The sequence below is a fragment of the Flavobacterium akiainvivens genome (assembly GCF_001278115.1).
GTDB lineage: Bacteria > Bacteroidota > Bacteroidia > Flavobacteriales > Flavobacteriaceae > Flavobacterium > Flavobacterium akiainvivens.
This window is the reverse complement of the sequence record NZ_LIYD01000005.1, coordinates 3,670,270-3,727,940: the sequence shown is the minus strand read 5'-3', so window position 1 is coordinate 3,727,940 and position 57,671 is coordinate 3,670,270. Positions and strand designations below refer to the sequence as shown.

Annotated in this window: 52 protein-coding genes and 1 tRNA gene (2 of these 53 only partly in view); 20 read left to right on the top strand and 33 right to left on the bottom strand. The window is 46.3% G+C overall.

Going from position 1 to position 57,671, the window contains the following annotated elements; all coding sequences use genetic code 11:
• The 9 genes from murG to AM279_RS16730 form a co-directional block, all read right to left on the bottom strand.
• Nucleotides 1-690, bottom strand: the 5' portion of a protein-coding gene (gene murG, locus AM279_RS16770) for an undecaprenyldiphospho-muramoylpentapeptide beta-N-acetylglucosaminyltransferase (protein ID WP_054409173.1). It extends 402 nt beyond the left edge of the window; the window shows 690 of its 1,092 coding nt (coding positions 1-690); it begins with the start codon at nucleotides 688-690; its stop codon lies beyond the left edge, outside the window.
• 123 nt (nucleotides 691-813) lie between these two features.
• On the bottom strand, nucleotides 814-2,124 hold the full coding sequence (locus AM279_RS16765; RefSeq protein ID WP_054409172.1) for an FtsW/RodA/SpoVE family cell cycle protein: 1,311 nt from the start codon (nucleotides 2,122-2,124) through the stop codon (nucleotides 814-816).
• Nucleotides 2,125-2,231: 107 nt separating this feature from the next.
• Entirely contained in the window at nucleotides 2,232-3,566 is a 1,335-nt protein-coding gene (murD, locus tag AM279_RS16760; protein WP_054409171.1) for a UDP-N-acetylmuramoyl-L-alanine--D-glutamate ligase, read from the bottom strand.
• A gap of 1 nt (nucleotide 3,567) precedes the next feature.
• Entirely contained in the window at nucleotides 3,568-4,794 is a 1,227-nt protein-coding gene (gene mraY, locus AM279_RS16755; RefSeq protein WP_054409170.1) for a phospho-N-acetylmuramoyl-pentapeptide-transferase, read from the bottom strand.
• A 4-nt stretch (nucleotides 4,795-4,798) separates the two neighbouring features.
• A complete protein-coding gene (locus tag AM279_RS16750; protein WP_143090410.1) occupies nucleotides 4,799-6,259 on the bottom strand; it encodes a UDP-N-acetylmuramoyl-L-alanyl-D-glutamate--2,6-diaminopimelate ligase in 1,461 nt (486 codons plus the stop codon).
• Nucleotides 6,259-8,244: a penicillin-binding protein gene (locus tag AM279_RS16745; protein ID WP_054409168.1), complete on the bottom strand. Its 1,986-nt coding sequence runs from the start codon at nucleotides 8,242-8,244 to the stop codon at nucleotides 6,259-6,261. Before AM279_RS16745 ends, AM279_RS16750 begins: the two co-directional genes overlap by 1 nt.
• Nucleotides 8,235-8,582 (bottom strand): FtsL-like putative cell division protein, encoded by a 348-nt coding sequence (locus AM279_RS16740; RefSeq protein WP_054409167.1) that lies wholly within the window; start codon nucleotides 8,580-8,582, stop codon nucleotides 8,235-8,237. Before AM279_RS16740 ends, AM279_RS16745 begins: the two co-directional genes overlap by 10 nt.
• A gap of 4 nt (nucleotides 8,583-8,586) precedes the next feature.
• Nucleotides 8,587-9,495 (bottom strand): 16S rRNA (cytosine(1402)-N(4))-methyltransferase RsmH, encoded by a 909-nt coding sequence (rsmH, locus tag AM279_RS16735; protein ID WP_054409166.1) that lies wholly within the window; start codon nucleotides 9,493-9,495, stop codon nucleotides 8,587-8,589.
• Nucleotides 9,473-9,943: a division/cell wall cluster transcriptional repressor MraZ gene (locus tag AM279_RS16730; protein ID WP_054409165.1), complete on the bottom strand. Its 471-nt coding sequence runs from the start codon at nucleotides 9,941-9,943 to the stop codon at nucleotides 9,473-9,475. The genes rsmH and AM279_RS16730 overlap by 23 nt, the downstream gene beginning before the upstream one ends.
• A 419-nt stretch (nucleotides 9,944-10,362) precedes the next feature.
• Between AM279_RS16730 and AM279_RS16725 the strand changes: the two genes are divergently transcribed.
• The 5 genes from AM279_RS16725 (at nucleotide 10,363) to AM279_RS16705 (ending at nucleotide 15,841) form a co-directional block, all read left to right on the top strand.
• Nucleotides 10,363-11,148: an alpha/beta fold hydrolase gene (locus tag AM279_RS16725; RefSeq protein WP_054409164.1), complete on the top strand. Its 786-nt coding sequence runs from the start codon at nucleotides 10,363-10,365 to the stop codon at nucleotides 11,146-11,148.
• A gap of 73 nt (nucleotides 11,149-11,221) precedes the next feature.
• Nucleotides 11,222-12,136, top strand: coding sequence for a cation diffusion facilitator family transporter (locus AM279_RS16720; protein WP_054409163.1), 915 nt, complete (start codon nucleotides 11,222-11,224; stop codon nucleotides 12,134-12,136).
• A 155-nt stretch (nucleotides 12,137-12,291) separates the two neighbouring features.
• A complete protein-coding gene (locus tag AM279_RS16715) occupies nucleotides 12,292-12,969 on the top strand; it encodes an XAC2610-related protein (protein ID WP_054409162.1) in 678 nt (225 codons plus the stop codon).
• Between the two features lie 224 nt (nucleotides 12,970-13,193).
• Nucleotides 13,194-15,206, top strand: a complete 2,013-nt coding sequence (gene dnaG / locus AM279_RS16710) for a DNA primase (protein WP_054409161.1) — start codon at nucleotides 13,194-13,196, stop codon at nucleotides 15,204-15,206.
• 146 nt (nucleotides 15,207-15,352) lie between these two features.
• Nucleotides 15,353-15,841: a hypothetical protein gene (locus AM279_RS16705; RefSeq protein WP_054409160.1), complete on the top strand. Its 489-nt coding sequence runs from the start codon at nucleotides 15,353-15,355 to the stop codon at nucleotides 15,839-15,841.
• Between the two features lie 285 nt (nucleotides 15,842-16,126).
• Here AM279_RS16705 and AM279_RS16700 read toward each other — a convergent pair whose 3' ends face one another.
• The 5 genes from AM279_RS16700 to ruvC form a co-directional block, all read right to left on the bottom strand.
• Nucleotides 16,127-16,492: an MmcQ/YjbR family DNA-binding protein gene (locus AM279_RS16700; protein WP_054409159.1), complete on the bottom strand. Its 366-nt coding sequence runs from the start codon at nucleotides 16,490-16,492 to the stop codon at nucleotides 16,127-16,129.
• A gap of 98 nt (nucleotides 16,493-16,590) precedes the next feature.
• Nucleotides 16,591-16,953: a DUF4260 domain-containing protein gene (locus AM279_RS16695; protein ID WP_054409158.1), complete on the bottom strand. Its 363-nt coding sequence runs from the start codon at nucleotides 16,951-16,953 to the stop codon at nucleotides 16,591-16,593.
• Between the two features lie 246 nt (nucleotides 16,954-17,199).
• Nucleotides 17,200-17,970 (bottom strand): cyclase family protein, encoded by a 771-nt coding sequence (locus AM279_RS16690; RefSeq protein ID WP_054409157.1) that lies wholly within the window; start codon nucleotides 17,968-17,970, stop codon nucleotides 17,200-17,202.
• Between the two features lie 273 nt (nucleotides 17,971-18,243).
• Nucleotides 18,244-19,377 (bottom strand): radical SAM family heme chaperone HemW, encoded by a 1,134-nt coding sequence (gene hemW / locus AM279_RS16685; RefSeq protein ID WP_054409156.1) that lies wholly within the window; start codon nucleotides 19,375-19,377, stop codon nucleotides 18,244-18,246.
• Between the two features lie 340 nt (nucleotides 19,378-19,717).
• Nucleotides 19,718-20,269, bottom strand: a complete 552-nt coding sequence (gene ruvC, locus AM279_RS16680) for a crossover junction endodeoxyribonuclease RuvC (RefSeq protein WP_054410380.1) — start codon at nucleotides 20,267-20,269, stop codon at nucleotides 19,718-19,720.
• A gap of 20 nt (nucleotides 20,270-20,289) precedes the next feature.
• On the opposite strand from ruvC, the gene AM279_RS16675 reads away from it, so the two are divergent.
• On the top strand, nucleotides 20,290-21,243 hold the full coding sequence (locus tag AM279_RS16675; RefSeq protein WP_054409155.1) for a lysylphosphatidylglycerol synthase domain-containing protein: 954 nt from the start codon (nucleotides 20,290-20,292) through the stop codon (nucleotides 21,241-21,243).
• On the opposite strand, the gene AM279_RS16670 is transcribed toward AM279_RS16675, so the two are convergent.
• From AM279_RS16670 to AM279_RS16650, 5 genes are all read right to left on the bottom strand, one after another.
• Complete coding sequence (locus AM279_RS16670) at nucleotides 21,218-21,697, bottom strand: hypothetical protein (RefSeq protein ID WP_054409154.1); 480 nt, start codon at nucleotides 21,695-21,697, stop codon at nucleotides 21,218-21,220. The two genes, AM279_RS16675 and AM279_RS16670, sit on opposite strands and share 26 nt — an antisense overlap.
• 62 nt (nucleotides 21,698-21,759) lie before the next feature.
• Nucleotides 21,760-22,341 carry an LOG family protein gene (locus AM279_RS16665; protein ID WP_054409153.1) on the bottom strand — a complete coding sequence of 194 codons (582 nt, stop codon included), beginning with the start codon at nucleotides 22,339-22,341 and terminating at the stop codon, nucleotides 21,760-21,762.
• Entirely contained in the window at nucleotides 22,341-22,700 is a 360-nt protein-coding gene (locus AM279_RS16660) for a DUF4180 domain-containing protein (RefSeq protein WP_054409152.1), read from the bottom strand. The genes AM279_RS16665 and AM279_RS16660 overlap by 1 nt, the downstream gene beginning before the upstream one ends.
• Nucleotides 22,701-22,899: 199 nt before the next feature.
• Nucleotides 22,900-22,976 (bottom strand) — tRNA-Asp (locus AM279_RS16655).
• A gap of 120 nt (nucleotides 22,977-23,096) precedes the next feature.
• On the bottom strand, nucleotides 23,097-24,023 hold the full coding sequence (locus AM279_RS16650; RefSeq protein ID WP_054409151.1) for a DUF58 domain-containing protein: 927 nt from the start codon (nucleotides 24,021-24,023) through the stop codon (nucleotides 23,097-23,099).
• A 239-nt stretch (nucleotides 24,024-24,262) separates the two neighbouring features.
• On the opposite strand from AM279_RS16650, the gene AM279_RS20975 reads away from it, so the two are divergent.
• Nucleotides 24,263-27,352, top strand: coding sequence for a T9SS type B sorting domain-containing protein (locus AM279_RS20975; protein ID WP_160316461.1), 3,090 nt, complete (start codon nucleotides 24,263-24,265; stop codon nucleotides 27,350-27,352).
• Nucleotides 27,353-27,411: 59 nt separating this feature from the next.
• Here AM279_RS20975 and AM279_RS16620 read toward each other — a convergent pair whose 3' ends face one another.
• The gene (locus AM279_RS16620) at nucleotides 27,412-28,470 is read right to left on the bottom strand and encodes an NADH:flavin oxidoreductase (RefSeq protein WP_054409148.1); all 1,059 of its coding nucleotides are present in this window, start codon (nucleotides 28,468-28,470) and stop codon (nucleotides 27,412-27,414) included.
• 99 nt (nucleotides 28,471-28,569) lie between these two features.
• Here AM279_RS16620 and AM279_RS16615 point away from each other — a divergent pair, with 99 nt between their 5' ends.
• Nucleotides 28,570-28,914: a winged helix-turn-helix transcriptional regulator gene (locus tag AM279_RS16615; protein ID WP_054409147.1), complete on the top strand. Its 345-nt coding sequence runs from the start codon at nucleotides 28,570-28,572 to the stop codon at nucleotides 28,912-28,914.
• Nucleotides 28,915-28,964: 50 nt separating this feature from the next.
• Here the strand turns inward: AM279_RS16615 and trxA are convergent, their stop codons facing one another.
• From trxA to AM279_RS16580, 7 genes are all read right to left on the bottom strand, one after another.
• On the bottom strand, nucleotides 28,965-29,282 hold the full coding sequence (trxA, locus tag AM279_RS16610) for a thioredoxin (RefSeq protein WP_054409146.1): 318 nt from the start codon (nucleotides 29,280-29,282) through the stop codon (nucleotides 28,965-28,967).
• 120 nt (nucleotides 29,283-29,402) lie between these two features.
• A complete protein-coding gene (dnaE, locus tag AM279_RS16605) occupies nucleotides 29,403-33,911 on the bottom strand; it encodes a DNA polymerase III subunit alpha (protein WP_054409145.1) in 4,509 nt (1,502 codons plus the stop codon).
• Nucleotides 33,912-34,101: 190 nt separating this feature from the next.
• Complete coding sequence (locus tag AM279_RS16600; protein ID WP_054409144.1) at nucleotides 34,102-35,685, bottom strand: efflux MFS transporter permease; 1,584 nt, start codon at nucleotides 35,683-35,685, stop codon at nucleotides 34,102-34,104.
• Between the two features lie 3 nt (nucleotides 35,686-35,688).
• On the bottom strand, nucleotides 35,689-36,735 hold the full coding sequence (locus tag AM279_RS16595) for an HlyD family secretion protein (RefSeq protein ID WP_054409143.1): 1,047 nt from the start codon (nucleotides 36,733-36,735) through the stop codon (nucleotides 35,689-35,691).
• A gap of 18 nt (nucleotides 36,736-36,753) precedes the next feature.
• Nucleotides 36,754-38,091 carry a TolC family protein gene (locus tag AM279_RS16590; protein ID WP_054409142.1) on the bottom strand — a complete coding sequence of 446 codons (1,338 nt, stop codon included), beginning with the start codon at nucleotides 38,089-38,091 and terminating at the stop codon, nucleotides 36,754-36,756.
• Between the two features lie 177 nt (nucleotides 38,092-38,268).
• Nucleotides 38,269-38,658, bottom strand: coding sequence for an RNA recognition motif domain-containing protein (locus tag AM279_RS16585; RefSeq protein ID WP_054409141.1), 390 nt, complete (start codon nucleotides 38,656-38,658; stop codon nucleotides 38,269-38,271).
• Nucleotides 38,659-38,864: 206 nt separating this feature from the next.
• Complete coding sequence (locus AM279_RS16580) at nucleotides 38,865-39,338, bottom strand: DUF6252 family protein (protein ID WP_054409140.1); 474 nt, start codon at nucleotides 39,336-39,338, stop codon at nucleotides 38,865-38,867.
• Between the two features lie 229 nt (nucleotides 39,339-39,567).
• On the opposite strand from AM279_RS16580, the gene AM279_RS16575 reads away from it, so the two are divergent.
• The 3 genes from AM279_RS16575 to AM279_RS16565 all read left to right on the top strand — a co-directional run bounded on the left by AM279_RS16575 (nucleotide 39,568) and on the right by AM279_RS16565 (nucleotide 41,501).
• Nucleotides 39,568-40,116 (top strand): 30S ribosomal protein S16, encoded by a 549-nt coding sequence (locus AM279_RS16575; RefSeq protein WP_054409139.1) that lies wholly within the window; start codon nucleotides 39,568-39,570, stop codon nucleotides 40,114-40,116.
• A gap of 14 nt (nucleotides 40,117-40,130) precedes the next feature.
• Entirely contained in the window at nucleotides 40,131-40,664 is a 534-nt protein-coding gene (gene rimM / locus AM279_RS16570) for a ribosome maturation factor RimM (protein ID WP_054409138.1), read from the top strand.
• A 123-nt stretch (nucleotides 40,665-40,787) separates the two neighbouring features.
• Nucleotides 40,788-41,501, top strand: a complete 714-nt coding sequence (locus tag AM279_RS16565; RefSeq protein WP_054409137.1) for a tRNA1(Val) (adenine(37)-N6)-methyltransferase — start codon at nucleotides 40,788-40,790, stop codon at nucleotides 41,499-41,501.
• Here AM279_RS16565 and AM279_RS16560 read toward each other — a convergent pair whose 3' ends face one another.
• Nucleotides 41,502-42,293 (bottom strand): tetratricopeptide repeat protein, encoded by a 792-nt coding sequence (locus tag AM279_RS16560; RefSeq protein WP_054409136.1) that lies wholly within the window; start codon nucleotides 42,291-42,293, stop codon nucleotides 41,502-41,504.
• A gap of 215 nt (nucleotides 42,294-42,508) precedes the next feature.
• Between AM279_RS16560 and AM279_RS16555 the strand changes: the two genes are divergently transcribed.
• Nucleotides 42,509-43,687: an acyl-CoA dehydrogenase family protein gene (locus AM279_RS16555; RefSeq protein ID WP_054409135.1), complete on the top strand. Its 1,179-nt coding sequence runs from the start codon at nucleotides 42,509-42,511 to the stop codon at nucleotides 43,685-43,687.
• 311 nt (nucleotides 43,688-43,998) lie between these two features.
• On the opposite strand, the gene AM279_RS16550 is transcribed toward AM279_RS16555, so the two are convergent.
• Together AM279_RS16550 and AM279_RS16545 are read right to left on the bottom strand one after the other, a co-directional pair.
• Nucleotides 43,999-45,156, bottom strand: a complete 1,158-nt coding sequence (locus AM279_RS16550; RefSeq protein ID WP_054409134.1) for an FAD-dependent oxidoreductase — start codon at nucleotides 45,154-45,156, stop codon at nucleotides 43,999-44,001.
• 24 nt (nucleotides 45,157-45,180) lie between these two features.
• A complete protein-coding gene (locus AM279_RS16545) occupies nucleotides 45,181-45,936 on the bottom strand; it encodes a helix-turn-helix domain-containing protein (protein ID WP_054409133.1) in 756 nt (251 codons plus the stop codon).
• 305 nt (nucleotides 45,937-46,241) lie between these two features.
• Here AM279_RS16545 and AM279_RS16540 point away from each other — a divergent pair, with 305 nt between their 5' ends.
• Complete coding sequence (locus AM279_RS16540; protein WP_054409132.1) at nucleotides 46,242-47,027, top strand: DUF3050 domain-containing protein; 786 nt, start codon at nucleotides 46,242-46,244, stop codon at nucleotides 47,025-47,027.
• 277 nt (nucleotides 47,028-47,304) lie between these two features.
• Here the strand turns inward: AM279_RS16540 and AM279_RS16535 are convergent, their stop codons facing one another.
• Together AM279_RS16535 and AM279_RS16530 are read right to left on the bottom strand one after the other, a co-directional pair.
• Complete coding sequence (locus tag AM279_RS16535; RefSeq protein ID WP_054409131.1) at nucleotides 47,305-47,490, bottom strand: hypothetical protein; 186 nt, start codon at nucleotides 47,488-47,490, stop codon at nucleotides 47,305-47,307.
• Nucleotides 47,491-47,662: 172 nt separating this feature from the next.
• Entirely contained in the window at nucleotides 47,663-47,905 is a 243-nt protein-coding gene (locus AM279_RS16530) for a hypothetical protein (RefSeq protein WP_054409130.1), read from the bottom strand.
• Nucleotides 47,906-48,213: 308 nt separating this feature from the next.
• On the opposite strand from AM279_RS16530, the gene AM279_RS16525 reads away from it, so the two are divergent.
• The 6 genes from AM279_RS16525 (at nucleotide 48,214) to AM279_RS16500 (ending at nucleotide 54,313) form a co-directional block, all read left to right on the top strand.
• A complete protein-coding gene (locus AM279_RS16525; RefSeq protein ID WP_054409129.1) occupies nucleotides 48,214-50,226 on the top strand; it encodes a M43 family zinc metalloprotease in 2,013 nt (670 codons plus the stop codon).
• A 325-nt stretch (nucleotides 50,227-50,551) separates the two neighbouring features.
• Nucleotides 50,552-51,709, top strand: coding sequence for an Mrp/NBP35 family ATP-binding protein (locus AM279_RS16520; RefSeq protein ID WP_054409128.1), 1,158 nt, complete (start codon nucleotides 50,552-50,554; stop codon nucleotides 51,707-51,709).
• Between the two features lie 11 nt (nucleotides 51,710-51,720).
• Nucleotides 51,721-51,960 (top strand): NifU family protein, encoded by a 240-nt coding sequence (locus AM279_RS16515; RefSeq protein ID WP_054409127.1) that lies wholly within the window; start codon nucleotides 51,721-51,723, stop codon nucleotides 51,958-51,960.
• Nucleotides 51,961-52,033: 73 nt separating this feature from the next.
• Nucleotides 52,034-53,086, top strand: coding sequence for an NAD(P)/FAD-dependent oxidoreductase (locus AM279_RS16510; RefSeq protein ID WP_054409126.1), 1,053 nt, complete (start codon nucleotides 52,034-52,036; stop codon nucleotides 53,084-53,086).
• Between the two features lie 65 nt (nucleotides 53,087-53,151).
• The gene (locus AM279_RS16505) at nucleotides 53,152-53,481 is read left to right on the top strand and encodes a 2Fe-2S iron-sulfur cluster-binding family protein (protein WP_054409125.1); all 330 of its coding nucleotides are present in this window, start codon (nucleotides 53,152-53,154) and stop codon (nucleotides 53,479-53,481) included.
• Between the two features lie 244 nt (nucleotides 53,482-53,725).
• Nucleotides 53,726-54,313, top strand: a complete 588-nt coding sequence (locus tag AM279_RS16500) for a peptidoglycan recognition protein family protein (RefSeq protein WP_054409124.1) — start codon at nucleotides 53,726-53,728, stop codon at nucleotides 54,311-54,313.
• 80 nt (nucleotides 54,314-54,393) lie between these two features.
• On the opposite strand, the gene AM279_RS16495 is transcribed toward AM279_RS16500, so the two are convergent.
• Nucleotides 54,394-56,493, bottom strand: coding sequence for a glycoside hydrolase family 97 protein (locus AM279_RS16495; protein WP_054409123.1), 2,100 nt, complete (start codon nucleotides 56,491-56,493; stop codon nucleotides 54,394-54,396).
• A gap of 405 nt (nucleotides 56,494-56,898) precedes the next feature.
• Here AM279_RS16495 and AM279_RS16490 point away from each other — a divergent pair, with 405 nt between their 5' ends.
• Nucleotides 56,899-57,671: the 5' end (the start) of a S41 family peptidase gene (locus AM279_RS16490; RefSeq protein ID WP_160316460.1), read on the top strand. It continues 880 nt past the right edge of the window; only the first 773 of its 1,653 coding nucleotides appear in the window; it begins with the start codon at nucleotides 56,899-56,901; its stop codon lies off the right edge, out of view.

Here is a 57,671-nt window from a genome sequence, read left to right as displayed (position 1 = left end):
CTTGCCGCACTGCCATATTACCTGCACGTTTTGCGCCTGTAGCCATACCAGCTCTTTTGCAATAAGCTGGTTGATGCGGCGTGAACCAAGGCTTCCGCCCAATACCAAGAGGGTCTTTTTATTCGGGTCGAGGTTAAATTTTGTAATGGCCTCTGCCCTTTTTTGTTCTACCCCTATCAGGTCGCTGCGCACCGGGTTACCGGTGTGTACTATTTTTTGCGCCGGGAAAAACCGCTCAAGGTTATCGTAGGCCACACATATTTTCTTCGCAAACTTAGACAGCCATTTGTTGGTAATGCCGGGGTAGGAGTTTTGCTCCTGTATAACCGTTGGCACGCCCATTCCGGCTGCGGCCCTAAGCAATGGCCCGCTGGCAAAACCACCGGTACCTATAACCACATCGGGCTTAAACTTCTTTACAATCTTGCGGCTCTTTATAAGACTGCTCATCAGCTTTAGCGGAAACATGGCGTTATCAAGCGTTAGCCTGCGCTGTATGCCTGCAATCCACAGGCCTTCTATTTTGTAGCCCGCCTGCGGCACCTTTTGCATCTCCATCTTGTCGCTGGCGCCCACAAACAATATTTCGCAATCCGGGAAACGCTCTTTAAGCCCATTGGCAATAGCCACCGCCGGGTAAATATGCCCGCCTGTGCCGCCGCCGCTCAAAATAAAACGCTTGTTTCCCATCTTAAAGGTTCTGAGGTACTGAGGCGCTAAGGTTCTTAGCCTTTCAGTACCGTATATTTTAATTATCAAATTTCATTTTTGCGCTTTTCCCTCAGTACCTAAGTACCTCAGAAACTCAGCACCTTATTTCCCCATTACCGCCCGCATGGGGTTTGCGGCATCTTCCACCGAATAGGCTGCCGGTTCGGCTATGCCTGCTGCTTCGGCTTCTTCCTTTTGCTTTTCGCGAAGGATGTGCTCTTCAATCAACTGGTTCAGCACGGCCTCGCGGTCTTCTTTTTCTTTTATCTCGGCGGCTATCTCTTCTTCTTTCTTGGTCACGCTGATGATGATGCCTATAGAGATACACGTCATCCATATTGAGCTACCACCGCTACTGATAAGCGGCAGGGTTTGCCCCGTGGTGGGCAGCAGCTCAGTAGCTACACCCATGTTTATAAGTGCCTGGAATATGATAGGGAAACCAAGCCCCACAATTAATAGTTTTCCAAACAGCGATTTTGCCTTGTGTGCCGATACCAAAAACCTAAAGAACAGCATGAGGTACAAAAACATTACCGTTAGCCCGCCCAGCAGCCCGTATTCTTCTACTATAATAGCGAAGATAAAATCGGAAGACGACTGTGGCAGGAAGTTCTTTTGCTCGCTCTTGCCCGGGCCCACACCATACACACCGCCGGTAGCTATGGCAATCTTAGCCTTTTCTACCTGGTACTGGTCTTCGCCTTCTTCGGTATTGGTAAAGTTTTCTATACGGCTCATCCAGGTGTGTACCCTGTTAGGCATTGCTTTAGGGAATGCCAGTGCAAACAGTATAAATATGGCAAGCATTGCCGCACCTATACCTATTACACCACCCAGGTACCTTAGCGGATAGCCGCCTACAAACACCAGCATGCTCACCATACTGAACATAAGCGCTGCCGTACTAAAGTTAGCCGGGAGTATAAGCGCCAGTATAATAAACACCGGCCCCCACAGCTCTATTACAGACGATTTGAATGTTATGGGCTTGTCCTGCATTTTGGCCAGGTAGCGCGCCACATATATCATAAGCACTATGTTTGCCAATGACGAAGTCTGGAACGTAACGCCTATAAACGGCACCTTGATCCAGCGGCTGGCGTTAGCACCATCTATAACCGTGCCCTGCATAAAGGTATACACCAGCAGCAGCGCCACCACCGGTAACAGCAGCTTAGACAGGCCGCGGTAGTAGTGGTAGGGTATTTTGTGCACCAGGTATATTAACCCGAAACCAATAAATATATGAACCAGGTGCTTAACCAGATAACCCACGGTAGAGCCCTTGCCTATTACATACACCAGGTTTGCGCTGGCACTGAAAACAGGCATGAACGAGATAAGGGCCAGTAGCATTACAAACGACCAGATTCCTTTGTCTCCCTTTAGGTTATTGATTAATTCTTTCATTACTTTTATTCTTTTTGTGAGAAAATAAGATTCCTCAACTCCGCTGCGCTTCGTTCGGAATGACACAGCGCACTCTTTATGACTTTTGTCTTTCGACTTTTGACTCCTTAGAGATTCTGAACCGCGGCTTTAAACTGCTTGCCACGCTCTTCATAGTTTTCAAACAGGTCAAAGCTGGCACAGGCAGGGCTTAGTAGTACGGTATCGCCCTTTTCGGCAAGCTTCTGGGCTATTTTAACTGCTTCGGTCATGCTTGTGGTTTCCACCATAACATCGGTTACGCTGCCAAAAGCATCTACTATCTTCTTGTTGTCTACACCCAGGCACACAATGGCCTTTACCTTTTCGCGCACCAGCGGCATAAGCTCGTTATAGTCGTTACCCTTGTCTACACCTCCCACAATCCACACGGTAGGCCTTGTCATGCTTTCCAGCGCATAGTAGGTACTGTTTGTATTGGTAGCCTTACTGTCGTTTATATACTCTACATTTTGTATGGTAAGCACTTTTTCAAGCCTGTGTTCTACACCAGAGAAGTTAGACATACTCTCCCTTATGGTTTTTTTCCTTATATTTTTTAGCTGTGCTACCGCTATTGCTGCCATTGCATTCTTTACATTGTGTTTCCCTTCAAGAGATAATTCGTTTATTGGCATGGTAAAGTCTCCTTTATTAAGTGTGCTTACTATTGTGTTGTTTTCTACATACAGCCCTTTTTTATTTTTACCCGAAAGCGAGAAGGGAACTAACTGCGCCTTGGTTTTGTGTTCTTTCATCCAGTTGGCTATGGCCTCGTCATCGGCATCATACACCAGGTAATCTTTTTTGCCCTGGTTCATGGTTATCCTGAACTTGGCGGCTATATACAGCTGGTAGTTGTACTCATACCTGTCAAGGTGGTCCGGGCTAATGTTTGTTATTACGGCAATATGCGGTGCATAGGCCACAATACCGTCAAGCTGAAAGCTGCTCAGCTCAAGCACAAACCCCTCAACCTTGTTTTCGGCCACCTGCCAGGCATAGCTTTTGCCAATGTTGCCTGCCAGCCCCATATTAAGCCCGCCCTGTTTAAGCACATGGTGCGTTAGCATGGTGGTGGTGGTTTTGCCGTTGCTGCCCGTTATGCCTATGGTTTCTACATCGCTAAACTTTCTGGCAAACTCAATTTCAGATATTACCGGTACACCCTTTTCCTTCAGCTTTTTTACTATCGGGCTTTTATCGGGTATGCCCGGGCTTTTCATTACCACATCGGCATTAAGGATTAACTCCTCTGTATGCTTTTCTTCTTCCCAGGCCAGTTTATTAAGTACAAGAACTTCTTTATAATTATTTTTTATCTTCCCGAAATCAGAAAGGAACACGTCATACCCTTTTTTCTTACCCAGGATGGCAGTGCCCACACCGCTTTCCCCGCCGCCTAACACTACTAACCTTTTCATATTACCTTAGTTTTAATGATACAAGGCTGAATATGGCAAGCAGTATGGCTATGATCCAGAAGCGGGCAACGATTTTACTCTCGTGGTAGCCCTTTTTCTGGTAGTGGTGGTGCAGCGGCGCCATGAGGAAAATCCTGCGGCCTTCGCCAAACTTTTTCTTGGTGTACTTAAAGAAGCTTACCTGCATAACCACCGAAAGGTTTTCTGCCAGGAAGATGCCGCACAGCACCGGTATAAGCAACTCTTTGCGCACCGCTATGGCCAGTACCGCTATTATGCCCCCTATGGTAAGGCTGCCCGTATCGCCCATGAAGACCGAAGCCGGATAGGTATTGTACCAGAGGAAGCCTATGAGAGCCCCTACAAACGCGGCGATGTACACCGTCATTTCCCCCGAATTGGGGATGTACATTATATTCAGGTAATTACTGAAAATGATGTTACCCGAAACAAAGGCAAATATGCCCAGGGTGAGCACCGCAATGGCCGATGTTCCTGCCGCGAGGCCGTCTATACCATCGGTAAGGTTAGCACCGTTGCTTACTGCCGTAATGATAAAAATCACTACCGGTATAAATATCAGCCATGCATAGTCTTTGTAATCGTCTCCCATAAAAGACAATATCTCGGCATAGTCAAACTCATTATTTTTAAAGAACGGAATTGTTGTGGCAGTCGATTTTTCTTCAACCGGGGTGGCGGCAACTACTGTGCGGCCTTCGGCAAAAATGTCTACCTTACCGGTATCTGTCCTTACCGTAACACCCGGGTGGAAGTACAGTATGTAGCCCACTATAAGCCCAAGCCCTACCTGGCCTACTACTTTAAACCTGCCCTTAAGGCCTTCTTTATCTTTTTTGAATATCTTGATGTAATCGTCAATAAACCCTATGGTGCCCATCCACAATGTAGTGATAAGCAGCAGCATGATGTATACGTTATCGAGCTTGGCAAACAACAGCACCGGTATAAGCGTACTGAAGATAATAATAAGCCCACCCATGGTTGGCGTACCTGCCTTCTGGCTCTGGCCTTCAAGTCCCAGTTCGCGCACGGTTTCGCCTATTTGCTGCCTGCGCAAAAAGTTAATAATGCGCTTGCCAAACACCGTAGAGATAATAAGCGACAGCAACACCGCCATACCCGAACGGAACGTAATGTACTGAAACACCCCCGCCCCCGGAAAGTTTGTGTGTTTGTCTAAATACTCAAATAAGTAGTACAGCATATTGCTATTTGTTTAATTGGCCTAAAATTTCCTTCACGGTTTCCATGTCATCAAAATCATACTTCACCCCCTTAATTTCCTGGTACGTTTCATGGCCTTTGCCGGCTATGAGTATAATGTCGTTAGGGCGGGCCAGCTGGCAGGCTATTTTTATGGCCTGGCGGCGGTCTACCACTGCTACCGTTTTTTTATAGTTTTGGGGCTCTACCCCTTTTTCCATGTCTTCAATAATATCCTCAGGCGCCTCACTACGCGGGTTATCGCTGGTAAAAATGGCCTGGTCGCTCATGCTGCTGGCTATGTGTGCCATAACGGGGCGCTTGGTTTTATCCCTGTCGCCACCGCAGCCCACAATGGTTATAAGCTTCTCGTTGCGCGTGCGGATGTTCTCAATGGTATTAAGCACATTTTCAAGCGCATCGGGCGTATGGGCATAGTCTACAATGGCTGTTACATTAGTTTCAGACACAATAAACTGAAACCTGCCGCTTACGCTTTCCAGCTCGCTCATAAGCCTAAGCACCTCACGGTCTTCAAGGCCCAGGTTAACCGCAGCACCATAAATGGCCAGCAGGTTGTAAGCATTGAATGTGCCGATAAGCTTTACCCAAACCTCTTCGTTATTAATTTTAAGAAGCAGGCCGCTTAGCTGGTTTTCCAGAATCTGGGCTTTGTAATCAGCATAGGTTTTAAGGCCGTAGGTAAGTTTTTTTGCAATGGTGTTTTGCAGCATTACCAGCCCGTTTTTATCATCTACATTAACCAGGGCAAACGCCTGGCGCGGCAAATGGTCAAAGAACGATTTTTTTACATCCCTGTACTCAGCAAAAGTGCTGTGGTAGTCCAGGTGGTCATGGCTAAGGTTGGTAAAAATACCCCCGGCAAATTGCAACCCTTCGGTGCGGTTTTGGTGTATGCCGTGCGAGCTTACCTCCATAAAGCAGTAGTCTGCCCCTGCGTCTACCATCATGCGCAGGTATTTGTTTATGGTAAGGCTGTCAGGAGTAGTGTGCGTAGCTTTATACTCCGTTTTGTCTACCATTATCTTTACCGTACTTAAAAGCCCGGCTTTAAAGCCCGCATTCATAAACAGCTGATACAATAGCGTGGCTATGGTGGTTTTACCGTTAGTACCGGTTATGCCCACCAGCTTTAACTGCTCAGACGGGTTGCCGTAATAATTGCTGGCCATGTATGCCAATGCAGCACTGGCGCTCTTAACCTCAACATAGGTAACGCCTTCTGCAATTTCTTCGGGCAGGGTTTCGCACACTATGGCTTTTGCACCCTGCGCTATGGCTTTGCCAATAAAGGCGTGGCCGTCGCTCACTGTGCCTTTTATAGCCACAAAAACATCGTCCTGCGCCACAAGGCGGCTGTCGAACTCAATCTTTGCCACAGCAATATCTGTAGGGCCGCTAACAGCCTCTAAAGATGTTTTATATAATATGTCGCGTAAAAGCATCACAATAATTCGAGTGTTATAGTTTGGTTCTTCTGAAAAGCCTGGCCCGGTTGCAGCGATTGCTTTTTAACCTTGCCACTGCCCACAACCTCTACCTTAAAGCCCATTTCGCCCAGGAGCGCCACAGCGTCCATTCCGCTCATGCCTATAATATTTGGCACGGTGCTTTTCTTTTTATCCTTGCTGTAGTAGCCAGCATACAGGTCTTCCTGTGCCTTAAGCGGCTTACTAAGCGTTTTAACCTCGTTAGTGGTAGGCGCATCGGTAAATATTTTTTGCGCTATGCGGCTAAATACCGGCCCGCTAACATCGGCACCATAATAGCCCTTGCCCACATGCGGCTTGTGTATAATAACAATGCACGAATACTGCGGGTTATCTGCCGGGAAGTAGCCCACGAAAGACGACGCATAATACATATCGCCATCCCTGCTTTTGCCTTTGCCATAGTTAACCTGGGCAGTACCTGTTTTACCCGCCATACTAAAGTTGGGCGAATACAGCTTAGAGCCTGTGCCCTTCTTTACCACATTTTCAAGAATCTTACGTACTTTATTCAGCGTTTCATCGCTACATATTTTAGGGTTAAGCACCACCTTATCGTAGGTTTTAATGGTCTTGTCCCACTCTTTAATTTCCTGTACAAACAGCGGCTTTACCATTTCGCCGTTGTTAGCCACCGCGTTATACAGTGTTAGCGTTTGCAGCGGCGTTACACTTATGCCATAGCCAAAGCCCATCCACGGCAGTGACAGCTTAGACCAGCCTTTATCGCCCGGCTTTGGTATGCGCGGGCTGGCTTCGCCCTTTATAGACACACCCAGCTTGCGGTCGAGGTTAAACTCGTTAAGGCGCTTAAGGAACTGCTTGGGGTTATCTTTATAACTCTCATACAGCGCCTGTACCAGTATGGTATTGCTTGACAGCTCAAAACCCCTTGCCAGCGATACCTTGCCGTAGCCCCCCCTGTGCGAATCGTGCACGTGGCGGCCGTAGTAAGTAATATCTCCGCCTTTAGAGTCGAACACCTGGGTGGTATCTACCTTACCATCTTCAAGCATTGCCAAAAGACCTGCCAGCTTAAAGGTAGAACCGGGCTCGTGCGCCTCGCCCACGGCATAGTTTATGGTTTCATAATACGAACCATCTGTAGCGCGGCCCAGGTTGCTTATAGCCCTTATGTAGCCGGTTTTGGTTTCCATAACCACCACACAGCCGTGATCTGCCTCATAATACTCCAACTGCTTTAGCAGCGCATGGTGGGCAATATCCTGTATGTACACGTTTATGGTGCTTACCACATCATAGCCGTCTACAGGCTCTTTTTCGTTATTATCGCTTATGGGCTTCCAGTGGTTTTTAGCAATCTTCTGCATTTTGCGGCGGCCGTCTTCCCCTTTAAGGTAGTGGGCAAACGCCCCCTCTATACCCACATCGCGGCCCGGGTCATAGCCTATGGTGCGCTCTGCAATTTTGCCCATAGGATGCTCGCGCACAATACGGTTTTCTACAATAACACCACCCTTAAACGCCCCAAGGTTAAACAGCGGGAACGACTTTATACGGGTAAGCTCGGTATAGCTCAGGTCTTTTACCACAAGCATGTACCTGTTTTTTTCCCTGCGCGCCTTTTCAAGCTCGTAATAGTAGAATTCTGACGACTTGCCCAGCATGATGCTAAGCGAATCAGCCAATCCCTGCCGGTATTTATCAAAATCCTCACCTTTTGGCGCCAGGGCATCAAACCTTACCGTGTAGTTAGGTATAGATGTTGCCAGCAGGCTGCCATCTGAACTATATACATTGCCCCTGTTAGATGGCAGTGCAAAATCTTTAACCGTGGCATCCTGGGCCAGCTGACGGTAATAATCGCCCTCTACCCACTGTATGTTTGCCAACTTTACAGAAACAAGTATAGCCATCACAAAAATTGCGAAGGCTACTGCATAAATACGGTACGAGAATTTTTTGTCTTCTACTGCCATAATTTTTGCCAGAAATTCTGTTGTTCCTGTTCGGTTACTTTTATCTTTTTGGGCGGCACCCTGGATGGGAATATTTCCCGGGCTTCCATTTTGCGCGCCACCGTGCTTTCCATCCTTAGTTCCATGAGCTGGCTGCGGCGGTCTACAAACTCGCTACGCAGCAGCTTTACCTCATTTTCGAGCGCTGCTATGCGGTAAATTTTCTGCTCATAATTATGCGAATTGGCAATCATGAGCATGGCCACCACAATAAGGAATACAATAAAGCGCCAGTTGCCTGCCGAACCCTGGTCTACCAGGTATTTTGCCTTTAACAAACTGTATACGCCGTTTTTCATATCCTTATAATTTTTCTGCCACCCTTAGCTTGGCGCTGCGGGCGCGGTTGTTTTGCTCTATCTCCTCATCAGTTGGGATTATAAGCTTTTCAATACTTTTAAAAGGCACTTCAAAATTGCCAAACATATCACGCTCCGGCTCCCCTTCGAACATACCGTTGCGCATGTAGCGTTTTACCAGCCTGTCTTCCAGCGAATGGTAGCTTATTACACTAAGCCTGCCGCTGCCGGGTTTCAACACCTCAAGCGACTGTTGTAAAAACTCTTTAAGCACTTCCATTTCCTGATTTACCTCTATACGGATGGCCTGGTATATCTGCGCCAGTATTTTATTGCTCTTGTGCGCCGGAAGAAACCTTGACAAAACCGTTTTCAGGTCGCCCGTATTAGCTATAGGCTTTACCTGCCTTGCTGCTATTATTGCTGATGCAAGAGCACCGGCATTGCGCAAATCACCATAATCAAAGAACATTCTTTTAAGGTCTTTCTCCTCATATTCATTAACCACCCTGTATGCATCGAGGTCGTTTTTCTGGCTCATCCTCATGTCCAGCCCGGCATCAAACCGAGTACTGAACCCTCTTTCTGCCACATCAAACTGGTGCGATGACACCCCAAGGTCGGCCAGTATGCCGTCTACCTCTTTTATGCCATAAAACCTAAGGAACCTTTTAATAAACCTGAAGTTTTCCGGAATCAGGGTAAACCGCTCATCATCTATTATGTTAGCCTGCGCATCTTCATCCTGGTCAAAAGCAAAGAGCCTTCCGTTTGGCCCCAGGCGTTTCATAATCTCCCTGCTGTGCCCTCCGCCTCCAAAGGTTACATCTACATACACACCATCGGGCTTTATATTGAGTCCGTCTACCGTTTCCTTCAGCAATACGGGGTTATGATATTCCGTCATCGTCATTTATATTTCCCATTACTTCCTCAGCCAGGTCGGCAAAATCAATTGCCGCTTCATCAATTGCCGCTTCATACTTAGCCCTGTCCCATATTTCAACAATGTTTACAGCGCTTGACAGCGTAACCTCGTTTTTAATACCCGCAAAGGCCATAAGGTCTTTAGGTATAAGCAGGCGGCCTGCCGCATCAATCTCTACCACCTTAACCCCTGCTGTAAAACGGCGAATAAAATCGTTGTTCTTTTTTACGTAGCGGTTAAGCTTGTTTATCTTGGCCATTTCCTTGTCCCATTCTTCCATTGGGTAAAGCTCCAGGCAGGGCTGAAAAACCGAGCGCTTTAGCACAAAACCCTTTTCCAGAACGGCATGCAGCTGCTTCTTGAGAGGAGCCGGAATCATCATCCTGCCCTTCTCATCGGCCTTACATTCATATGTTCCTATAATGGTTGTCAAGGAGTTAGGTCATAAACGTTTATAAGGCAAATATATAGATATTTTCCCCACACTTTACCACTTACTCCCACTTTTGTTGATAAGTTTTAACCCACTTACCACTTTGCAGTTATAAAACAGTCCTTAAAAAAAATTTAAACCCATGAAGTTTTTGCAGGCTTAAAGACATCAAAACTGATGATTTCTAAAATTTTAAGAATTATTAACAATCAAATTAAATATACGGTAATAATAGGCATAATTACAAAAATTTGTAACCAAACCACCCATTTACGGTTATAAAATTTCAAACTCAAAAAACAATACTCTACTAATTTAGTAGAGTGTAAGCCAAAATTAACCCAAATGTTACGTGAGTAAAGTTTTGTTAATAGAGAAATATATATATTTGTGCTGTTTGAACAGATTTTTAAAAGCGAATGCAAAGCACTAATAACGAGGGTAAATACCACTACTACGAAGCCGGAGAAGGCACACCTATTATAATACTACACGGCCTTATGGGCGGCCTGAGCAATTTTGACGGTGTGGCAAAATACTTCCCCGAGCACGGTTATAAGGTTATTATCCCTGAACTGCCCATTTATACACAAAGCATATTAAAGACAAACGTAAAGGCTTTTGCCAAGTGGGTAAAAGACTTTATTACCTATAAAAAGCTGGACCGCGTTATACTTTTAGGCAACTCGCTGGGCGGCCACATAGCGCTGTACCACACCAAGATGTATCCTGAAAAAATGCTGGGCCTGGTTATAACCGGCAGCAGCGGCCTGTATGAAAGCGCCATGGGAGACAGTTACCCGCGCCGCGGCGATAAAGACTATATAAGGAAGAAAGCGCAGGATGTGTTTTATGACCCTGCCATTGCTACCGAAGATATTATAGACGAGGTGTATGCCGTGGCTAACGACCGCCTTAAGCTTATAAAAACCCTTACCATAGCCAAGAGCGCCATTAGGCACAATATGGCGAAGGACCTGCCTAAGATGCACGTGCCTACCGGTATTATATGGGGCAAGCAGGATAGCGTAACCCCGCCCGATGTGGCCGAGGAGTTCCACAACCTGTTGCCTAACAGCAACCTGTACTGGATAGACAAGTGCGGGCATGCCGCCATGATGGAACACCCGGACGAGTTTAACCGCCTTATGCACGAGTGGCTAAAAAAAACAGGTATAGACCCTACAAGCCCTAAGGCACCTTAATCAAAGCCCCTAACCCCACATTAAAATACAGGTGGTAAAAAGTGGAAGCCATAAAAAATTACAATAAATAGAAATGTCTCACGACCATTCGCACCACCACGGGCACGACCACCATCACCACACATCGGCCAAGAATATAAAAGCGGCCTTTTTTCTTAACCTGGCGTTTACCATTGCAGAGGTTATAGGAGGATTCTATGTTAACAGCGTATCTATACTTAGCGATGCGTTGCACGATATGGGCGACAGCCTTTCACTGGGCCTGTCGTGGTACCTGCACAACAAATCTAAACAAGGGGCCGATGCCAAATTTACCTTTGGCTACAGCCGTTTCTCGCTATTAGGCGCGCTTATAAACAGCGTGATACTTATGGTGGGTTCCTGCTTTGTGATTTATGAAGCCGTTAACCGCTTTTTTCACCCTGAACCGGCTGATGCCGTGGGCATGCTGTATTTTGCCATACTGGGCATTGCCGTAAACGGTTATGCCGCATGGAGGCTGAGTGGCGGCACCAGCATGAACGAAAAAGTAGTAAGCTGGCACCTTATTGAAGATGTGCTGGGCTGGGCAGCTGTGCTTGTTGTGTCTATTGTAATGATGTTTACCGACCTGCCGTGGCTTGACCCGGTACTGAGTTTGTGCATTACGTTATTCATTCTCTACAATGTACTTGGCCGCCTTAAAGAAACACTTATTATATTACTACAAGGGAGCCCCGCTGATATTGATGCCGAACAGATAAAAGCCGAGATACTGCAACTGCCTAACGTGGCAGGCATGCACCATGTAAATGTATGGTCGCTTGAAGGGGAACACCATGTGTATACCGCCCATATAAAAACCACGGGAATTTCTACTTTCCCTGAAATTATTGAATTAAAACGCAAGGTAAAAGACATCCTTAAAAAACATCCTTTTAAGTTTTATACTATTGAGGTGGAACTTGAGGGTGAGGAGTGTGAGCTGCAACCTAAAATAGCGGAGTAATTTTTAACCACCCCGCCCTACGTCCCGATAGCTATCGGGACCTCCGGAGGAGAGGAATCGACTCATACCCTAAAAATGCTGGCGAAAAAGCTTTACTTTTAGAATACTAAATGTTGAGTTTCTTTCGTTGCAGATTAATACCTAACCTCCTTACTATGTACCGTTTTATTTTCCTGGCAATTGTATTGGTATTGGCTTCATGCAAAAAAGAAATACCCACGACAATGCTTCCATCGGCTCCAAAAGCCCCTGAAACCGCGCATAAAGAAACTGTATTTCATCAGGATACTATTTATAAGTTACTTGAAACCGCCAAGGCTATTGACACCCTTGAATTTGACGGTGCCGATTTTGAGAAAGAGATACCTGAATTTGGCTATATTAAAACCGGTCGGTTTCTGTCAGATGATAAAGATGCGGTTTTGATAAGCCTGGACGATGACAATTACAAAGTGGAACTTTATACCCTGCAAAACAGCAATTGGGTAAAAAAAGATGAAATATCCGGCCTTGAGGCGGGCGTTATACAATTTTATACGCGGTATGCCGACTTTGATTTTGACGGGCATAAAGACATTTACATACAATATGCCTGTAGTAACGGCCTTGCTTTTTCATATGGCCATTTGCTAACTATAAACCCTAAAACAAAAAAGCTAACCTACCATAAAGAGGCTTTTGACCTTGCCAGTATAGAACCCAACCCTAAAACCAAAACGGTTATATCTTTAGACATTCGCGACTGCCTGATGGAACATGATACCTGCCAGATTAAAAATGTTTGGAAAAACGGCAGGCTTAAAACGTTACCTAAAGATTGTGGCTGTGAGTAATAAGATTAGAACTGCAACCTAAAAATAGCTGAGTGAAGCTATTCCCCTCCACCGGAGGGGTGGCGAAGCCGGGGTGGTTCATCTGTAAAAAACCTAATTCTTATCATTTCACCCACCCCGCCCTACGGGCACCCCTCCGGAGGAGGGGAATCCACTCATACCCTAAAAATGCTGGCGAAAAACTTTGTAACTTTGCTTCTTTGTTACTTTGCAACCCATAAGACTTGATTTCTAAAAATACCATAGACACCGTTTTTGAAACCGCCCGTGTAGAGGAGGTTATCGGCGATTTTGTTACCCTGAAACGCTCGGGCACCAATTATAAGGGCCTGAGCCCGTTTAGTAACGAGAAATCGCCCAGTTTTATGGTAAGCCCCGTAAAGCAGATATGGAAAGATTTCAGCTCAGGCAAGGGCGGTAATGCTGTGGCATTCCTTATGGAGCACGAGCATTTTACCTACCCGGAGGCCATTCGCTACCTGGCGCGCAAATACAACATAGAAATTGAGGAAACCGAGCAAACCGATGCCCAGAAGGAACAGGCCAACGAAAAAGAAAGCATGTACCTGGTTTCGGAGTTTGCAGCGAAGTATTTCCAAAATGTACTGCATAATACTGATGAAGGCCGGTCTATAGGCTATTCCTACTTTAAGGAGCGTGGCTTTACCGGCGAAACCATAAAAAAATGGGGGCTGGGTTATTCGCCTGAAGAATGGGATGCTTTTAGTAAGGAGGGTATTTCTAAAGCCTACAAGCTGGAATATCTGGAAAAAACAGGTTTAACTATCGTCCGTGAAGACGGCAGGATGGCAGATAGGTTCAGGGGCAGGGTTATGTTTCCCATACAAAGTATGAGTGGCAGGGTGCTGGGTTTTGGAGGTAGGATATTAGGCAACGACAAAAAAGTAGCCAAGTACCTTAACAGCCCCGAAAGCGATATTTACCACAAGAGCAAGGTGCTGTATGGTATTTTCCATGCCAAGCAGGCCATTGCCAAGAAAGACAACTGCTACCTTGTAGAGGGCTATACCGACGTGATACAGCTGCACCAGGCGGGTATTGAAAACGTGGTGGCCTCAAGCGGCACAGCGCTAACGCCCGACCAGATTCGCCTTATTAGCCGCCTTACCAAGAACATTACCGTACTGTTTGACGGCGATGCTGCGGGGCTTCGTGCTTCTATTCGCGGTATTGACCTGATTCTGGAAGAAGGCATGAACGTTAAGGTGTGCTCTTTCCCTGATGGGGATGACCCGGACAGCTTCGCGAAGAAAACCCCGCATGACGAACTTGTAAAATACCTTGAGGAAAGTCCGAAGGATTTTATCCAGTTTAAGGCATCATTACTAATGGATGAAGCCAAGGCCGACCCGGTTAAGAAAGCAGGGCTTATACGCGATATGGTGGGGAGTATTGGTAAGATTCCGGACCGTATTCAGCGTGAGGTATATGTGCAGGAAGTGAGCCGTATTATGGACATCAGCGAGCAGATACTGGTAAGCGAGCTGGCGCAGGTAAGCAGCAAAGAGGTTGCCGAGGCCGACAAGAAATTTAAGGATGAGCGCAAGGCACAGGCCATGCAGGTGGTGCCCGATATGCCCGATGCCCCGCAGGAACGCATTAATATATTAGACCGCGTAGAGCGCCGTATTATAGAAATCCTGTTGCTGTATGGCGATACCGAACAGGACTTTGAAGACGTTTATATTAAATATGACGAGTTTGGGAAGGAGTTTGAACACACCGAGCGTAAAAGCTACAAGGTGTACGAACGCATTTACCTGAACCTTCAGGAAGACGAAATACAGTTTACCAACCCCATATTCCAGGCACTGTACAAGGCCATTACCGACCATTATTTTGCGCAACAACAGGTGCAGGCCGGGACTGAGACTGAGACTGCGACTGCGACCGGTAACTTTCTCAACAACCTGCCGCCGGAACTGCAATCTGTCGCAACCGATATTTATATGCAGGATGAGAAGTACAACCTGCACGAGTGGGAGGAAAAGCAGCAGATACCTGTTAAACACAAGAGCCAGAGTATTTCGGTATACACCAATGAGCATATTATTGACCTGCGCTGGCTGCTTTTGGGCCGCCTGATACAGGACCTTAAAATGCAGGTTAGCCCCGATGCTGATAATATGGAAATACTTATGGCGGTTAACGACTATAACGGCCTGGTCAACTACCTTTCGCGCAAGCTGAGCAGGCTCCGCAGCTCGTTTTATTAGTTGTTGGTTGCCGGTTGTTGGTTGTTGGAAGCTTCACTCACAACCGATGGTTCATGCATTATTAAGGCACGGACAGGATGTCCGCGCCAGCGAATAAGGACAACAAATAAAGTGTATTTTTCGTTGTAGTAAAAAATCTCCACTTCATGAAAAATATACTATTTGCCGCATTACTGCTTTTGGCTGCATGCCAGAAAAAAGAAGCGCCTGTTAACGCCGAAAAGCCTAAAGGCGATATTGAACTTGTTTCTATTCCCATGCCAATTTCGGCTGATACCCTAAAAATTAAAGACTACAGGGCCGTTATTGCCAACGAAGATTTTCCCGGGCTTAGCCTGTCAAAAGAAGAAATAGCACAGGCCGATGCCTTGCTATACAAAAGCCTTGACACCTATAATCAAAAAGAAAACAGGGAAGATATTAACCTGCGTTATTATATAAGGCAGTATGTACCCGAATTGAACGAAAAAGGCGAAAAACAGGTAATGATTTATGCTATGTGTAGCATTTTTGAAGGCGATGGCTGGAGAAAACACTTAAGCCATGTTAACGACGGTGGCGACTGCTTTTTTGAGGTACTTATTAACCTTGAAAAAAACACCGTTAGCGAATTGTGGCCGAATGGGCATGCGTAAACTATTAGGGTTTGAGTGGCATTCCCCTCCCACGGAGGGGTGGCGCAGCCGGGGTGGGAAATAACATATTGAACATTTTTAACCACCCCACCCTACGGGCACCCCTCCGAAGGAGGGGAATGCCACTCGTGCGTGCTTACTCTTGTGTTACGAGATTCCTCAACTCCGCTGCGCTTCGTTCGGAATGACAAACAGTACGTGCTAACTCGTGTGTGAGACACATTCAATGTGTCTCTACAGTAGCACCCAAAACTTTGTCACTTTGCATCTTTGTCACTTTGCAACTCAGCTACTTTGCAACTCTTCCCTAATTTTCTTCGTTAAACTGGCAAACACCAGGTCGTAACTGTGGGCTATAAGTTCGCGTACCAATTTATCGGGTACATCGGCGTTTATGGCAACGGTGTTCCAATGTACTTTGCTCATGTGGTAGCCGGCATCAATACCCTCATATTCGGCGCGGAGTTCCAGGGCGCGGTCGGGATCGCACTTCAGGTTGGCGCCGGGGTTGCCTTTTTCCCAGTTTGATAATGAGGAGAGGGCAAACATTTTGCCGCCTACCTTAAACACCAGGGTATCTTCATCAAACGGAAAGTGTTCGGTAACGCCTTTTTTTGAGAGGCAGTAGTCGTAAAAATCCTGAATAGTCATAAAGTTGCAGAGTTACAAAGTGACAAAGTAGCAAAGTTTTTTTGACCCTGAAAGGGTCGGACGTTCCAAAGCCCCGGGCAACGCCCGGGATACAAATATCATTGTTGTTTTGCCTTACCAATCTCACCCAGATGGGTAAACGCAAAGCCTTTTCCATATTTTAGGCCATAGCCAAAAAAGCGGTCCATGGCAATATGGGCAAAGAGTATAATGCCTACTAACTGCGATTGTGTTTGGTTAAGGTATATCCCCAAAACATACAACACTACCGCCACTGCCCTGTGGTGAAACAGGTTGTAGGCCCATGCCCCGGCTTTGTTCCCGGTAAGGTAGCCCAGCATACTGAGGTCGGGCGCCAATATCAATACCAAAAACCACCACCAGGCATAGGGTAATTGACTGAAGCCGTACAGGCTCAAGGCAAATAAGGCGGCTTCTTCGAGTTTTATAAGGTTTTTCATTTTAGTTGTTGGTTGATGGTTGCCTGTTGTTGGGAGCTTCACTCACTTCTAAGGATTTGAATGGCATTCCCCGCCCCCGGAGGGGTGGCGAAGCCGGGGTGGGCTTATTTCTAAAAAAGCATTTTGTTATCATTTTACCCACCCCGCCCTACGGGCACCCCTCCGAGGGAGGGGAATGCCACTCATGCGTGAGACACATTCAATGTATCTCTACAGGATATCCGCACAATCGAATAATCCAACAATCTAAAATTCCGACAATCCATACAAAACCGGCTTGCTTGGGCTGGCATCGTTATCAAAACTGGCTATTTGCAGGTTGAGCAGGTAAGAGCCATCGGTAACCAAATCAGGCACATACACCATTTCGGTAATGGTGGCGTGGTGGCGGGCATCGGTATTGAGGTTATTGATGTCTTTTACGTTCCAGAAGGCTTTGTGTGCTACCAGGCGGCCTTCGTCTTCCTCGCGGTCTACGCTGGGCAGGTCGATTAACAGGTGGTCTACCCCTATTTCACGGATAAACGTTGCTGCGGCCTCACTGAGGTAAGGCGGGTTGGTATGGCTGTAGTTTTTATGGCGCTTGGCGGTATCGTTAGGCAGCGTGCGGATAACAAGCGCCTGCGGGGTTTTACCGGCCAGCGCCGCTTCTACCTGCCCCATGCTTATAACCAGGTCGCCACCGTGTTCTTCGGGTTGTATGGAAATTAACTCCGTCATGAAGAAAAACTGCTTCAGCGCACGGTTAATACTGTAAAAATCGCGGGTTATGTGGCCCAGGCATTCGGTATGGGTGCCGTGTGCGTGGGGGTTAAAGAAAATGTTGTTAAAATTGGTGCTGCTGCCTTCGCTTACCTTGCCGGTCCAATCGCCCATGCGTACGGGCTCTATGGTGGGCTGCCCCAGGTACCATGCCACGGGGTTTACCCCTTCAGATGTTATGGGGAGCGATATGTCCAGCGGCTTGGTTAAATCAGCCACCAGGGCTTGGTTGTTGTATGTCAGCGTTGTTTTCATGTTTGTTTTTATTTCGGATGACGATATCCACAATGCTATCCCCGGGATTTCATCCCGGGCTAATATGCGCGACCCTTTCAGGGTCGGGAAAGTGCAGGTATCATTCGGTCTGCCATTAGTTTTACACACCCCTACCCCTCTCAAGAGGGGATAGCTTCACTCGTATCCCCACGGCGGTGCCGTAGGCTATGAAACGTCTGGCCCTTACAGGGCCGCATGATAAAAATCCGTGGAAATCCGCTCAATCCGTGTCATCCGCGTTCCATTACTTCACTATTCCAAAGCTACAAAAAACAAATCAGCTGCCAGCCCGTCGGCCAGGAATTTGCCTTCGCGGGTGGTTTTTAGAATGTTGTTATCAAGGCTTAGCAGCCCCTGTGCTATGTATTTATTGGCTTCTGCCAAAAGGTAGTTGTAGTAATCAATGCCAAATTCATCACGAACCCTATTCACATCTACACCCCAAATGGTGCGCAGGCCGGTCATAATATATTCGTTGTAGCGGTCGGCCACAGTGAGTGTCTCGGTCTCCGCCGGAAGGCTGCCTGCGGCAATGCCTTTAAGATACAGGGCGTTGTTGGCAATGTTCCAGCTGCGGTGCGTGCCATCATAACTGTGCGCCGATGGGCCTATGCCTATGTATTTCTTGCCCAGCCAGTATGCCGTATTGTTTTTAGAGAAAAAACCTTCGCGGCCAAAGTTAGACAGCTCATAGTGCACAAAACCCTCCTGCGTAAGGCGGTCGGCCAGGATAAGGAACTGCTCGTGGGCCTGCTCCTCCCCGGGTTGCGGGATTGTTCCGGCCTTAACAAATTTGGCCAGGGCGGTTTTCGGCTCTACCGTAAGGGCATAGCTGGATATGTGCGGTATGCCGAAACTAAGGGCTTTATCGATATTGGCAATCCATTTGGTATTATCCATGCCGGGAGTGCCGTATATGAGGTCGATTGAGATGTTATCGAAATGCTTAACGGCTTCAGTAAGACAGGCTTCAGCCTGGGCGGCGTCGTGGGCGCGATTCATGAGCTTGAGGTCGTCTTCAAAAAACGACTGGATGCCGATGCTTAAACGATTAATGCGGTAATTTGGTAATTCGGCAATTCGTTCGGGCGACAGGTCGTCGGGGTTGGCCTCGAGTGTAATCTCGGGGTTGGGCACAACGGTGTAATGGGCATACACGGCACTGATGAGGCGGTCTATCTCCTCATTGGTAAGTACCGATGGTGTGCCGCCGCCAAAGTAAATGGTTTCGACCTGCACCCCGGCAAACTCATTTTTGCGCAGGGCGATTTCGGCCACCAGGGTATCTACCATTTCGGCACGTTTTTTAAGCGAGGTGCTAAAGTGGAAATCGCAGTAGTGGCATGCCTGTTTGCAAAAAGGGATGTGAATGTAAATGCCGGCCATGTTGCAAAGTTAGTGATTAAGTCGAAGGTCGAAAGAAGGAAAGTCAAAAGTCGCGGGCCGAAAGAGTGAAAAGTCAAAAGTCGAAAGAGGGAAAGTCGAAAGGCCGATGCCTGACATATTTTCATTTGAAAAAAAGGTGGCGTTTTAAACAAAGTTGAATTTCTCAAAATTCACGATATATCGTGAATTTTTTTTGAGGTAAAACAGTTGCCCTGAAAATTTCGTCACGCACTTAACGCAGTACTTCGGTTTACCAACTTTATGACTTTTGGCCTTCAACTTTTAAACTGAATCTTGAAGTCCAAAAGTGAAATATTAAGCACTTTTTTGTTAAAAAACACTACTTAATGCGCCCTGAATTTTGCTTCACAAAAGCATCCCATCCGGAGTAGCTTTTTCCGGCCACAATTTTCCCGGAATTAAAAAAATGGCACACGGCGGCCGCAAGGCCATCGGTACTATCAAGGTTTTTGGGGAGTTCCTTCAACCCAAGCAACTGCTGTAACATCTTGGCTACCTGCTCTTTACTTGCATTACCATTGCCGGTTATGGCCATTTTTATCTTTTTGGGCTCATATTCGGTTATGGGAATCTGCCTTGAAAGCCCCGCAGCCATGGCAACCCCCTGTGCACGGCCCAGTTTGAGCATACTTTGCACGTTTTTGCCGAAGAATGGGGCCTCTATGGCTATCTCGTCGGGGTGGTGGGTTTCAATAAGTTCTATGGTGCGCTCAAAGATGAGCTTCAGTTTCAGGTAGTGGTCATCATACTTACTTAACTGTAATTCATTAAGTTGCAAAAAACCCATGGAGTTATTTACCACCTTTATAAGCCCGAAACCCATTATGGTAGTGCCGGGGTCTATGCCTAATATTATGCGTTCTTTTGCCAATGTTTGCTTACTTTTGCGCCATGCAGGCACTATCGCACAAAACTAAGCAATATCTTGTTCTGGTAGCCAAACTTTTAGTGGTTGGGGCTGCATTTTATTACATTGCCCACCGCCTGGGCAATGACAAAGCACTTGACTGGCAGCAGCTTAGCGCCATTTTAAGCAGCAGCAAAGCCATACTACCCATAGCTATTGTACTGGTACTTACCGTACTGAACCGCTTTTTTGAGATCCTGAAATGGCAGGCGCTGGTAAGCACTTTTACCGCTATATCGTTGTGGCAGAGCACCAAACAGGTATTGGCAGCGGTAACACTGGCCATTTTTACACCAAACGGGCTGGGCGAATATGCCGCTAAAGCACTGTATTACAGGAAAGAGCAGGCAAAACAGGTCATTTTTTTAAACCTGGTGTGCAACGGCATCCAGATGATTATAGCCGTATTGGCCGGTATTGCCGGGATAATTGTATTCAACAGCCGGTACCACCTGGTGCCTGCCCTGCTGCTTACCCTTATTTTACTGGGGGTTTTGGCTGTTATTGGGCTGGTTTTCATGAGCCGGAAGATTGCCATAAAGGGTTATTCGCTACAACGACTGTTTGAAAACATCAAACTGATTCCCAAACAGATACACCGAAAAAATATGCTGTATGCGGTGTTGCGTTACCTGTGCATCATACACCAGCATTACCTTATTTTTATAGCGTTTGGCGTGCAACAGCCTTATTTTATGATGATTGCAGCCATAGCGGCGGTGTACTTTTTGGGGTCGTCTTTACCTAACTTTACCTTTACCGATTTTGCTGTGCGGGGAAGTGTTGCCGTGCTTTTCTTTAGCAAAATGGATGTAAATGAGTGGGTTATAGTAATTGCTGCCACCCTGCAATGGCTGCTGAATATTGTATTACCGGTAACAATAGGGAGCTGGTTTGTGCTGCGGTTTAAGCCTAATCGCCCTGCACATCAAGAATAACAGGCAGTATAAACTGGCTGGTTACGGGCACACCCTCTTTTTGCGCAGGCTCAACCTGCGGAAAATCAACCAGTTTCACTTTTAAAATACTGTCAATCTGTGTAGTGTTGATGGTAGTATCAACCGGAAACTGTGGTTCAAACTTCATTGACGCATCGGCCAATATGGTGACTTTCAGGTTAATGGTGTCAATTTGTGGTGCCAGTAAGGCAACGGTATCGGCTCCCAGTTTTTCCTGCACCAGGCGTGTTAACGTACTGAAAAAGCACTCTTTACGCAGGTTTTTATCGGTTATGGCATCGCATTCCGGGAAAGACGGGTAACTGCTTACCTTGTTCCAGTCTATTTCTTTAAGGCGTTCCTGCAACAGGGCATCTTCATCAGGCACTTGTTTTTCAAAGTACTGACATGAAGTTAGTTGCAGGCCAAAAAGTAATAGAATCAGTTTTTTCATCCGGTAAACCCGCACGCAGCGGCATCCCAAAAATAGTCAAAATATAACAATCAGGGCAGTAATCAGGTGGTTTCTTTGCTAATCCACTTGCCGGTTTCGGGTGCTTTATAGGCTTCCATTTTTACCAGAAGCCCCTCTATTGTACTGTCAACAAGCAACATATCACGGTTTACAGGCTTCAGCAGGCCTTTATCTACCATAGTGTTTACAAATGCCATGAGCTCATCATAAAAACCGTTGATATTCAGCAGGCCTACAGGCTTTTTATGCAGCCCCAACTGGCCCCAGGTAAGCATTTCAAACAGTTCTTCAAGCGTACCAAAGCCCCCGGGAAGCGCTATTACGCCATCGCACAGTTCGTTCATTTTGGTTTTGCGTTCGTGCATAGACTCTACTAAAATGAGCTCAGTCAGGCCGTTATGGGCAATTTCTTTGGTTTGCAGAAAATGGGGCAATACACCTATGGCCTCGCCACCGGTATTGAGTACGCCATTTGCCACGGCCCCCATAAGCCCTACCTGGGCACCGCCATATACCAGGCCAATACCCTTAGCAGCAAGGGTTTGCCCTGTAAGATATGCCTGTTTTTCAAAAAGTGGGTCGGTTCCAAAACTTGAACCGCAAAATACTGTAATCCTTTTCATTAGTCATTAAATTTATCTAAGGCCTCCTGTACAGAAGCCACAAAATTAACCTGCCTGCCGTTGTTGCACTCATATATAAAGTCGGCCAGGCTTTTGCTCTGATAGTGGCTGAAATCGCTCACAATGGCCAGCCTGACCCTGTATGTAGAAAACTTCTGGAGTATTTCGCCGGCTATACCGGTCTTCAGGTCAAAAAAGGCAGGGATTATATTTGCCTGATGGATGATTATCTTATCAAACCCCTGATAATACAGATTACCCATAAGGTCTATACCATCCTGTATGTTTGGTATTACGGTTCCGGCTGATGAGATTTCGGCCGCAGTGCCGGTTGTTAGGTGGTGTGTTATAGTATCCATAGGCATTTGATTACTTACAAAGCTATTAAAAATCAAAAAAGCCCTCCAACTTAATGGAAAGCTTTTCATTGGTCTAACTACTAAACCTACCGCTTTCGCGGCATAAACAACACAACTATCGTGATACCTCCTGTTACGGAAGGTAATATATTTCGGCGCAAAAAGCCCCGCTTTAAGCAGGGCTTTCTTTGCAATTTACTGGCGGTCTGGACGGGACTCGAACCCGCGACCCCCTGCGTGACAGGCAGGTATTCTAACCAACTGAACTACCAAACCAGCGTTCTTAATGATTAGCAGCTTAGCGCTGTTTGTTTCATTATTACGGGTGCAAATATACGACCGTTTTTGACTTCTGCAAATGTTTTTGAAACAATTTGATAATTATTTTTTATAAAATTAGCCAAACTTTTGTTTCTCAACAAGGTAAGTAGTCATAATTTTTTCAAATTTTTCGTCTACCGAAACGGGTACGTACTTAATTTTATACTGCATACAGGTTTCGGCTACCTTTTTAAAGTAGGTTTCCACCACTTTTTCATACTCCTGCTTTACATTTTCGGCAAAAAGATTAACCTGTTCGCCGCTTTCAAGGTCAATAAACTTGCGCGGGGCGTTGTCAAAATCAAAGCCGAGCTCGGTTTTTTTGTCTATTACATGAAATAATACCACCTTGTGCTTGTCGTGCTTCAGGTGTTGCAGGGCGTTAAACAGCGCCTCATCATTACCCGGCTGAAACATATCGGTAAACAAAACCACCATACTACGGCGGTGCAGCTTTTGGGCTATCTGGTGTAAAAAGGTAGTGGTATCGGTATTTTTAGCCGCAGATGGGGCCGTAAGCATACCCTCCAGCTTGTTTAATAACATGCGGTGGTGCCTTCCACTGCCCTTTTCGGGAGAATAATACTCGTAGGTATCAGAATACACGCTAAGCCCCACAGCATCGCGCTGGCGCTTTAGCAAATCCATAAGCACGGCCGAGGCCAGTACCGAAAAGCCTATCTTATTCTCATAAAACTGCTGCCCATCTTTAAGCTTTGGATAATGCATGCTCGATGAGTTGTCTATAATCAGGTGGCAACGCAGGTTAGTTTCTTCTTCATAACGCTTGCTGTACAACCTGTCGGTACGGGCATATAGCTTCCAGTCTATAGCTTTTGTGCTTTCGCCGGGGTTGTACACCTTATGCTCGGCAAACTCGCTTGAAAAGCCATGAAACGGGCTTTTATGCATCCCTGAGATAAAACCTTCCACTATTTGGTTGGCCAAAAGCTCAAGGTGCGAGAAGGCAGATATTTTTTCTAATTGTGCATCAATGTTCATACTTCCAAATGTAGTGAATTGGTTTAGCTTAGCCACCAATTACACAAATTTTCACAAATATAAAACCATAATCCTACACCTTTAAAATGATTATTACCCTAATAAAGAATATTTGTAAAACATAAAGCCAACAATGTAAATAAATTATGTAATTTTAACAAAAATTGCTAAAAATCAACACGTAAATCTCCAAAGCCTTAAGAAGTTTTTTCTTAAGGCCGCACAAACACATCCAACCCATGAAGCAAAAACTCACGCTACAAAAAAAGGCGGTGTTTACACCTTTCCTATTGTTACTCTTTACTATTTTGTCTGCGCAAACAATTCCATCAACAATAAACAGCTCAGGAATATATTCTTCCTTTAGCGGAAGCGACTGCATAATGTTTGAAGAAGGCTACTGTTACCAGGTAACTATTCAGGCCTGGGGTGCAGGTGGCGGTGGCGGAGGTGCATTTAACGGTACGGGCGGTGGCGGTGGCGGTGCAGCCTATGCACAGGTAACGTTTACCGCAATAGGCGGAAACTCTTACTGCTACAGTATTGGTATTGGTGGTGCCGGCGGTACAAACGGGGGCAATGGCACAGCAGGAGGCGCAACCTGGTTTAATACCTCGCCGGGGGTAAACAACAACACTACAGGGTTATTTTTAAGTGCAACCGGCGGTCCCGGCGGATATGGCGGGTATAATGCAGCCGGCACATACACAAGTAGTATGTTTGGAGTATCATCAACATTTGGAACTGGGCTTACAGGAACATTTGGAATGAGGGGAGGCCCTGGCACACAGGGCGTTCGCGGCAGTGATACTGATGGCGGCGGAGGCGGAGGCGGTGGTGGCGCAGGTTCTAACGGAGAAGGTGGAGGTGGAGGATATGGCGCAATTAGCGATCCTATTACTTGTTATACTGATAATATAATTACAGGATATTGTATGGTAGGGGCAGGCGCGGGCGGAGGCGCAGCAGGTGGCCCATATGCAAGTGGCTGGGGGCCTTTAGCTGCCGGATTTGATCCTAACGGAACCGGTGAAGGCACAGGCGGCACAGGCGGCAATCCCGTAACTGTTTTAGGGGAATGGGGCACAGGCGGAGGATTTGGCGCTACAACCAGCGGTACTCCCTGTGCACAGACAGATGCTACAGCGGCAGGAAATGGTACAACAGCCGGTGCAGGCGGCGGCGGCGGGGCAGGAAGCTGTGGCGGCAACGGCAGTTCCGGCGCAAATGGTGCAGACGGTGGCAGCTATATGGACGGTTACTTCGGCGGAGGAGGCGGAGGAGGCGGTGCAGACGGCGGTAACGGCGGCCATGGCGGCGACTTTGGAGGTGGCGGGGGCGGCGCATCTTATGATAACGACGGTTCGCCAAACCCTACAGGCATAGGTGGTAATGGCGGTAATGGCTATTTATTGCTTACCGTTGTAGCTGTTCCGTTTCCAACACCCGAATTTACTGCTGTTAGCCCAATATGCGTTGGCGCAACATTAGCACCTTTACCTACAACCTCAAATAATGGTATAACAGGCACATGGTCTCCGGGTTTAAACAATATGGCAACAACCACTTATACGTTTACACCAACTGAGGGGCAATGCGCCACAAACACAACGTTAACCATTGCTGTAAACCCTACACCAACATTTGCCCCGGTTCTTGCAATATGCGCCGGCGAAACATTGGCTTCATTACCTACAACATCTATTGAAGGCATTACAGGAAGCTGGTTACCTGCATTAAACAATACAACCACAACAACTTATACTTTTACGCCAGATACAGGGCAGTGTGCCACGGCAGCCACCCTTACCATTACAGTAAATCCTATCATAACACCAGTATTTACCCCGGTTGCCGCAATTTGTCCCGGCGAAACACTGGCAGCCCTGCCTACAACCTCAAATAATGGTATAACCGGCACATGGTCTCCGGCATTAAACAATATGGTAACAACTACTTACACCTTTACCCCCACAACCGGGCAATGTGCCCCAACAGCAACGCTTACCATAACGGTAAATCAGGGTACAACACCAACATTTACACCTGTTGCCGCAATTTGTCCCGGCGAAACACCGGCAGCCTTACCCACAACTTCTAACAATGGTATTACAGGAAGCTGGTCTCCTGCGTTAAACAGCACCAGTACAACTACCTATACCTTTACCCCCACAGCCGGGCAATGCGCTGCAACCACAACGCTTACTATCACGGTAAACCAAGGTATAACACCAACGTTTACACCTGTTACCGCAATCTGTTCTGGCGAAATACCGGCTGCATTGCCTGTAACCTCTAACAACGGCATTAGCGGAACGTGGTCTCCGGCTTTAAATAACACCGTAACAACCACTTATACGTTTACCCCAACTGAGGGGCAGTGTGCCACTACAACAACACTTACCATTACCGTAAGCCCGAACATAACACCAACATTTACTGCTGTTGCGGCTATTTGTTCCGGAGAAACACTGGCTGCTTTACCCACAACGTCAAATAATGGTATTACCGGAAGCTGGCTGCCGGAAATAAACAACTCATCAACAACCACATACACTTTTACTCCCTCCGCCGGTCAGTGCGCTATGCCCACAACATTAACCGTAGTTGTAACCCAATCCCCTATTATAAACTTAGCCCCGTATTATTACATGTGCGAAGGCAATACCAATGCCTTACATATAGACACCGGGTTATCAACCGACCACACCTTCACTTGGTCGCTTAACAACCAGGCACTAACAAGCCAGGAACCTTACATTGATGCTGTTGAAGCCGGAGAGTATGAAGTAACCGTAACACAAAATTATGGCACTGTTACCTGTAGTACTACAGCAGTATTTGAAGTAGTTATGTCGTCCGGTGCAAGTGCAATTGAAGTAAATGGAACCGACTGGACTTATAACGACAATTCCATAAGCATTTCAGCAAGTGGAAATGGCAATTATGAATATTCGCTTGATGGTATTCATTTTCAGGATGAGCCCTATTTTGAAAACCTGCCCGCAGGGCATTACAAAGTTTACGTACGCGATAAAAACGGCTGTGGCACAGCCACCGGCAACATTACATTGCTAAACTATCCCCGGTATTTTACACCAAATGGCGATGGCGAAAACGACTTGTGGCATATTGAGTATGCGGCCTATGAACCCGGTATTGTTACCGAAATATTTGACCGCTATGGCAAACTGATAGCCGTTTTGCACTACTTAGATGGCTGGGATGGTACTTATAACGGGCACTCCTTACCGGCTACTGATTACTGGTTTGTAGTAAAACGGGCTAACGGCAACATACACAAGGCACATTTTAGTCTGTTGAGATAGTTTAGCCCTAAAATACATTTACAAACTAAAAGCCCTGACAAGTAATCAGGGCTTTTGTATTAATACAGCTTTTGCAGGCTTGCGGCTTCAAAAGCGCTAACCTTATCAAAATGCCCTGCTTTTACCTTCTGCACCCATTCCGGGTCCTGAAGCAATGAGCGCCCAACGGCAACCAGGTCAAAATCGCCACGGTCAAAACGGCGCACCAGCTCATCTATATTCTGGGTCTGGGCACCCTGGCCACCCCAAACTTTCATAAAATCATCATTTAACCCCACCGAACCCACTGTAATGGTGGGCTGTCCGGTAACTTTTTTAATCCATCCGGCAAAGTTAAGGTCGCTGCCCTCAAACTCCGGTTCCCAGTACCTGCGTTGCGACCCGTGAAAAATGTCTACACCGGCTTCGGCAAGCGGCATCAGCCATTCTTCAAGCTCATTAGGCGTGTGAGCAAGCTTAGCCGTATAATCCTGCTGTTTCCATTGCGATATGCGCAGGATGATAACAAAATCAGGCCCTACAGCTTCACGAACGGCTTTTACCACCTCAACGGCAAAACGGCTGCGTTCTTTTATGGTGCTTCCTCCAAAGTCATCGGTACGCTTGTTGGTACCTTCCCAAAAAAACTGGTCAATCAGGTAGCCGTGTGCACCGTGCAGTTCCAAAGCGTTAAAGCCAAGGGCTTTGGCAGCTGCAGCGGCTTTGGCAAAAGCTTTAATGGTTTCCTGTATGTCTTCAAGGCTCATACTCTCAGGGCTTTCAAACGCAACAGGGGGCTGCCAGCCCTGCGGCGTGTTGCCCACGTGCCATATTTGCGGTGCAATGGCTCCACCTGCATTGTGAACCGAATCTACTACGTTCTTCCAGTTGGCAAGGGCTTCATCGCCATGAAAGTTGGGTATATCTTTAAGATTTTTAGAGGCCGGGCGGTCTATAACCGTGCCTTCGGTAAGAATAAGGCCCACACCGGCTGCTGCACGGCGCGTATAGTAATCAACAATCCGGCTGTTAGGTATGCCGTCTGTTGCAAAAGCACGCGTCATGGGTGCCATTACAAAGCGGTTTTTTAGGGTAAGTGATTTATACTGAAATGGTGTAAACAAAGATTCTAAACTCATTACAATTAATTTATGTATTTAAATATATGCAAATGTACTTACAATAGTTTATTTTTGTAACCATTAATAGTTTAAAGTGGTAACCAAAACGTAACCATTATGAATAAAGACGTTTTTAAATACAGCGACTGCCCCGTTTACCGGTCTATGTCTATACTGGGTACACGATGGAAACCTATAGTTATTTATATGCTGCGCGACCACAAGGCCCGTTTTGGGCAGCTGCATGCCAGCATAGGCACCATATCTAAAAAGGTACTGACCGATACCCTTAAAGAACTTGAGGCCGATGGTATTTTGTTTAGGGAAGAGTTTAAGGAAATGCCCCCAAGGGTAGAATATACCCTTACCCATAAGGGCAAAACGCTAATACCTATTATAATACAGCTTGCCCGGTGGGATAACGAGCATTATGAAGCCAAACAGGTTGAGAAAACCGCATAATAAAAGAGCCACGCAATTGCGTGGCTCTTTTATATTGAAGCTAAACGGGCTTACAGTAGCGCGTCTATAGCATTTGTGTAAGTTTGTTTTGGTGCAACACCCACCTGGCGGCCTACTACTTCACCATTTTGGAAAACAAGTACTGTAGGGATGTTACGGATACCGTATTTTGCAGCAAACTCCTGGTTAGCGTCTACGTCTACCTTGCCTACTACGGCTTTGCCTTCATATTCCTGGCCTATTTCTTCAATGATTGGGCCTACCATGCGGCATGGGCCACACCATGCTGCCCAAAAGTCTACTAATACCGGCTTGTCTGATTTTAATACTACTTCTTCAAAAGTAGCATCGGTTATTGCTTGTGCCATATCTTATCGCGTGTAAATTAGTTATCAAAATTATAATCGTGTACAAAGTTAAGCATTAGTATCTAAAACTTACGTTAATCACATAGGTTTTGATTATGCTTAAGATAGATAAAATCTATATTAATTGAGTTTAAACCCAACTTGCAACCTATCAAGCTCTTGCAGTAATTCATTTGATATTTTTACCTTCAGCTTGCGGCTTGGCATGGTGAGTTTGGTAACCACCTGCACATCTTCCACCTCTTCGGTTACGGCTTCATCTACCTCAACAGCGGCAAATTCATCGTCTTCACCATCGCCGGCAGCCTCAACCGGCTGAGGCGCTGCTGCCACCTGTATCTGTTTCTTTACTTTTTCAAGCTCCATAACCTCAAAACTTACCTGATGGTCGCCTTTATTAGTGGTAAACAGGCTAAACAGGTTTTGAATAAGCTGTTCCTGCAAATCGAGCACATTGAACTGTATGATGAGCTTTTTAGCAAACGTAGTCAGTACATCCTGAAGATATTGTATGGCCACAAACTGAATGCGCGGCTCGCCTTTCTTGCCCTCTGCATTGGTCCAGCCTTCGCGCACCAATACCCTCATATAAGTAAAATTATTGCCAATAAGGAAGTGCCTGAACTTAAGGTATTCCTCGCCATAAATACGGAACTCATAACTTTCATCATACCCTTCAAGGAAAAACGCCGCCCAGCCCTTGCCGTTTTTAGCCGTTTTGTGCTGCACATTGCTTATTATCCCCCCAAAACTCAGGTTTTTGTTTACATGCTGTTCCAGGCTTTTAAGCATTTCAAGCTTGTCTTTACAAAAATACTTCATTTCAAACCTGTAATCGTCAAGCGGGTGGCCTGAGATATAAATACCTACCACATCTTTCTCCCGGGCAAGCTTTTCCATAGTACTCCACTCCTCGCACGGCGGCACAACGGGCTCAGGAATCTGCACTTCGCTGGCTTCGCCGAAAAGGCTTACCTGGCTTGAGTTTGCGCTGTCCTGCATTTTGGCGCCATATCGCATGGCCTTTTCCAGGAACGATATATTATCGGTGGCATCCATGTGGAAGTACTGCGCCCTGTGGGTTTCGGTAAAGCAGTCAAAACCACCGGCAAGCGCCAGGTTTTCAAACGCTTTTTTATTAGCCGAACGCAGGTCGATACGGATAGCCATATCAAAAATTGACTTATAGTTACCGTCTTTACGGTTTTGCACAATGGTATCTACCGCACCGGCACCCACGCCTTTTACAGCACCCATACCAAAACGCACGGCACCACGGTCGTTTACCGTAAATTTATAGTACGATTCATTAACATCAGGCCCCAAAACCTCAAGGCCCATACGCTTACATTCTTCCATAAAGAACGTAACCTGTTTAATGTCGTTCATGTTGTTACTCAGTACCGCCGCCATGTATTCTGCAGGGTAATGCGCCTTAAGGTAAGCCGTTTGGTAGGCTACCCACGCATAGCAGGTAGAGTGGCTTTTGTTGAAGGCGTAACTCGCAAAGGCCTCCCAGTCTTTCCAGATTTTTTCCAGCACCATGGGGTTATGGCCTTTTTCTGCAGCCTGGGCAACAAACTTAGGCTTCATTTTATCAAGAACGTCCTTTTGCTTCTTACCCATCGCTTTACGCAATACGTCGGCCTCACCCTTGGTAAAGCCGGCCAGCTTTTGCGACAGGAGCATTACCTGCTCCTGGTATACGGTAATGCCGTAGGTTTCCTTAAGGTATTCCTCGCAGGCATCAAGGTCGTATTTTATTTCTTCCTCGCCATTTTTACGGCGCACAAAGCTGGGAATGTATTCCAGCGGGCCCGGGCGGTACAGCGCGTTCATGGCAATAAGGTCGGCAAACACGGTAGGCTTCAGGTCTTTCATGTACTTCTGCATACCGGGCGATTCGTACTGGAACACCCCAACTGTTTCTCCCCTCTGGAAAAGCTCATATGTTTTTACATCGTCTATAGGGAATGCCTCGGGGTCAAGGTCTATGTTGTGCTTATATTTTACCAGCTTAACGGTATCCTTAATCAGCGTAAGGGTTTTAAGCCCAAGGAAGTCCATCTTAAGCAAGCCAGCGCTTTCTACCACCGAGTTATCAAACTGGGTAACATACAGGTCAGAATCCTTAGCTACCGATACCGGGACGAAATTGGTAATGTCATCGGGCGTAATGATAACCCCACAGGCGTGTATGCCCGTGTTGCGGAGTGAGCCCTCTAACACCTTGGCCTGCTGTATGGTTTCGCCGGTAAGATCTTCACCATTTGCAAGACCTATCAGTTCCTGCACGCGATCAAACTCATCTGAACGCAGTGCGCCTTTAAGCGCATTCTGGTCGAGCGTAAATATCTTGGCCAACTTCATGTTCGGGATAAGCTTAGCTACCTTATCGGCTTCAAATAGCGGTAAATCCAGCACACGCGCCGTATCACGGATAGACGATTTAGCCGCCATGGTACCGTAAGTAATAATTTGCGCCACCTGGCTTGCGCCGTATTTGTTGATAACGTAGTCCATAACGCTGCCACGGCCTTCATCGTCAAAGTCAATATCAATATCGGGCATCGACACCCTGTCCGGATTCAGAAAACGCTCAAAAAGCAGGTCGTACTTAATGGGGTCTATGTTGGTAATACCCAAACAATAGGCCACTGCACTACCCGCCGCCGAGCCCCTGCCCGGCCCTACCGATACGCCCATATTGCGGGCTTCGGCAATAAAGTCCTGCACGATAAGGAAGTACCCCGGATAACCCGAGTTTTCGATGGTCTTGAGCTCAAAATCAAGGCGCTCGCGAATGTCATCTGTAATTTCGGGGTAGCGCCTTGCAGCGCCTTTGTAGGTAAGGTCGCGCAGGAATTTGTTTTCTCCCCTCTTACCGCCGTCTTCGGCATCTTCGGCAACAAGAAATTCTTCAGGAATATCAAATTTAGGCAGCAGTACATCGCGGTACAGCGAGTAGGTTTCTACCTTATCTACAATTTCCTGTATATTGAAAATGGCTTCCGGAAGGTCTTTAAACAAAGCCTTCATCTCATCGCCACTCTTAAAATAGTATTCGTTATTGGGCAGCCCGTAACGGAAGCCACGCCCGCGCCCCTTGGGTGTTGCCAGCTTTTCACCGTCTTTTACACACAGTAAAATGTCGTGCGCATGGCTGTCGCCCTTATCGGCATAGTAGGTGTTATTTGTAGCAACAAGCTTTACATTATGCTTGCGTGCCAGCTTAATAAGCGAAGCACTCACGCGGTCTTCGTCTTCCTGGCCGTGGCGCATCAGCTCCATGTAAAAGTCGTCGCCAAAACGTTCTTTCCACCACAACAGGGCTTCTTCGGCCTGGTTTTCACCAATGTTCAGTACCTTGTTAGGGATTTCGCCATACAGGTTGCCCGAAAGCACCATAATATCATCCTTATACTGCTCTACAACGCGCTTATCAATACGCGGCACGTAGTAAAATCCGGCTGTATAAGCTATGGAAGCCATCTTTGCCAGGTTGTGGTAACCCTTTTTGTTCTTCGCCAAAAGCACCACCTGGTAGCCGTTGTCTTTACGGGATTTGTCTTTATGGTCTTCGCAAATAAAGAACTCGCAGCCCACAATGGGCTTCATGATAACCTCGGTTGGTTCTTCGCCGGCTTCTATGGCAGCTTTGTTCTTGGCTTCAGCCGCTTTGTTGTGGTTCAGTACGTTGCTCACAAAGTGAAACGCCCCCATCATGTTGCCGTGGTCGGTCATGGCAACGGCGGGCATTTTGTGTTTGGCCGCAGCCTTAACCAAATCAGGCACGCTAATGGTAGATTGCAGTACCGAAAATTGCGTATGGTTGTGCAGGTGTACAAAATTTACACCTGTAATATCTATCTGCTCTGCCGGGGCAACAACCTCAACGGCATCAGCACCACGAAGCTTTTCAAGGCGTGCGCGAACCTCTTCGCTTGCTTTTTTAAGGTTGATGTGCTTAAGGCCAATAAGCTTAACCGGCTCCGGGTTTTTAGTGCGGAATTCCTGGAAATATGACGGGTGTACATCAAGCTCTTCCTTGGTAAAGATATCGCGCTTAAGCAGCTCAAGGAAACAGCGGGTGGTAGCCTCAACGTCGGCTGTGGCGTTGTGCGCCTCAGAGAACGGTTCGCCAAATAAGTATTGATGCAGCTCGGTTAGTGTAGGCAGCTTAAACCTGCCTCCACGTCCACCGGGAAGTTTCAGGAGGTCGGCCGTAATTTCGGTACAGGTGTCGAGCACTTTCATACTGCCCAGGCGGCTTTCAATACCATTGCGGTATAACTCGGCACCCATAATGTTTACGTCAAACCCAACATTCTGCCCAACAATAAATGAGGCTTTAGATAGTGCTATATTGAATTTCTCCAGTACTTCAGCAAGGCTAATACCCTGCTCAGCGGCAAGTTCTGTACTAATACCGTGAATACGCTCGGCATCATAGGGGATATTAAAGCCGTCAGGGCGCACAAGGTAATCCTGGTGCTCTACAAGCTCGCCCATTTCGTCGTGCAACTGCCAGGCTATTTGTATACAGCGCGGCCAGTTATCAGTATCGCTTATGGGCGCATCCCAGCGTTTGGGTAATCCGGTTGTTTCGGTGTCAAAAATCAGGTACATAGCAACTGCAAGGATCTTAAATAGTTAACATAAAAAGCACCCAAAAAGTGCCTTTAGCAAAAATACGATTTTTGGTTATGTGGTGATGCGGTAATTTGTTAATTCGGTAATGTTGTAATTTGGTTATTCGGAAAAAATAAACCCCGCACCAAAGGCACGGGGTTTACCCACAACAAAAGCCAAAAAGATATCAGCTTCCCCAAACTTTATTTTTAAACACGTCAAACGACTTCCGCACCTGACGGTTGAATATCAACAGCACCACTACCCCAAGAAGCACATAGCCCGTTACAGTGAAAATTTCCATATTGGTAAGCAGCACCGCCTGTGTGCGGGCCGATTGCGCCAGGCTTTTCAGCGAAAGCGTGTAGGCTGCATCATCAGCATAGCCTTTTGAGGCGAATTTTTGCACCCCTGCAGCCAGCCTTTCCTGCGTTTGAGGGCTTTCGGGCAGGGCCGATATGATGAGTTTCTGGAAATGCTTTTGCGTGAGGTATACCTGCGCATTCTGCATGATGCAAAACCCTATGGTACTGCCCCAAAAGCGCCCCATTACACCACTTGTACCCGAAAATGGCGCCAACTTACCCGGAACTGATGATACCGTAAACAACACCAGCGGCACAAACAAAAAGCCAACAGCAAACCCTTGTAGTATATAAGCCGGAGCCAAATCAGGCAGGGCTAAATCAGGCACAAACAGAAAGGTCATCCATAAATGATGCACAGCAAGCAGCAGGAAACCGGTTATAAAAATTGTCCGGCTGGCTACTTTTTGCGCCAGGCATATCCCCGCAAACAGCATCCCCAATGCATTACCTGCCACGTTTATAAACTGCACACCGGCCACACGGGTGGGCTCCCAACCCCAAATGGTAAGCATACTGCTGTGGCAGATGTTTAAAGTGGCCCGGGCAATATAAAGTATAATAAACAGGTACACGCCAATGCGCAGGTTGGGGTATTTAAACACCGAAAGGTCAAAAGCCGGGCGCTTAATTGTTATCTGCCTCATAAAAAACAATGCCCCAAAAAGCAGGAAAATAACGGTAGCCCAAACAATCTGGGCGCTCTGGAACCAGTATTTTTTTTCGCCGTAAATAAACACAAAAGCACCGGATAGTATAGTAGCATGTACCAGTACAAAACTGGCCCAGTCTAACTGGTAAAGCGGTATTTTTTTATGGATGCGATGGCTTTTAAACGTAGCCAATATAAGCGCTACACACACTACCTGAAACAATGCCGAGCCCCACGCCATGTACTTCCAGTCGTAATTATCGAGCAGGTATACGGCCAGGTTCATTACAAAAGGCGATGCAAGCAACAATGCCGCATAGGTAAAGCTAAAGCCAATAATGGTGGCATTGCGCGATGTAAACCTGCTAATGAGCAACTGGCGCATGGGTAGCCACGGCAGGGCCATGAGCACCCCTTCGGCAGCGCGGAGTACTATGAACAAGGCGAAGTTTTTGGTATAGCCTGAAAGTACGAATGTTATGGCCGAAAGGCTGAATATTACCAAAAAGTAGTTTTTTGCCGGGAAGTATTTAAACAGCCTGCTTTCTACCAGTAGCGTAGCGAGGAATGTGCCGTACGTAACACACAGCGAAAATTGCAAATCCTCCACCTCTACATCAAGAAAACTGGCCGAATAGGTTACATTACTGGTATACACCCCCAGCAGCACCATGCAGTGGAGCAGGCAAAAAAACAGCACCGTTATACTGAGCCAGTTGGGCACCCAGGCCTTAAAAACCCCTTTTTGAGACATGGTTTAGCGGTGTTCGGCTATTACAATAACATTCATGCCTGCACGGAGAAATTCAGCGCCTTCATCTTCCTTCAGCACGATTTTAACCGGGATGCGCTGCTCAATCTTTACAAAATTACCGGTGGCGTTATCGGGCGGCAATACCGAAAACCGTGCCCCGCTTGCCGGCGACAGCGATTGTATAATACCCGTAAACTCCCTATCACCCAAGGCATCAACCGCAAGGGTAACTTCACTGCCTACTTTTAAATACTCCAGCTGGGTTTCCTTAAAATTAGCCACTACCCATTTTTCGCTGCTTACCACATTTACAAGTGTTTGCCCCTCTTTAACCAACTGCCCGGGCTGTAGCGTACGCTTGCCCACATAACCATCATAAGGCGCTGTAATAACGGTATACGAATAGAACAATGCAGCGTTTTCGGCTTCAGCTTTCTTAGCCATATATACCGCTTCGGCTTCAGGTATTTTAGTACCTGCCTGGCGCGTATCGAGGCCTGCACGGGTAATGCTGTTTTTTATTTCATTGTAATGAGACAGTGCCGCATCATAATCGGCCTGCACGCGCTCTACCTGTTGCAGGGTAGCCGCCTGTTCTTTGTACAGGGCGTTATAACGTTCCAGCTCCTGTTGCGCCTTTACCATTACCGCCTTAGCACCCGGCAACTTAGACTGCTCCACAACATCCTGCCCTGCGGTGGCAACAGCCGCATGGCGGCTTACGTTAATGGCGCTTTTGGCCGTAAGCTCATCGGCTACAGCCTTATCAAGACGGGCTTTGTACTCGCGGTTGTCTATTACAATCAGTGTATCGCCTTTGTGCACAAACTGGTTCTCCTGAAAACGCACTTCCTTTATATACCCCGAAATACGTGCTGCCACGGGGGTTATGTATTGCTCTACCTGGGCATCGTTAGTTTCTTCGTGGTTGCGGTAGTACACAAAAAACCAGGTTGCCAGCACAATGCCGCTAACAACCATAACCATAGAAACCACAGTAACAACGGTGTGCAAATATCCCTTTGAAGTGGCGGGACTAAAAAGTTTCATAATCTATATAGGGTAAGGTTAATTTGCAAAAGAAATACCTGCCGTATGCAGCAGTTCATAATACTTCATAACAGCATCAATACGCGCCGAAACGTGGTCAAACTTTGCCTGTAACAGGGCATTATCGGCATCAATCATCTCGGTTACCACCACTAGGCGGTTAAGGTATTGCAGCTTTACAAGGCGGTAGTTTTCGGTAGCCAGGTCCAGGGCGGCATCAGTTACCTTAAACTTGTCTTTTTGTTCCAGGTATTGCGTGTATTGCCTAAAGATGCGGTCGTGCACCTCATCGGCCACAATATCAGCTTCGCGGGAAGCAGAATCGGCCCTTTTCTTAGCCACCGAAACTTTAGTGCCGTTTTTATAAAGGCCACTTATATCATACACCAGCTGCACACCTACCTCGCCAAAACTGTAGGGATTCCAGTGCGGCGGGAACAGTAAAAAGTTGGGGTAGCTATACGTATAGCTGCTGTACAGGCTTATGGTGGGGTAGTAATTGGCTTTGGCATTTTTAACATCAAGCAGGCTTATGTTAGTATACAGTTCAGATGCCTTGATTTCTTCATTAGCCATAGCCGTATTTTGAAGCAAGGCAAAATTCAGTTCGTTGCCCACATTCAGTATATCGAGCGTATCTATAGCAAGCCCCTGTTCTTCAGGATAATGCAGCAGGGTACGCAGCTCATCATAAGCCACCTCAATATCTTTTTGGTTATTAAGCAGCAGCAACTCCCGGTCGGTTAGCTGAAGCTTGGCGCGAAGCACCTCGTTTTTGGTAACAATGCCGTGCTTAAGCAACGATTCTACTTCTTTAAGGCGCTCTTTTTCTTCTTCCACATTCTCCACCAGCAGTTTGTCGAGTTGCATAAGCTTGTAAATATCAAGATACAGGGCCGCCACCTCAAGGTTTACATCTTTCTGGGTTTGCATATACTGCAGGCCGGAAACATCGGCACGGAGCCCTGCTTTGCGTATATCGTTCTTTATTTTATTACCCTGATAAACGGGCAGGCTTGCACCAAGGGTAAAGTCGTATTTATTATTGTGGATAAAGGTTACTTCACGTCCGCTTAACACACCCTTTACAAACTCTGTAATATTTGTGCGCCGGGCAAAGGCGGTATGAAAGTCAAGGCTTGGCAGTTTGCGTTCACGGGCTTCGGTTACTTCTTCCCGCGCAATTTCTTCTTCAATTGCAGCGCGAACAACCCTGTTATTATTACCCTGAGCCACGGCAAGCGCCTGCTTAAGGGTTAAAGCCTCAGAACCATTCTGGGCATACGCTTTTGGCATTATTGCATTTACAAACAAAACATTTACCAAAAGCAGCGGTAGCAACTTGTGCGGGTGCATAATTATATATCAAAATACAGGTGCAAAGTTATTATGCATTCGCAGAGTCTTACAAAAATAAAAAAGACAAAGTTTTATTTAAAAAAGACAAAACAAAACCGCAATCATTTTCGGGTGGCAGAAAACAAAAAACCGGCTAAAAAGCCGGTTTTTAAAGAGAAGATAATATTTTTTATATTAGTAGCGTCCACCACGGTTGTAATCACCACCGCCGCTGTTACGGTTGTAGCCGCCACGGTCTCCGCCGCCGCCATAACCACCACGGTTGTTGTCACGGTTAAACCCGCCACCACGGTTGTTGCTAAAGCTCCTTCTTTCCTGCTGCGGCCTTGGCTCGCTCTTGTTTACTACAATGTTCCTGCCACCAAGCAAAGATCCGTTCAGCTCGTTAATAGCTGCTTCACCTGCTTCGTCATCAGACATTTCAATAAAACCAAAACCTTTGCTCCTGCCGGTTACCTTATCTGTAATAATTTTTACAGAATCTACTGTGCCATAAGCCTCAAATGCTGCTTTTAAATCTGCCTCACCCAGGCTAAATGGAAGGCTTCCTACGAAAATGTTCATAAAACTGAATTAATTGTTATTCTATTAAGGTGTTTGTACTCTGCCCGTTTAATTATTTTTTTTCGCAGGCTTCTACAAATGTAACTTTATTTAATTACAAAATGCTTTTTTCTAAATATTTAATAAAACTTTAATACTGCAAAATGTTATATAAAAACAAAGGCTCTTAAAAGAGCCTTATATTAAAGTAATGTTTTATCCATATATTATTGTGCAGGGGCTATAGGTACTTTGTAAAAAACACCTTCCTGGAAATACACCTGCTCGCTGTTATCTCCCACAGCCGCAAAGCGGAAAGTTCCTGTAATAAAACCCGCATCTACGTTAGTTTCCTCCGGGTTATCGCTAATTGTTATAGTACCCTGGCCTACACCGGCACCGGTTTGATATGTTTCTGTTTCAGATTCTATCACAAGCACATAAGAGGCTTTATCGGTCTCATTTACACCTAATGCATAGGTACCCGGAGCAGTATTAGCCGTTTTTAAAACCAGGGTTTCAAAACCATTGGTAGCGTTTAATGTTAGAGAGTTGTCTGAGCCCTTAACCGCAGAAAACTGAGTAGCCCTCCATAACTCATTGTTTTTAAGAGCCTGAACAGCGGGTGTATTAAACTGTATATCTTCTTCACATGAGGTTAATCCGGCCAGCAACACTAAAAGATACAAAAACTTTTTCATTAATTATATTGTTAGAAGGGGTCAATCAACTTTTACAACGACAAAAATAGTTTTTTATGGCATATAACCTAATCAAAAATAAATAAATCACAATAAAATTTAATATTATGAAATCTCTAAAGTATTAAAAATCATAAAATGTGGTTTTTACCATATTTGTATCATATGTTTTTATATATTTGCACCCTTAAATAATCAGGGGTCGGGTACCCCACTAAATCTTAATAAGATGCCTGTAAAAATCAGACTACAACGCCACGGTAAAAAAGGAAAACCGTTTTACTGGGTGGTAGCGGCAGACAGCCGTTCTAAGCGTGATGGTAAATTCCTTGAAAAAATAGGAACTTACAACCCTAACACTAACCCTGCAACTATAGACATCAACGTTGATTCAGCTGTACAATGGCTACACAACGGTGCTCAGCCTACAGATACTGCAAGGGCTATCCTTTCTTACAAAGGTGCACTTTTAAAACACCACCTTGATGGCGGTGTACGCAAAGGCGCCCTTACACAAGAGCAGGCAGATGAGAAATTTGCTAAATGGGTAGAAGAAAAAGGCAACAAAGTTCAAGGTAAAAAAGACGGCCTTGCTACTGCTAAAGCTGATGCTAAAGCAAAAGCTCTTGAGGCTGAGAAAAAAGTTAACGAAGACCGTATTGCTGCTGCAAAACAAGCTGAGGCTGAACTTGCTGCTGCCGCTGCCGCAGAAGCTGCAACTGCTGAAGGTACTGAGGAAACTGCTTCTGAAGAAAACACAGAAGAAACCCAAGCTTAATTTATACCCGGCGCATGCGTAAATCAGATTGTTTCTATTTAGGCAAAATAGCCAAAAAATTTAGCTTTAAGGGAGAGGTTCTGGCCTGGCTGGATACCGATGACCCCGGGTATTTTGAAGACTTACAGATGGAATCGGTGTTTGTTGAATTAAACAAACACCTGGTTCCATTTTTTATTGAAAGCAGCCGCCTGCACAAAAACGACTTCCTTCGTATAAAATTTGAAGAGGTAGACAGCGAGGAAGATGCCGACCGCATTTTAGGCGCAGCGCTTTACCTGCCACTAAACATGCTACCCAAGCTGGAAGGCGACAAATTTTACTTTCACGAAATCATTGGTTTTAAAGCCGTAGACGAGCGCCTTGGCGATATAGGCATTATTACCGGCGTAAACGACAATTCAGCACAGGCCCTTTTTGAAATTAAAAAAGGCGATATTGAGATACTCGTACCCATGATAGACGACTTTATTGTTAAGGTAGACCGCGAAAACAAGGCTATTATACTCAACACCCCTGAAGGTCTGGTTGACTTATATTTGGGTTAGTTTCAGGTTTAAAGTTTAAAGTTTCAGGTTGCCACTCAAACCCTACAATAGTCTATCATCTTTCATCTATTATCTCTAAGTCTTTCTCTAACAATCGAATAATCCAAAAATCTAACAATCCAGATGTCCGATTTTCGTTTCAAGCAGTTTACCATCCACCAGGACAAATGTGCCATGAAAGTAGGTACCGATGGCGTTTTGCTGGGCGCATGGGCTCCCGTGGCACACAACCCTTATAATATACTGGATATTGGCGCCGGAACCGGACTTATAAGCCTTATGGTTGCGCAACGCACTTATGCTGAACAGATCGACAGCATTGAAATTGATGCCGATGCCCATGAGCAGTGCATTGAAAACTTTGAAGCATCACCCTGGGGCGACCGCCTGTTTTGCTACCACGCCAGCCTTGACGATTTTATGGAAGAATGGGAAGAAGAGTATGACCTGATTGCGAGCAACCCGCCTTTTTATACCGAAGACTACACCAGTGGCAACGAACAGCGCGACCAGGCACGGTTTGCGCAATCACTTCCATTTGAAGACCTTGCAGAAGCCAGCGGTATTTTATTGAGCGAAAACGGTGTGCTTGCTGTGATACTACCCTACAAGGAAGAAGCCCGTTTCAGGCTACTGGCGCAGGAAGAAGGCTTGTACCCATTTAAAATCACCCGTGTAAAGGGTACCCCTGAGAGCGAAATTAAACGCAGCCTACTGGCATTCAGCCGTTTTGAAACAAATGACATTGCCATAGATGAACTGGTTATTGAAACCGCCCGCCACCAGTATACCCCTGAATACATACAACTTACACAGGATTTTTACCTGAAAATGTAATTAGTTTTTTGACACTATCTGATACGGATAGGTTTCATAAGCCACATTATCTTCATTAATGGTAAAGCCCTCTTTAGCATCCTTTTGCCATTCTTTATACCATAGCGTAGCGTTATCCATATCCTCCTTGTTATAATAACACATTGCCTTATAGTATTTTACATCGCTAAAATTATCATAATTCTTTAGCGCCCGGTCAAAAATTTTAATAGCCTCATCATAGCGTTCCTGCTCATAAACCGCTACACCATAATAAAATAACGCGGTAGGATGCACCCAGTCTTCTCCCCTAACCTGCATTTCAGCAATATAGCCTTTAAAGCACTTCTCCGCCTCAATATAATTATTAAGCTGCAGGTGGCACAGGCCTATGTAAAAATCATACGTATGGTCCATTACATAACGGTTGCCGTATCGCGCTTTACAATCCTCAAAATCAGCTATTGCCTCCTTGTATGTCTTTGCAAAAATGCATTTTATAAACGCCCTGTAATCCTGGTAGCGGTTGCGGTCAAACTGCACAGCCTTATCTATATACACCATGCCTAACTCATATTTTCGCTGCTTAAAAAGCGGCATTGCCTTTTGCTGCCACAGGTAGGCTATAGTGCTGTCTGCCTGAAGCCCTTCGTCAAGGCATTGCTGCCATTTATGCGAAAACAGCGGCTGTTTATGCGCACAGCTATCGGCATACTGTTCTATGATTTTTTGGTGTTTTTCTGATGTCTGGGCGCTGAAAGAAAATGATATTAACATACAAATCAGCACAATAGGAGATAATTTTAGTACCATAATTAGATGTGGTTAGTAGTCTTAAAACGCAATAAACCGTTATATATTGAGATTATGAAGGATTTTTCTTAACTCCTTGCCTAACCCTACCCCTTCTTTCAACAAAGCGCTTTAATATTTCACAAAAATTGAATTTACATCGAAATATTGAACATTTTTTTATTGAATTGTTAGTTTTCTTTAATTACATTTGTTTCGTAACTAAACACAAGCAAATGAAACCCGATCTATTTCAGGCTCCTGATTATTACCTACTTGACGACTTGCTTACTGACGAGCACAAAATGGTGCGCGACGCTGCCCGCGAATGGGTTAAGCGCGAAGTAAGCCCTATTATAGAAGATTATGCCCAAAAAGCCGAATTCCCTAACCAGATAATCAACGGGTTAGCCGAGATTGGTGCTTTTGGCCCTTACATCCCGGAGGAGTATGGCGGGGCTGGCCTTGACCAGATTAGCTACGGCCTTATCATGCAGGAAATTGAGCGTGGCGACAGCGGCGTGAGGTCTACCGCATCGGTACAATCATCATTGGTAATGTACCCAATATGGAAGTACGGCTCTGAAGAACAGCGCGTTAAATATCTACCTAAGCTGGCCAGCGGCGAATTTATGGGCTGTTTTGGCCTTACCGAGCCTGACTACGGCAGCAACCCCGGCGGCATGATTACCAACTTTAAAGACATGGGCGACCACTACCTGCTTAACGGTGCCAAAATGTGGATAAGCAACGCCCCGTTTGCCGATATTGCAGTGGTATGGGCTAAGGATGAGGCCGGTAGGATTCACGGGCTTATAGTAGAGCGCGGCATGGAAGGCTTCACTACGCCCGAAACCCACAACAAATGGTCGCTAAGGGCTTCAGCCACAGGCGAATTGATATTTGATAACGTTAAGGTACCTAAAGAAAACCTGTTGCCTAACAAATCAGGTTTGGGCGCACCGCTTGGATGCTTGGACTCAGCACGTTACGGTATTGCATGGGGTGCTATTGGTGCCGCTATGGACTGCTATGACACTGCCCTGCGCTATAGCAAGGAGCGCATACAGTTTGACAAGCCTATAGGTGCTACACAGCTACAACAGAAGAAGTTAGCCGAAATGATTACCGAAATTACCAAAGCGCAGCTGCTTACCTGGAGGCTGGGTGTTTTGCGCAACGAGGGCAAGGCTACCAGCGCGCAAATATCTATGGCTAAGCGCAATAACGTTGATATGGCCCTAACCATAGCCCGCGATGCCCGCCAAATGCTGGGCGGCATGGGCATTACCGGCGAATACAGCATTATGCGCCACATGATGAACCTGGAAAGCGTGGTAACCTACGAGGGTACCCACGACATCCACCTGCTTATTACAGGTATGGATGTAACCGGGTTTGCAGCCTTTAAATAAGAGCTTAATTTTTCACTTTTTGCATATAAACCGCCTTTATGGCGGTTTTTTTATGTTTATACAATTTTAAATTGTTTTAATTAAGTACTAAAAAGCCTGTCTTACGTCAAAAAAGGCGCAAAAAGGGTTAATATTTCACAATTGGAGTTTGAGTTACGTTACAAATGCACAAAACCGGGCAACAGGGGTGTATATGGAGTGAAAGATTAAAATTTGGTTAGGAGTTAAGGGTTGGGGGTTGATTTAAAGTTGTAGACATATACATTTCGAACTTTAAAAACAACTCCCAACCCTTAACCCTCAACTTAAAATTATACCCCCTGAAAAAATGCCAGCATGTCCTGTAGGGCAGTTGGCGAATGCATTTTCTCGCCGTTGTCTAACGATTCCTGTGCTATTACCGATGCCCTTTTGCGCATATTGGTTTCATAAGCAGCAATGGCATCTAACAGGGTAGGATATGTATCTGCCGTCAGGCATTCGCACAGCTCAAGGGCATCCAGCATGGCCATGTTAACCCCTTCACCGGCAAAAGGCGGCATAAGATGTGCGGCATCGCCCAGCAGGGTAACGTTAGGCTGCGCCTCCCACTCCTGGTCTAACGGCATGCAGTAAATGGGGCGTGGTATAAACGGTAGGGCATTATTAGTAAAGAGTTCGTGCCAAAAGCTGCTCCACTCAGGGTAGGCCGTTTTAAACCAGTCCAGTACCTGCGTATTGTCTGTAAAATCAATACCACTTGTCTTAGCCCAGTTTTCATCGGTTTTAAAGCTGGCGTAAAAACCCACCTCATTATTGGCCTTCTGCCCCATAAGCAGGTTTTTAGCATTGCCAAACGCCATTATCTTACCGCCGTTTATCAGGGCTGCCACTTGCGGAATGGCATCCGGGGCATTGTATACATTACCCTCAAGCATCGTAATACCGCTGTAAAACGGCTTTATATCCGTCACATACGGCCTTATTTTAGAGTTGGCGCCATCGGCAGCCACCACTACATCGGCATAAGCGGTAGTACCGTTTTTAAAGTGCAGCAGCCAGCCCTCGCCCTGCTTTTCCATCGAGATAAAATGCGCATCCCAAACCACGGTCTCCGGCGCTAACGATTCCAGCAGTATGCGGCGCAGTGCACCACGGTCAATCTCCGGGCGAAAATGCTCGTGGCCAAAGTTCTCTTCGGGCTTGTCGTGCTCGCTGTAAAACACCTCGGCACGTTCGTTGGTAATCACTTCCCTGTCGGCGCCCGGCATAAAGTTCTGCTTAAAGACTTCCAACAGCCCGGCCTGTCGAATGGCTGCAAGGCCAGAGTTTTCGTGCAGGTCAAGCGGCGCACCCTGCACCCGTGCGTTTTTATCGGCATCGCGTTCGTAAACGGTTACATCAATATGTTGCAGTTGTAAAAGGCGGGCAAGGGTAAGCCCACCGGGGCCGCCGCCCACTACGGCTATTTGTTTATTTTGTAGTTTCATGAGTATAAAAATTATACCGCAAAACTATTGCCCCTTTAAGAGTGATAATAGTACAAATCGGTCATTCTCATTTTTAGAGAGCTCCTTTGGTACCACCCCGGCAAACTTCTTTATTTCCTTAATAAAATGGTTCTGGTCGGCAAAGTCAAGCTCCGGGAACAGCTTGCCATGGGCTAAGGCCGGTAACGAAGCCCTGAAGCGTAATATGGTGCAGTACACCTTTAGCGGCAGCCCAAAGTACTGGCTAAAATACCGGTTTATCTGCCTGCTGCCCCACCCCACCTGCACTGCTAATGCCGCCACGCTTATTTCGCCGTTAGCGGCATACATAAGGCTAAACAGCTTTTCCTTGCGCCCATCTGTTTCTGCCGGAAGGCGTTGTCTAAGCGTCTCCATCGCTTTAGTATAAAAGGTATCTAAATCAGCAAAGTCGGCCGCGGTAAAACCCCAAAAGCCGTCATCCAGCTGAATACCGCTGTTTAAAAAACCGGCAATAGGCATGCCCAGCAGGTACTCCACCCCCAGCGGGGTAAAGCTTATGGTATAGGCAAGTGTATCAGGGGGCACACTGCGTTGTTCGGCTTCGGTTTCAAGCCCCAGCAGCAGCACATCAAAACCACCGTTATCATTACGCCAAAAAAACAGGTCTATACGGCCGTCGGGCAACACCACAACATCGCGCGGTGCCGCCCCCGGGTTGCCAAACACACCTATGCGCTCTACAAAGGTGGCAAGCGCCCCGCCCGGGCTTTTTGATGTAAAATAAAAACCGCCTTCCATGTTACTAAGGTAGGGAAATTGGTTGTGGGTTGAGGGTTGGGAGTTGAAAAGTTCAGAACTTTAAAAAAACAACTCTCAACCCTCAACTCTCAACCCTCAACCCTCAACCCTCAACTTATCAACAATAACCTTTTCGCACCACGCCACCCCGCTTTAACTTTACAATTAATTTCCAATAATTTCATACTATTGCCGTTGTTTTACAAAATAAGATATAACCGGGCATTATTATTGTATTGCTAAAATCAATATAAACCTGAAACCCGATAGCTATAGCTTTCGTAAATTTGTAAAAAATAAGCGCTATGGATACAGCTACTATTAACAGCCTCCTTGCCCCCCAAAGGGAGCAGCTGTTGCAACATTCTCTTTACAGCAAGGTTAAAACCATTGAAGATTTAAGGCAGTTCCTTCAGGTGCATGTATATGCCGTGTGGGATTTTATGTCGCTGCTAAAGGCACTACAGGCCAAACTAACCTGCACACAGGTGCCGTGGCTTCCGGTGGGCAACCCTGAGCTGCGCTATCTTATTAACGAGATTGTACTGGCCGAAGAAACTGACCTGGCCCTTGACGGCACACGCCAGAGCCATTTTGAAATGTACCTTGAGGCCATGGAGGCCTGTGGTGCCGATGTGACTGAAATTAAAGGGTTCCTTGCCGATGTGGTGGAAACCCAGAATATATTTGTATCTATAAAACACAGCAGGCTGCATGATGATGTTAAGGCTTTTCTTGACTTTACCTTCAGGGTGATAGACCAGGGTAAGCCGCACGAAATTGCCGCTGCCTTTACCTTTGGCCGCGAAGACCTTATTCCGGCCATGTTTACCGAGATACTGCGCAACTTCCAGGCTAACTTCCCCGAAACGGATTTGAGCAAGCTTATTTACTACTTTGAGCGCCACATAGAGCTGGATGCCGATGAGCACGGGCCTATGGCCATGCAAATGGTAAGCGAGCTGTGCGAAGGCGATGCCGCAAAATGGAAAGAGGTAGAAGATATTTCGCGCCAGGCGCTTGAAAAACGTATAGGCCTTTGGAACGCCATTGAGGAAAGCATACTGCATGCCGACCTTGCTTCGATATAAATTACAGGCCATGATTAAACAAATGCTTACTAATAATCAGTGTTAATTTGTGTAATCTGTGGCAAAAAATAAATACTCTAAGCCATACAAAAACGCAACTACCTAATCCCCGGGACACACCCCGGGGATTTTTATTTCCCCCGGCTAAAGCCGGGGGCAAATCATCCTACTCCGCTAAAGCCGGAGCAAATCATTTTAAACACAACCCTTTGTGGCCTTTAAAAATAGCACTCATTATTCTTACTTTATGTCCATTGTGCCCCTTAAATACACCTAATCAAGGCTTAATATACTCCACCACGGCATCAAGCTTAAGCCCATACCCCTGCGGGTTAAAATGTATTTTCCAAGAACCATCGTTAACCTTTTTGTAGTAAGACGTATACTTATCCCCATTATCAAACAGCAGCGCTTCAAATTCAAAACCATTATCGTTTGCAGGGGTAAGGCGCTTAAAGCCCACATAAAACCGTGCATCGGTTTTAATACTTTCTGCGTCCAGGTTAATGGTAACCCTGCCGGTATTTTTACCGTTAACCTTAAAAACAACAGGCGCATTTGTAAGCGGCCTTCCCGGTGTGCCGTCATCTGCAACATCATACAGCAGCAGTTCAAACTCTTTATCGGGCAGGTTGTCAAGTTTGGCGCGTGTTTGCCGGTTCTTTTAACCACCCCGCCGGCACACCGTCTACCAATGTAACTATTTGGGCTATAGCCGTTAGCGGTTCGGCAAGCAGCATGCCCGAGCGCAGTTTAACCTTATGGGTTTTAAGCTTTATCTTTTTATGCAGTGCCACTTCATCAAGCACAATAGTATCGTTATTTTGGGCATGGGCTGCTAAGCTAAACAGTATAAACAAGAGGAGCAGGTGTTTCATTTTTAAAACCGGTTTCTTACTGCAACGCACGGCAAACTAAACATATTGCCCCCCCGGCTAAAGCCGGGGGCAAATCATCCTATTCAGCTAAAGCCGGAGTAAATCATTTTAAACACCCTTTGTGGCCTTCAAAACAATCCTCATCACATTCTTACTTTGTGGACTTTGTGCCTTTGTGTTTAAAAAAAAACAGGAAGCCTGCATTAACAAAAAACCTTATACATTGAAACTCAACAAACTTGGCGGTTTTATAAATCTGCCTTATCTTGCCACCCTAAGGAAAAAACCATTAAATAACACAAATTATCATGATTACCATTACCCACAGGGCTGCGGCTGTTGTTGCCACGGGCTTGTTCTCGCTGGCGCTCCATGCCCAGAAACAACCTAAAAACCAGGATACTGCCAAACATTTTGGCCAAAAAGAATTTATAAGCTGCGGTACCGTGCACAGCAATGCCGCACAAAACCAGCAAAAGTTTGAACAGTGGCTTGCGCCAAAGGTGGCTGCTGCCAAAGCGGCTTCGCTTCAAAAAAGCGGACAGAACACTAACCAGGTAGTTACCATACCCGTAGTAGTGCACGTTATACACAACGGCGATGCCATAGGCCAGGACGAAAATATTTCTGATGAGCAGATATTTTCGCAAATCACGGTGCTTAATGAAGACTTCCGCCGCATGCTAAACACCCCGGGCTACAACACTAACCCTGTAGGCGCCGATATGGAAATTGAGTTTTGCCTTGCACAGCGCGACCCTAACGGGCTGCTTTCAACCGGCATTACCCGCCGTAACATGGGTAAAGCCACCTGGGAAATGGACGAGGTAGAAGTTATGAAAACCCAAACCCAGTGGGACCCTGAAAAATACCTGAACATTTGGGTAGTAAGCCAGGTAACCATACAAAACATATACCTGCTTGCCGGTTATGCGCAATTCCCTGTGCAATCAGGCCTTGAGGGGCTTACAGGCCTGCCTACCAGCGCCAATACAGATGGTGTGGTTATAGGTGCGCCTTACTTTGGGTCAGAAGAAATTTACCCGGACGGATTTTATGAGCAGGGTGTTACCGGCCGCAGCGCCACGCACGAAATAGGCCACTACTTTGGCCTGCGCCACATTTGGGGCGATGCCGAAGCGTGTGAAGGTACAGACTATTGTGCCGATACCCCCGTGCACGCAACGGCAAACCAGGGATGCCCTCCTGCCGGGTATGACTCTTGCCCGGACGAGCCGGGTGTAGACATGATTGCCAACTATATGGACTATACCAGCGATGCGTGTAAAAACGTATTTACGGCCGACCAGAAAGCGCGCATGCAGGCCGTATTGGCCAACTCACCGCGCAGGGCTTCGCTTATTACCTCTGACGGATGTGTACCGGGCCTTGTGTATGATAACGACGGCTCGCTAAACCTGCAGATTAACAGCACATGCGGTGGCGATTTTGAACCATCGGTAGTGCTTAAAAATAACGGAAACAACACCATAACATCGGCTACATTTACCTACCAGGTAGATGAGGAGGCTGCACAAACCTACTCTTGGACAGGCAGCCTTGAAAACGGCGAGGAAGAGGCTATAGCCATTACCGGCCTTACCGTTGCTGCCGGCGATCATGAGTTTACAACAGCCATGGTAACCGTAAACGGCGTAGCAGACCAGGCTCCGGCTAACGATGCCATTACCACTCCGTTTAGCGTTGCAGCAATGTATAACACCTACCAAAACATAATTGTTACCATTAATACAGACGATTATGGCGATGAAACCATTTGGGCGTTATTAGACAGCAATGACAATTTTATAGCATCTAACGCAAACCTGCAAACCGGCGTTATTAATTATTATGACAGCAACGAAACGTATGTTATAGAAGTACCGGTGCAAAGCGGCGAGTGCTATACCTTTAGCATTCTTGACCTTGCAGGAGACGGTATGTGCTGCGACTGGGGCGAGGGTTCTTACTCTGTAACCACAACAGCAGGCGACGTTATTGTAGAAGGTGGCGCGTTTGCAGACCAGGAAAACACTAATTTTGGTATAGACAGCGCACTGGGCACAAACAGCTTTAGCACCACAAACGGCATAAGCCTGTACCCTAACCCGGCTAACAGCGTTATAAGCATAGCTACACAGGGCCAAAACACCGTGCCTGATAGCTACACCGTTTACAACAGCCTGGGCCAGGTTGTAGGCAGCGGAAAAATAAGCAGCAACAACCACCCGGTTAGCATAAGCAACTATGCAAACGGCGTGTATTTTATAAAACTGCAAAGCGGCACCGCCACACAAACACTACAGTTTATAAAACAATAAGCATAAAGGTTTTACCACTAAAGGCTGTCTCACAAGGGCAGCCTTTTTTATTTACACAAACCTGTGTTGTCCCGCCTGTGTATTACCTAACATTTGCAAACAAAAAGCTTTGTGCCCTATAAATAAAACCTTTGTGTTTTTCCTTTGTGTGCCCTGTGTCTTTGTGTTTAAAAAAATAACAACCATCATCTGCAAAATATTGGCGTAACGTATCATCAAAAAAACCTAAGAAACTCAGCCTTTCAATACATAAAAACAAACTTTTCGCAGTATCTTTGCAATTTAAAACCAGTCTTAATTAGAGGCTGTTAGCTTTTTTACACACATGAAATTAGACCGCAAAGACATACTAAAAGCCCTTGAAACCATAACCCTTGCCGGAGAAGGCCAGAACATGGTAGAAAGCGGCGCAATACGCAACGTGCTTACCTTTGGCGATGAAGCCGTAGTTGAGCTTGTAATGAGTACCCCTGCCATGCACATACGCAAGCGTGCAGAGGCCGATATTGTAAAAACCATACACGAGCTGGTATCGCCCGATGTTAAGGTTAAGGTAAACGTAAAGGTAGAAATGCCTGAAAAAACCGGCACAAGCATTAGCGAACAGGCACAGCAGATAAGGGGTAAGGAAATACCGGGAATAAGCAACATTGTTGCCATATCATCGGGTAAAGGCGGCGTGGGTAAATCTACCATTACCGCTAACCTGGCCGTTACCCTTGCTAAAATGGGCTTTAAGGTAGGCGTTCTTGATGCCGATATCTATGGCCCGTCTATGCCCATAATGTTTGATGTAGAGCGCGAGCGCCCTATATCGGTAACCGTAAACGGCAAAAGCAAAATGAAACCCATAAGCGCTTATGGCGTTGAAATGCTTTCTATAGGCTTTTTTACCAGCCCTGAGCAGGCCGTTATCTGGCGTGGCCCAATGGCCGGCAAGGCGCTTAACCAAATGATTTGGGATGCCGACTGGGGTACGCTTGACTTCTTACTGTTAGACTTACCTCCGGGAACCGGCGATATCCACCTGAGCCTTATGCAAAGCCTGCCTATTACCGGTGCGGTTATTGTAAGTACACCACAGGCGGTTGCCCTGGCCGATGCCAAAAAAGGCGTGGCTATGTTCCGCCAGGAGAGCATAAACGTCCCGGTACTGGGTATTATAGAAAACATGGCTTACTTTACGCCCGAAGAGCTTCCTGAAAACAAATACTACATTTTTGGTAAAGAAGGCGCAAAAAACCTTGCTGAAGACCTTGATGTGCCCTTCCTGGGCGAAGTGCCTATTGTACAAAGCATACGCGAGGCAGGCGACTACGGCCGCCCTGCCGCCCTGCAAACCGCCACGCCTGTTGAGGCCGCGTTTGAAGAACTGGTGCGCAATGTAGTACAGGAAACCGTAAACCGTAACGAAAACCTACCTGCCACAGAGGCAATTAAAATAACCACCATGGCCGGGTGTTCGGCAGTTAAAAAGAAATAATCATGACTACAATGACAACTGAAGAAATAAAGCTTAACGTAGAAAAAGCCCTTGAAGAAATCCGTCCGTTTTTAGAGTCAGACGGGGGTAACATTACCCTGATAGATATTGAGGATGACAAGCACGTTAAGGTGCGCCTTGAAGGCGCCTGCATTAGCTGCAGCGTTAACCAGATGACGCTTAAGGCCGGTGTGGAAACTACCATTAAAAAATATGCGCCGCAAATAGAAACGGTAGAAAACGTTGCCTAACGCGCGCTGACATTTATCATATTTCCCAAAAAAAGTTTCAGGCAATTTTGCCCTGAAATATCTATTACATACAATGATTACAACCGATATACTAATCATAGGTGCAGGGCCCACTGGGCTCTTTGCCGTGTTTGAGGCGGGCCTGCTAAAGCTAAAGTGCCATATTATTGATGCGCTTCCGCAGCCGGGCGGGCAGCTTACAGAGCTATACCCCAAGAAGCCCATTTTCGATATCCCGGGCTACCCGTCTGTACTGGCGGGCGACCTGGTAGACAACCTTATGGAACAAATTAAGCAGTTTCAGCCGGGCTTTACCCTTAACGAAAAAGCCGAAACCATAGAAAAACTGGAAGACGGCACTTTTATAGTTACCACCCACAAAGGCACTAAGCACCACGCCAAGGCAGTAGCCATTGCCGGAGGACTGGGCAGCTTTGAGCCCCGCAAGCCGCTTATTGAAGGCATTGAAGCCTACGAAGAAAACGGCGTGGAATACTTTGTAAAAAACCCTGAGCAGTTTCGCGATAAGCGCATTGTAATTGCCGGTGGTGGAGACTCGGCGCTGGACTGGAGTATTTTCCTGGCCAATGTGGCCAGCGAGGTTACACTGGTACACCGCAGAAATGAGTTCCGTGGCGCGCTTGATTCGGTAGAGAAAGTGACTGAATTAAAGCACCAGGGCAAGATAAACCTGGTTACCCCTGCCGAGATTACCAATGTGTTTGGCGATGGTAAGGTAGAAGCGCTTGAGCTGGATATTGACGGCGAAAAGAGCATCCTGGAAACCGATTATTTTATTCCGCTTTTCGGGCTTACGCCAAAGCTGGGCGCTATTGCAAACTGGGGCCTTGAAATTGAAAAGAATGCCATTAAGGTAAACAACGCGCTCGATTACCAAACCAATATTGAGGGCATTTATGCCATAGGCGATATCAATACCTATCCAGGCAAGCTGAAGCTGATATTGTGCGGCTTCCACGAGGCCACGCTAATGTGCCAGAGCGTGTACAACAGGCTGAACCCCGGCAAGAAATATGTACTTAAGTACACCACCGTAAGCGGCGTAGACGGCTTTGACGGCACCCGTAAAGAAGCTGAAAAGCAGGTGGTAAAAGCGATAGAATAACTGTTTATTGTTCAGGGTTCATTGTTCATTGTTACGTGACCCTGAGCAACAATGAACAATGAACCATGAACGAAATAACGATTAATATAACCGACCGCGACGGCGTTACCCACACTGTTCAGGCGCCTACAGATATGGCCATGAACATTATGGAGCTGGTGCGTGCATACGAGCTGGCCCCTGAAGGGACTATAGGCGTATGCGGCGGTATGGCCATGTGTGCATCGTGCCAGTGCTATGTACTGAATGATGTACCCCTGCCCGAAATGGGCCCCGATGAAGATGCAATGCTGGCCGAGGCGTTTTATGTAAAGCCCAACAGCCGGCTGGGCTGCCAGCTAAACATTACCGATGAACTTGAGGGGCTGGCTATTGAGTTAGCACCGGAGTATTAGTTGAGCCCCAGCGGGGCGGCATATTTATAGCAAATAAACGTAATATAATAAAGAGCTCCGTAGGAGCGGTATATATGCCGCTCCTACGGAGCTCTTATTTCTGAATATTTTGTTTTTAATAAAATCACCACTATTAGGTATTGTGCACCGGTATTACAATTTATATTTTTAATTTAATAATAAACCGCCTGATACCTGCATTTGGTATTTTACAACTATTAAACCAACCAATAAACAAAAAGATATGCCTTGGAAACCTATTGCTGCCTTAAGCTTTGATGCTGAAGCTTTTGACAAATACTGCCATTCGCTTACCTGGCCTGCATGGCGCCCTTCATTTATTGTATTGCACAATACTGCTTCGCCTTCTTTAGCACAACGTCCCAATGGCCTTACGTTACAACACATACGCAACCTTGAAAGTTACTATCGTGATACTAAAAAATGGAGTGCAGGGCCACACCTTTTTATAGATGACCACCAGATATGGGTCTTTACTCCCCTTACCATGAGTGGCGTACATTCTCCATCGTGGAATAAGTTGGCTTTAGGCTTTGAAATGCTTGGCAACTATGAAACAGAAAACTTTAGTAGCGGCAGGGGTCTTGCAGTCCGCAAAAATACAGTAGCAGCAATTGCTACTATCAGTGCTGTTTTAGGCATTGATCCTGAAACTATGCGCCTGCATAAGGAAGATCCGGGTACTGATCACGACTGCCCGGGTAAGAAAGTAATAAAATCTGAAATTATCAATGAGGTAAAAACGCTTATGGCTAAGCGCCATGGTATAGAAGGCCACGATATGAAAGACAATCCGGAATTTGATGCATAAGCAACTAATTGTGAGGTAACATCAAAAATTATACTCAAATATAAAAAGGCCATCAGTTGATGGCCTTTTTATATTTGAACTTATTTTATACTTATTGCACAACCGCCGCTGGTAGCCAGCTTTTGCTTCAGCTTGGTTTTACTGGTAACCTTCATGGTGGTTATCTTGTAGCTCTGCGGGTTGTTTATGTAGTCGGCATCTTTACCGTCGGCATAAATGGTAGCCGTAAACGTTTTGCCTTTCGGCAGGAAGTCAAAGTTAATGGTAGCCGTACGCGCATTCTCATCGGTAATAGAACCAATAAAATACTCGTCTTTTCCTTTAGCCTTACGTGCCATAGTGATGTAATCGCCCGGTTCGGCTTCAAGCACCCAGGTCTGGTCCCAGTCTACCGCCACATCTTTAATAAACTGGAAGGCATCAAGATGTTTGTTATACGTTTCCGGCAGGTCGGCTGCCATTTGCAGCGGACTGTACAGCGTAACGTATAGCGCCAATTGCTTAACCAGTGTAGTGTGAATGTATGAATTGTTCTCAGGGTTATAAGCGTTTACCTTAGTTTGGAAAATACCCGGGGTGTAGTCCATAGGGCCACCCACAAGGCGTGTAAACGGTAGTATGGTAGTATGGTCGGCATTATTACCGCCAAACGACTCATATTCGGTACCGCGGGCGGCTTCGTTGCCAATAAGGTTCGGGTAGGTACGTGCAAGGCCGGTAGGGCGCACTGCCTCGTGGGCGTTAACCATAATTTTATATTCGGCAGCCTTTTCAATGGCATACAGGTAGTGGTTTATCATCCACTGGCCGTAGTGGTATTCGCCACGCGGAATGATATCGCCCACATAACCGCTTTTAACCGCGTTGTAGCCGTTGTCTGCCATAAATTGGTACGCTTTATCCATCCAGCGCTCATAGTTGCGTACAGAGCCCGATGTTTCGTGGTGCATAATAATCTTCACGCCTTTGCTTTCAGCATACTTGTGCAGTTCCTGTACATTAAAGTCAGGGTAAGGGGTAATAAAGTCAAACACAAAATCTTTCGATTTACCAAACCAGTCTTCCCAGCCTTCGTTCCAGCCTTCTACCAATACGGCATCAAAACCGTGCTGGGCAGCAAAGTCAATATACATTTTTACGTGCTCGTTATTAGCCGCATGCTTGCCGTTTGGCTTGGTTTTGCTGTAGTCGGTTTCGCCAAGCTTTACGCTGGTAAGGTCGTTATAGGCCCAGGTACTTTTGCCGGTTATCATTTCCCACCAAACGCCTACGTATTTTACGGGCTTGATCCATGAGGTATCTTTAAATTTGGTAGGCTCGTTAAGGTTATAGGTAAGGCGTGAAAGCAGGATGTCGCCGGCTTTATCGCTCACGATAACCGTCCTCCACGGCGACTGGAATGGCGACTGCATATAGCCTTTGTTGCCAACAGCATCGGGCGTAAGCCAGCTTTCCAGCACCATGTTTTTGTCGTCAAGGTTAAGCGACATGCACGAGTAGTCTATCAGTGCCGCTTCGTGAATGTTGATGTACAGCCCGTCCTGGCTTTTCATCATCAGCGGGGTTTGCAGGCCTGTTGGCGAAAACGGCGTTTGCGACTGGTTTGGCGTAACGGCGTCCTTCATTTTGCCGCGCACCTCGCTCAGCTTGCTGGTAACGGTGCTGTACTCCTGGGTGTCATAATCGCCCGGAAGCCAGAATGCCTTGTGGTCTCCCGCAAGGGCAAACTGCGTGCGCTCTTCTTTTATAACAAAGTAGTTTAATTCCGGTTGTTCAGGGAATTCATACCTAAAGCCCAAACCATCGTTAAACACCCTGAAACGGATGCGGATGTAGCGTCCTTTTTGCGCCTTTTGGCTCAAGGTTACCGCAAGCTCGTTATAGTTGTTGCGGATGCTTTTCTCCTCGCCCCACACGGGTGTCCAGGTTTCATCAAAGGTTGCAGTCTCGGCTTTATCAATGGTAAAACCGTCGAGCATAGAAGCCACGTCTTTTGTTTCAATACCCAGCTTAGAGGTTTTGATTACGGGTTTCTTTTTATAGGTAAGTTCGTAGGTAGGTTCGCCCTTGGCCGAAAGCGCAAAGGTAAGCACCAGGTTTTTATCGGGCGATGTTATTTGCTGCTGTGCAAACGTGGTGATGCCTGCCAGCAGCGCCAGCGCCATAAAAAAGTGTTTCATAATACTGCGAAATTTGGATTGCGTGATAAAATTAGCATTTTAAGCCCTATAAATTTACAGATTATTGATCTACAGGTTACGCAAACCTTTGCGTGTTGAAAAGTTTTCCTTTTTAAGTCAAAGGCCGAAAGAGGGAAAGTCGAAAGAATGAGCTTGGGTATTTTAAGGATGCGGATGGTTAATTAATTTAAACACAAAGGCCACAAAGACACAAGGAACACAAAGAAAACACATTCCTCAAAGTTCACAAAGCTTTGTGGACACTAAAATACTGTAGCTTCCTTTGTGTTCCTTGTGTCTTTGTATTTAAAAATATTCATCCACACAATAACACCAAATTATCCAATTGCTTTTTGCAATAAACACACTATGTGTAAGTTTATAAGTACAACCAAACCAACAACAATGCGCTTACTTGCACTTTTCTTATTATTTACCACAGCTGTATTTGCCAAACCCAATGATACTGCCAAATACAAAACCTTTGGCCTGGTGTGGGGCTTTTTAAAATACCACCACCCGGAGATATCTAAAGGCAAGCAAAACTGGGATGCCGAATTTATAAAGCAGTTCAACACCCTTGAAACGTTGGGCACTACAGACGAAATCAACAGTTTTTACAAAACGTGGATTAACAGCTATGGCCCCGTGGCCGATGTTGCCCCTAAAACATACGGCAACGAATATTTTACCCAAAACGAAGACTACCGCTGGTTTGAAGCTTCGGGGTTTGATGACGGCCTTAAATCCCTGCTTCTAAAAATTAAGAACGGCAAACACACCGCCGCCAACTATTATGTAAAAATACCCAAGCTTACCGACCTCCAGGATTTTAGCAACGAAAAGGGTTTTGAGGGATTTGATGTAAAACTGAAAAGCCACCGCCTGCTCAACCTGTTCAGCTTTTGGAATGTTACCCAGTACTGGAACCTTAACAAATACCTGTTTGACGAAGACTGGCTAACCGTGCTCGATAAAAGCCTGCCTGATTTTATTGCTGCCGACACACAGGCTAAAATGGACCTTGCCAAAGCGCGGCTATATCATCATATACAGGACAGCCACTGCTGGTTTATGACCGATGAAATTCAAAAAACCATACTGCCTACACTGTACCCACCTTTTTGGGGACAGGATATTAACGACAGCATTGTTATAACCGGAACACCCTCTAAACC

Coding starts and splice junctions, on each gene's coding strand:
- AM279_RS16600 (WP_054409144.1), bottom strand. CDS start 35,685: ATGTCTCAAAAAGGGGTTTTTAAGGCCTGGGTGCCCAACTGGCTCAGT.
- AM279_RS16690 (WP_054409157.1), bottom strand. CDS start 17,970: ATGAAAACAACGCTGACATACAACAACCAAGCCCTGGTGGCTGATTTA.
- mraY (WP_054409170.1), bottom strand. CDS start 4,794: ATGCTGTACTACTTATTTGAGTATTTAGACAAACACACAAACTTTCCG.
- AM279_RS16650 (WP_054409151.1), bottom strand. CDS start 24,023: ATGAACATTGATGCACAATTAGAAAAAATATCTGCCTTCTCGCACCTT.
- AM279_RS16705 (WP_054409160.1), top strand. CDS start 15,353: ATGAAAAATATACTATTTGCCGCATTACTGCTTTTGGCTGCATGCCAG.
- murD (WP_054409171.1), bottom strand. CDS start 3,566: ATGAAAAGGTTAGTAGTGTTAGGCGGCGGGGAAAGCGGTGTGGGCACT.
- rimM (WP_054409138.1), top strand. CDS start 40,131: ATGCGTAAATCAGATTGTTTCTATTTAGGCAAAATAGCCAAAAAATTT.
- AM279_RS16620 (WP_054409148.1), bottom strand. CDS start 28,470: ATGAGTTTAGAATCTTTGTTTACACCATTTCAGTATAAATCACTTACC.
- AM279_RS16715 (WP_054409162.1), top strand. CDS start 12,292: ATGTACCGTTTTATTTTCCTGGCAATTGTATTGGTATTGGCTTCATGC.
- AM279_RS16695 (WP_054409158.1), bottom strand. CDS start 16,953: ATGAAAAACCTTATAAAACTCGAAGAAGCCGCCTTATTTGCCTTGAGC.
- AM279_RS16545 (WP_054409133.1), bottom strand. CDS start 45,936: ATGGAAGGCGGTTTTTATTTTACATCAAAAAGCCCGGGCGGGGCGCTT.
- AM279_RS16665 (WP_054409153.1), bottom strand. CDS start 22,341: ATGAAAAGGATTACAGTATTTTGCGGTTCAAGTTTTGGAACCGACCCA.
- AM279_RS16585 (WP_054409141.1), bottom strand. CDS start 38,658: ATGAACATTTTCGTAGGAAGCCTTCCATTTAGCCTGGGTGAGGCAGAT.
- AM279_RS16530 (WP_054409130.1), bottom strand. CDS start 47,905: ATGAAACACCTGCTCCTCTTGTTTATACTGTTTAGCTTAGCAGCCCAT.
- AM279_RS16580 (WP_054409140.1), bottom strand. CDS start 39,338: ATGAAAAAGTTTTTGTATCTTTTAGTGTTGCTGGCCGGATTAACCTCA.
- AM279_RS16505 (WP_054409125.1), top strand. CDS start 53,152: ATGAACGAAATAACGATTAATATAACCGACCGCGACGGCGTTACCCAC.
- AM279_RS16560 (WP_054409136.1), bottom strand. CDS start 42,293: ATGGTACTAAAATTATCTCCTATTGTGCTGATTTGTATGTTAATATCA.
- AM279_RS16500 (WP_054409124.1), top strand. CDS start 53,726: ATGCCTTGGAAACCTATTGCTGCCTTAAGCTTTGATGCTGAAGCTTTT.
- AM279_RS16555 (WP_054409135.1), top strand. CDS start 42,509: ATGAAACCCGATCTATTTCAGGCTCCTGATTATTACCTACTTGACGAC.
- AM279_RS16515 (WP_054409127.1), top strand. CDS start 51,721: ATGACAACTGAAGAAATAAAGCTTAACGTAGAAAAAGCCCTTGAAGAA.
- AM279_RS16765 (WP_054409172.1), bottom strand. CDS start 2,124: ATGAAAGAATTAATCAATAACCTAAAGGGAGACAAAGGAATCTGGTCG.
- AM279_RS20975 (WP_160316461.1), top strand. CDS start 24,263: ATGAAGCAAAAACTCACGCTACAAAAAAAGGCGGTGTTTACACCTTTC.
- AM279_RS16525 (WP_054409129.1), top strand. CDS start 48,214: ATGATTACCATTACCCACAGGGCTGCGGCTGTTGTTGCCACGGGCTTG.
- AM279_RS16745 (WP_054409168.1), bottom strand. CDS start 8,244: ATGGCAGTAGAAGACAAAAAATTCTCGTACCGTATTTATGCAGTAGCC.
- AM279_RS16520 (WP_054409128.1), top strand. CDS start 50,552: ATGAAATTAGACCGCAAAGACATACTAAAAGCCCTTGAAACCATAACC.
- hemW (WP_054409156.1), bottom strand. CDS start 19,377: ATGGCCGGCATTTACATTCACATCCCTTTTTGCAAACAGGCATGCCAC.
- AM279_RS16660 (WP_054409152.1), bottom strand. CDS start 22,700: ATGGATACTATAACACACCACCTAACAACCGGCACTGCGGCCGAAATC.
- AM279_RS16720 (WP_054409163.1), top strand. CDS start 11,222: ATGTCTCACGACCATTCGCACCACCACGGGCACGACCACCATCACCAC.
- AM279_RS16675 (WP_054409155.1), top strand. CDS start 20,290: ATGCAGGCACTATCGCACAAAACTAAGCAATATCTTGTTCTGGTAGCC.
- trxA (WP_054409146.1), bottom strand. CDS start 29,282: ATGGCACAAGCAATAACCGATGCTACTTTTGAAGAAGTAGTATTAAAA.
- AM279_RS16550 (WP_054409134.1), bottom strand. CDS start 45,156: ATGAAACTACAAAATAAACAAATAGCCGTAGTGGGCGGCGGCCCCGGT.
- AM279_RS16575 (WP_054409139.1), top strand. CDS start 39,568: ATGCCTGTAAAAATCAGACTACAACGCCACGGTAAAAAAGGAAAACCG.
- AM279_RS16615 (WP_054409147.1), top strand. CDS start 28,570: ATGAATAAAGACGTTTTTAAATACAGCGACTGCCCCGTTTACCGGTCT.
- rsmH (WP_054409166.1), bottom strand. CDS start 9,495: ATGACGATGACGGAATATCATAACCCCGTATTGCTGAAGGAAACGGTA.
- AM279_RS16495 (WP_054409123.1), bottom strand. CDS start 56,493: ATGAAACACTTTTTTATGGCGCTGGCGCTGCTGGCAGGCATCACCACG.
- AM279_RS16670 (WP_054409154.1), bottom strand. CDS start 21,697: ATGAAAAAACTGATTCTATTACTTTTTGGCCTGCAACTAACTTCATGT.
- AM279_RS16700 (WP_054409159.1), bottom strand. CDS start 16,492: ATGACTATTCAGGATTTTTACGACTACTGCCTCTCAAAAAAAGGCGTT.
- AM279_RS16540 (WP_054409132.1), top strand. CDS start 46,242: ATGGATACAGCTACTATTAACAGCCTCCTTGCCCCCCAAAGGGAGCAG.
- AM279_RS16725 (WP_054409164.1), top strand. CDS start 10,363: ATGCAAAGCACTAATAACGAGGGTAAATACCACTACTACGAAGCCGGA.
- AM279_RS16510 (WP_054409126.1), top strand. CDS start 52,034: ATGATTACAACCGATATACTAATCATAGGTGCAGGGCCCACTGGGCTC.
- AM279_RS16565 (WP_054409137.1), top strand. CDS start 40,788: ATGTCCGATTTTCGTTTCAAGCAGTTTACCATCCACCAGGACAAATGT.
- AM279_RS16750 (WP_143090410.1), bottom strand. CDS start 6,259: ATGCTTTTACGCGACATATTATATAAAACATCTTTAGAGGCTGTTAGC.
- AM279_RS16590 (WP_054409142.1), bottom strand. CDS start 38,091: ATGCACCCGCACAAGTTGCTACCGCTGCTTTTGGTAAATGTTTTGTTT.
- AM279_RS16595 (WP_054409143.1), bottom strand. CDS start 36,735: ATGAAACTTTTTAGTCCCGCCACTTCAAAGGGATATTTGCACACCGTT.
- AM279_RS16740 (WP_054409167.1), bottom strand. CDS start 8,582: ATGAAAAACGGCGTATACAGTTTGTTAAAGGCAAAATACCTGGTAGAC.
- dnaE (WP_054409145.1), bottom strand. CDS start 33,911: ATGTACCTGATTTTTGACACCGAAACAACCGGATTACCCAAACGCTGG.